The 57,671-nt window shown below is 40.9% G+C and carries 60 protein-coding genes and 1 pseudogene (2 of these 61 cut by a window edge); 54 read left to right on the top strand and 7 right to left on the bottom strand.

What is annotated here, in order from left to right; all coding sequences use genetic code 11:
- From rhaD to G610_RS19805, 5 genes are all read left to right on the top strand, one after another.
- Positions 1–24 carry the final stretch of a rhamnulose-1-phosphate aldolase gene (rhaD, locus tag G610_RS0105190; protein ID WP_026523937.1) on the top strand. The gene continues 825 nt to the left of window position 1, outside the view, so 24 of the gene's 849 nt are visible here — the last part of the coding sequence; its start codon lies off the left edge, out of view; it ends in the stop codon at positions 22–24.
- A complete protein-coding gene (rhaB, locus tag G610_RS0105185; RefSeq protein WP_026523936.1) occupies positions 24–1,451 on the top strand; it encodes a rhamnulokinase in 1,428 nt (475 codons plus the stop codon). Before rhaD ends, rhaB begins: the two co-directional genes overlap by 1 nt.
- A 313-nt stretch (positions 1,452–1,764) precedes the next feature.
- The gene (locus G610_RS0105180; RefSeq protein WP_026523935.1) at positions 1,765–2,556 is read left to right on the top strand and encodes a class I SAM-dependent methyltransferase; all 792 of its coding nucleotides are present in this window, start codon (positions 1,765–1,767) and stop codon (positions 2,554–2,556) included.
- Between the two features lie 81 nt (positions 2,557–2,637).
- A complete protein-coding gene (locus G610_RS0105175) occupies positions 2,638–4,665 on the top strand; it encodes a lysozyme inhibitor LprI family protein (RefSeq protein WP_081667243.1) in 2,028 nt (675 codons plus the stop codon).
- A 901-nt stretch (positions 4,666–5,566) separates the two neighbouring features.
- A complete protein-coding gene (locus tag G610_RS19805) occupies positions 5,567–6,517 on the top strand; it encodes a hypothetical protein (RefSeq protein WP_051197670.1) in 951 nt (316 codons plus the stop codon).
- A gap of 96 nt (positions 6,518–6,613) precedes the next feature.
- Here the strand turns inward: G610_RS19805 and G610_RS0105165 are convergent, their stop codons facing one another.
- A complete protein-coding gene (locus G610_RS0105165; RefSeq protein WP_026523933.1) occupies positions 6,614–7,786 on the bottom strand; it encodes a hypothetical protein in 1,173 nt (390 codons plus the stop codon).
- A 314-nt stretch (positions 7,787–8,100) separates the two neighbouring features.
- On the opposite strand from G610_RS0105165, the gene G610_RS0105160 reads away from it, so the two are divergent.
- The 3 genes from G610_RS0105160 (at position 8,101) to G610_RS0105150 (ending at position 11,753) form a co-directional block, all read left to right on the top strand.
- Positions 8,101–10,458 carry an EAL domain-containing protein gene (locus G610_RS0105160; RefSeq protein ID WP_026523932.1) on the top strand — a complete coding sequence of 786 codons (2,358 nt, stop codon included), beginning with the start codon at positions 8,101–8,103 and terminating at the stop codon, positions 10,456–10,458.
- Between the two features lie 80 nt (positions 10,459–10,538).
- Positions 10,539–11,090, top strand: coding sequence for a hypothetical protein (locus tag G610_RS0105155; protein ID WP_026523931.1), 552 nt, complete (start codon positions 10,539–10,541; stop codon positions 11,088–11,090).
- A gap of 198 nt (positions 11,091–11,288) precedes the next feature.
- Positions 11,289–11,753, top strand: a complete 465-nt coding sequence (locus G610_RS0105150) for a hypothetical protein (protein ID WP_026523930.1) — start codon at positions 11,289–11,291, stop codon at positions 11,751–11,753.
- A 34-nt stretch (positions 11,754–11,787) separates the two neighbouring features.
- On the opposite strand, the gene G610_RS19800 is transcribed toward G610_RS0105150, so the two are convergent.
- Positions 11,788–12,627, bottom strand: coding sequence for a LysR family transcriptional regulator (locus G610_RS19800; protein WP_051197668.1), 840 nt, complete (start codon positions 12,625–12,627; stop codon positions 11,788–11,790).
- A gap of 133 nt (positions 12,628–12,760) precedes the next feature.
- On the opposite strand from G610_RS19800, the gene G610_RS0105140 reads away from it, so the two are divergent.
- The 27 genes from G610_RS0105140 to G610_RS0105010 all read left to right on the top strand — a co-directional run bounded on the left by G610_RS0105140 (position 12,761) and on the right by G610_RS0105010 (position 36,634).
- Positions 12,761–13,234 carry a flavodoxin gene (locus G610_RS0105140; RefSeq protein WP_026523929.1) on the top strand — a complete coding sequence of 158 codons (474 nt, stop codon included), beginning with the start codon at positions 12,761–12,763 and terminating at the stop codon, positions 13,232–13,234.
- A 17-nt stretch (positions 13,235–13,251) separates the two neighbouring features.
- Positions 13,252–14,109, top strand: a complete 858-nt coding sequence (locus G610_RS0105135) for an aldo/keto reductase (RefSeq protein WP_026523928.1) — start codon at positions 13,252–13,254, stop codon at positions 14,107–14,109.
- A gap of 17 nt (positions 14,110–14,126) precedes the next feature.
- Positions 14,127–14,963, top strand: coding sequence for an oxidoreductase (locus tag G610_RS0105130; protein WP_242829617.1), 837 nt, complete (start codon positions 14,127–14,129; stop codon positions 14,961–14,963).
- Positions 14,964–14,978: 15 nt separating this feature from the next.
- Positions 14,979–15,098: an NAD(P)H-dependent oxidoreductase gene (locus tag G610_RS22615; protein ID WP_330367667.1), complete on the top strand. Its 120-nt coding sequence runs from the start codon at positions 14,979–14,981 to the stop codon at positions 15,096–15,098.
- A gap of 135 nt (positions 15,099–15,233) precedes the next feature.
- Positions 15,234–16,430, top strand: a complete 1,197-nt coding sequence (locus G610_RS0105120) for an ATP-binding protein (RefSeq protein ID WP_026523926.1) — start codon at positions 15,234–15,236, stop codon at positions 16,428–16,430.
- A gap of 200 nt (positions 16,431–16,630) precedes the next feature.
- A complete protein-coding gene (locus tag G610_RS0105115) occupies positions 16,631–17,053 on the top strand; it encodes a YjdF family protein (protein WP_026523925.1) in 423 nt (140 codons plus the stop codon).
- A 23-nt stretch (positions 17,054–17,076) separates the two neighbouring features.
- On the top strand, positions 17,077–17,571 hold the full coding sequence (locus G610_RS0105110; protein WP_026523924.1) for a flavodoxin family protein: 495 nt from the start codon (positions 17,077–17,079) through the stop codon (positions 17,569–17,571).
- Positions 17,572–17,705: 134 nt separating this feature from the next.
- A complete protein-coding gene (locus G610_RS0105105; RefSeq protein ID WP_026523923.1) occupies positions 17,706–18,143 on the top strand; it encodes a GNAT family N-acetyltransferase in 438 nt (145 codons plus the stop codon).
- 79 nt (positions 18,144–18,222) lie between these two features.
- A complete protein-coding gene (locus G610_RS19795) occupies positions 18,223–18,936 on the top strand; it encodes a flavodoxin family protein (RefSeq protein ID WP_081667241.1) in 714 nt (237 codons plus the stop codon).
- Between the two features lie 105 nt (positions 18,937–19,041).
- The gene (locus G610_RS19790) at positions 19,042–19,488 is read left to right on the top strand and encodes a MarR family winged helix-turn-helix transcriptional regulator (RefSeq protein ID WP_051197664.1); all 447 of its coding nucleotides are present in this window, start codon (positions 19,042–19,044) and stop codon (positions 19,486–19,488) included.
- Positions 19,489–19,582: 94 nt separating this feature from the next.
- Positions 19,583–20,242, top strand: coding sequence for a DUF6796 family protein (locus tag G610_RS0105090; RefSeq protein WP_026523922.1), 660 nt, complete (start codon positions 19,583–19,585; stop codon positions 20,240–20,242).
- Between the two features lie 16 nt (positions 20,243–20,258).
- Entirely contained in the window at positions 20,259–21,536 is a 1,278-nt protein-coding gene (locus G610_RS19785) for an erythromycin esterase family protein (RefSeq protein WP_051197662.1), read from the top strand.
- A 108-nt stretch (positions 21,537–21,644) separates the two neighbouring features.
- The gene (locus G610_RS19780) at positions 21,645–22,130 is read left to right on the top strand and encodes a CPBP family intramembrane glutamic endopeptidase (RefSeq protein WP_051197661.1); all 486 of its coding nucleotides are present in this window, start codon (positions 21,645–21,647) and stop codon (positions 22,128–22,130) included.
- Positions 22,131–22,196: 66 nt separating this feature from the next.
- Positions 22,197–22,937, top strand: a complete 741-nt coding sequence (locus G610_RS0105075; protein ID WP_026523921.1) for an AAC(3) family N-acetyltransferase — start codon at positions 22,197–22,199, stop codon at positions 22,935–22,937.
- Positions 22,934–23,773 carry a damage-control phosphatase ARMT1 family protein gene (locus G610_RS0105070; RefSeq protein WP_026523920.1) on the top strand — a complete coding sequence of 280 codons (840 nt, stop codon included), beginning with the start codon at positions 22,934–22,936 and terminating at the stop codon, positions 23,771–23,773. Before G610_RS0105075 ends, G610_RS0105070 begins: the two co-directional genes overlap by 4 nt.
- Before the next feature lie 88 nt (positions 23,774–23,861).
- Positions 23,862–24,566, top strand: a complete 705-nt coding sequence (locus G610_RS0105065) for a response regulator transcription factor (protein ID WP_026523919.1) — start codon at positions 23,862–23,864, stop codon at positions 24,564–24,566.
- 24 nt (positions 24,567–24,590) lie between these two features.
- Complete coding sequence (locus G610_RS0105060) at positions 24,591–25,586, top strand: sensor histidine kinase (protein WP_026523918.1); 996 nt, start codon at positions 24,591–24,593, stop codon at positions 25,584–25,586.
- A gap of 125 nt (positions 25,587–25,711) precedes the next feature.
- Positions 25,712–26,404, top strand: coding sequence for an ABC transporter ATP-binding protein (locus G610_RS0105055; protein WP_026523917.1), 693 nt, complete (start codon positions 25,712–25,714; stop codon positions 26,402–26,404).
- Entirely contained in the window at positions 26,404–29,007 is a 2,604-nt protein-coding gene (locus tag G610_RS0105050) for an ABC transporter permease (protein WP_026523916.1), read from the top strand. The genes G610_RS0105055 and G610_RS0105050 overlap by 1 nt, the downstream gene beginning before the upstream one ends.
- A 202-nt stretch (positions 29,008–29,209) precedes the next feature.
- Positions 29,210–30,610 (top strand): MATE family efflux transporter, encoded by a 1,401-nt coding sequence (locus G610_RS0105045; RefSeq protein ID WP_026523915.1) that lies wholly within the window; start codon positions 29,210–29,212, stop codon positions 30,608–30,610.
- 126 nt (positions 30,611–30,736) lie between these two features.
- Positions 30,737–30,985 carry a DUF2179 domain-containing protein gene (locus tag G610_RS23435; RefSeq protein ID WP_026523914.1) on the top strand — a complete coding sequence of 83 codons (249 nt, stop codon included), beginning with the start codon at positions 30,737–30,739 and terminating at the stop codon, positions 30,983–30,985.
- A 61-nt stretch (positions 30,986–31,046) separates the two neighbouring features.
- Positions 31,047–32,435 carry a TldD/PmbA family protein gene (locus G610_RS0105035; RefSeq protein WP_026523913.1) on the top strand — a complete coding sequence of 463 codons (1,389 nt, stop codon included), beginning with the start codon at positions 31,047–31,049 and terminating at the stop codon, positions 32,433–32,435.
- Between the two features lie 66 nt (positions 32,436–32,501).
- Positions 32,502–33,800: a TldD/PmbA family protein gene (locus G610_RS0105030; protein ID WP_026523912.1), complete on the top strand. Its 1,299-nt coding sequence runs from the start codon at positions 32,502–32,504 to the stop codon at positions 33,798–33,800.
- 108 nt (positions 33,801–33,908) lie between these two features.
- On the top strand, positions 33,909–35,186 hold the full coding sequence (locus G610_RS0105025) for an MFS transporter (RefSeq protein ID WP_026523911.1): 1,278 nt from the start codon (positions 33,909–33,911) through the stop codon (positions 35,184–35,186).
- Between the two features lie 97 nt (positions 35,187–35,283).
- Complete coding sequence (locus G610_RS19775) at positions 35,284–35,505, top strand: hypothetical protein (protein ID WP_051197658.1); 222 nt, start codon at positions 35,284–35,286, stop codon at positions 35,503–35,505.
- Complete coding sequence (locus G610_RS0105015) at positions 35,505–36,077, top strand: chromate transporter (protein WP_026523910.1); 573 nt, start codon at positions 35,505–35,507, stop codon at positions 36,075–36,077. Before G610_RS19775 ends, G610_RS0105015 begins: the two co-directional genes overlap by 1 nt.
- Positions 36,074–36,634 (top strand): chromate transporter, encoded by a 561-nt coding sequence (locus G610_RS0105010; RefSeq protein WP_026523909.1) that lies wholly within the window; start codon positions 36,074–36,076, stop codon positions 36,632–36,634. The genes G610_RS0105015 and G610_RS0105010 overlap by 4 nt, the downstream gene beginning before the upstream one ends.
- 377 nt (positions 36,635–37,011) lie before the next feature.
- Here G610_RS0105010 and G610_RS0105005 read toward each other — a convergent pair whose 3' ends face one another.
- Complete coding sequence (locus G610_RS0105005) at positions 37,012–37,392, bottom strand: metal-dependent transcriptional regulator (RefSeq protein WP_026523908.1); 381 nt, start codon at positions 37,390–37,392, stop codon at positions 37,012–37,014.
- A gap of 279 nt (positions 37,393–37,671) precedes the next feature.
- Here G610_RS0105005 and G610_RS0105000 point away from each other — a divergent pair, with 279 nt between their 5' ends.
- The 5 genes from G610_RS0105000 (at position 37,672) to G610_RS0104980 (ending at position 40,954) form a co-directional block, all read left to right on the top strand.
- On the top strand, positions 37,672–37,887 hold the full coding sequence (locus tag G610_RS0105000; protein ID WP_026495674.1) for a FeoA family protein: 216 nt from the start codon (positions 37,672–37,674) through the stop codon (positions 37,885–37,887).
- A gap of 62 nt (positions 37,888–37,949) precedes the next feature.
- Positions 37,950–39,941, top strand: a complete 1,992-nt coding sequence (feoB, locus tag G610_RS0104995; RefSeq protein WP_026523907.1) for a ferrous iron transporter B — start codon at positions 37,950–37,952, stop codon at positions 39,939–39,941.
- A 171-nt stretch (positions 39,942–40,112) separates the two neighbouring features.
- Positions 40,113–40,265, top strand: coding sequence for a FeoB-associated Cys-rich membrane protein (locus G610_RS22970; RefSeq protein ID WP_155830960.1), 153 nt, complete (start codon positions 40,113–40,115; stop codon positions 40,263–40,265).
- 73 nt (positions 40,266–40,338) lie between these two features.
- The gene (locus tag G610_RS0104985; RefSeq protein ID WP_035793347.1) at positions 40,339–40,572 is read left to right on the top strand and encodes a Fur family transcriptional regulator; all 234 of its coding nucleotides are present in this window, start codon (positions 40,339–40,341) and stop codon (positions 40,570–40,572) included.
- Between the two features lie 16 nt (positions 40,573–40,588).
- Complete coding sequence (locus G610_RS0104980; RefSeq protein WP_026523905.1) at positions 40,589–40,954, top strand: heavy-metal-associated domain-containing protein; 366 nt, start codon at positions 40,589–40,591, stop codon at positions 40,952–40,954.
- 46 nt (positions 40,955–41,000) lie between these two features.
- Here G610_RS0104980 and G610_RS0104975 read toward each other — a convergent pair.
- A pseudogene (locus G610_RS0104975) lies at positions 41,001–41,612 on the bottom strand (HAD-IC family P-type ATPase); the annotation flags it as partial.
- A gap of 205 nt (positions 41,613–41,817) precedes the next feature.
- Here G610_RS0104975 and G610_RS0104970 point away from each other — a divergent pair.
- From G610_RS0104970 to G610_RS19770, 3 genes are all read left to right on the top strand, one after another.
- Complete coding sequence (locus tag G610_RS0104970; protein WP_026523903.1) at positions 41,818–43,374, top strand: hypothetical protein; 1,557 nt, start codon at positions 41,818–41,820, stop codon at positions 43,372–43,374.
- 557 nt (positions 43,375–43,931) lie between these two features.
- Positions 43,932–44,096 carry a hypothetical protein gene (locus tag G610_RS22965; RefSeq protein ID WP_155830959.1) on the top strand — a complete coding sequence of 55 codons (165 nt, stop codon included), beginning with the start codon at positions 43,932–43,934 and terminating at the stop codon, positions 44,094–44,096.
- Between the two features lie 38 nt (positions 44,097–44,134).
- The gene (locus tag G610_RS19770) at positions 44,135–44,899 is read left to right on the top strand and encodes a helix-turn-helix domain-containing protein (protein ID WP_051197656.1); all 765 of its coding nucleotides are present in this window, start codon (positions 44,135–44,137) and stop codon (positions 44,897–44,899) included.
- 14 nt (positions 44,900–44,913) lie between these two features.
- On the opposite strand, the gene G610_RS22960 is transcribed toward G610_RS19770, so the two are convergent.
- Both G610_RS22960 and G610_RS19765 read right to left on the bottom strand, forming a co-directional pair.
- Positions 44,914–45,066 carry a hypothetical protein gene (locus G610_RS22960; RefSeq protein WP_155830958.1) on the bottom strand — a complete coding sequence of 51 codons (153 nt, stop codon included), beginning with the start codon at positions 45,064–45,066 and terminating at the stop codon, positions 44,914–44,916.
- A gap of 62 nt (positions 45,067–45,128) precedes the next feature.
- Positions 45,129–45,815 (bottom strand): helix-turn-helix domain-containing protein, encoded by a 687-nt coding sequence (locus G610_RS19765; RefSeq protein ID WP_081667236.1) that lies wholly within the window; start codon positions 45,813–45,815, stop codon positions 45,129–45,131.
- A 181-nt stretch (positions 45,816–45,996) separates the two neighbouring features.
- Here G610_RS19765 and G610_RS22955 point away from each other — a divergent pair, with 181 nt between their 5' ends.
- Positions 45,997–46,164 carry a hypothetical protein gene (locus G610_RS22955; protein WP_196809811.1) on the top strand — a complete coding sequence of 56 codons (168 nt, stop codon included), beginning with the start codon at positions 45,997–45,999 and terminating at the stop codon, positions 46,162–46,164.
- A 362-nt stretch (positions 46,165–46,526) separates the two neighbouring features.
- On the top strand, positions 46,527–47,123 hold the full coding sequence (locus tag G610_RS19760) for a YitT family protein (protein WP_081667235.1): 597 nt from the start codon (positions 46,527–46,529) through the stop codon (positions 47,121–47,123).
- A 129-nt stretch (positions 47,124–47,252) separates the two neighbouring features.
- Here G610_RS19760 and G610_RS19755 read toward each other — a convergent pair whose 3' ends face one another.
- A complete protein-coding gene (locus tag G610_RS19755) occupies positions 47,253–47,588 on the bottom strand; it encodes a helix-turn-helix domain-containing protein (RefSeq protein WP_035796996.1) in 336 nt (111 codons plus the stop codon).
- A 326-nt stretch (positions 47,589–47,914) separates the two neighbouring features.
- On the opposite strand from G610_RS19755, the gene G610_RS19750 reads away from it, so the two are divergent.
- The 9 genes from G610_RS19750 to G610_RS0104885 form a co-directional block, all read left to right on the top strand.
- A complete protein-coding gene (locus G610_RS19750; RefSeq protein ID WP_051197652.1) occupies positions 47,915–49,054 on the top strand; it encodes a glycosyltransferase family 4 protein in 1,140 nt (379 codons plus the stop codon).
- A 41-nt stretch (positions 49,055–49,095) separates the two neighbouring features.
- Positions 49,096–49,881: a glycosyltransferase gene (locus tag G610_RS0104920; protein WP_051197695.1), complete on the top strand. Its 786-nt coding sequence runs from the start codon at positions 49,096–49,098 to the stop codon at positions 49,879–49,881.
- Between the two features lie 41 nt (positions 49,882–49,922).
- The gene (locus G610_RS0104915) at positions 49,923–51,473 is read left to right on the top strand and encodes a hypothetical protein (RefSeq protein WP_026523901.1); all 1,551 of its coding nucleotides are present in this window, start codon (positions 49,923–49,925) and stop codon (positions 51,471–51,473) included.
- A 31-nt stretch (positions 51,474–51,504) separates the two neighbouring features.
- Positions 51,505–52,212 carry a PD-(D/E)XK nuclease domain-containing protein gene (locus G610_RS19745; RefSeq protein ID WP_051197650.1) on the top strand — a complete coding sequence of 236 codons (708 nt, stop codon included), beginning with the start codon at positions 51,505–51,507 and terminating at the stop codon, positions 52,210–52,212.
- 212 nt (positions 52,213–52,424) lie between these two features.
- Complete coding sequence (locus G610_RS0104905) at positions 52,425–53,189, top strand: ABC transporter permease (protein WP_035796992.1); 765 nt, start codon at positions 52,425–52,427, stop codon at positions 53,187–53,189.
- Between the two features lie 10 nt (positions 53,190–53,199).
- Positions 53,200–53,946 carry an ABC transporter ATP-binding protein gene (locus G610_RS0104900; protein WP_026523899.1) on the top strand — a complete coding sequence of 249 codons (747 nt, stop codon included), beginning with the start codon at positions 53,200–53,202 and terminating at the stop codon, positions 53,944–53,946.
- A 227-nt stretch (positions 53,947–54,173) separates the two neighbouring features.
- Positions 54,174–54,371 carry a hypothetical protein gene (locus tag G610_RS0104895; RefSeq protein ID WP_026523898.1) on the top strand — a complete coding sequence of 66 codons (198 nt, stop codon included), beginning with the start codon at positions 54,174–54,176 and terminating at the stop codon, positions 54,369–54,371.
- A gap of 504 nt (positions 54,372–54,875) precedes the next feature.
- Positions 54,876–56,987 carry a hypothetical protein gene (locus tag G610_RS0104890; RefSeq protein ID WP_026523897.1) on the top strand — a complete coding sequence of 704 codons (2,112 nt, stop codon included), beginning with the start codon at positions 54,876–54,878 and terminating at the stop codon, positions 56,985–56,987.
- 7 nt (positions 56,988–56,994) lie between these two features.
- On the top strand, positions 56,995–57,671 hold the 5' portion of the coding sequence (locus tag G610_RS0104885) for a CDP-glycerol glycerophosphotransferase family protein (RefSeq protein ID WP_026523896.1). The gene runs 964 nt beyond the window's last position; 677 of the gene's 1,641 nt are visible here — the first part of the coding sequence; the start codon lies at positions 56,995–56,997; the stop codon falls past the right edge of the window.

Below are 57,671 nucleotides of genomic sequence, written 5' to 3'. Positions count from 1 at the left end.
AGCGACAAAATAGGAGAAAAGTGATGAATTATTATCTGGCTGTTGATATAGGCGCATCTTCCGGACGCCATATACTGGCAAGCTTTGAAAATGGCAAAATACAGTACGAAGAGATCCACAGATTCTATAACGGCATGGATGACGAGGATGGACACAAGGTCTGGAATACCGACAGGCTCTTTGAAGAGATCCTTGCCGGCATGAAAAAATGCTCTGATCTTGGCAAAATCCCTGTATCCATGGGCATTGACACCTGGGGCGTGGACTACGTCCTTCTTGATAAGGACGGCAATAAAACAGCAAAAAGCTATGCCTACAGAGATGCCAGAACAGAGGGCATGGATACTGAGGTATACAAGATCATACCTGAAAACGCATTATATGCCCGCACAGGCATTCAGAAGGCGATTTTCAACACAATATACCAATTGATGGATGCAAGGCTCAGAGAGCCAGATACGCTTGAAAAAGCGGATACATTTTTAATGATCCCTGATTACCTGCATTTTCTTCTTACAGGAGTAAAAAAGCAGGAGTACACCAACGCTACCACAAGTCAGCTGGTGAACCCTGTGACAAAGGAGTGGGATCTTGAGCTTATTGAAAAATTAGGGCTTCCCTCAAAGCTCTTTGGGAAGCTCTCCCTTCCCTGCACTGAGGTGGGCGATCTGACTCCCGAAGTACAGGCAAAAGTAGGATATAACTGCAAAGTAATCCTTCCTGCAACCCATGACACCGGCTCTGCTGTTATGTCAGTTCCGGACACATCAGACAATGTCCTTTATATTTCATCAGGCACATGGTCACTTTTTGGCTGCGAGCTTGAAGCAGCCGACTGCTCAGATAAGGCAAGAAGCGCCAATTTTACTAATGAGGGCGGCTACAACTACAGATACAGGTTTCTTAAGAACATCATGGGACTTTGGATGATTCAGTCCGTTAAGAAGGAATTTGAAGCAGGCTATGACTATCCCGGCAAAAAGGCAGATGATGATTACTCCTTTGGTAATCTCTGTGCCAGAGCGGAAGAGGAGACCATAGATTCTCTTGTGGATGCAAATTCCGATGTTTTTCTTGCTCCTGATTCCATGATCGCAGCAGTTAGGGGCGCCTGCGAAAAGAGCGGACAGCAGATCCCCGAAACTCCTTGGGAAATAGCACGTGTTATCTATAGGTCCCTTGCTGAGTGCTACAAGCAGGCGGCAGAAGAGCTTGAAGATATCACAGGAAAACACTTCGATAAGATAAACATCGTGGGCGGCGGTTCCAACGCTGAGTACCTTAATAAGCTCACTGCAGCAAGAACAGGCAAAACCGTCTACGCAGGACCTTCTGAGGCTACAGCCATCGGCAATATTGGTGCCCAAATGATAGCAGACGGAGTATTTAAGGACCTTGCAGAGTTTAGAGATAATGTATTTAAGTCCTTTGGCGTGACGGAATACAAATAACTGAAAAAGAGTTGACATATAATTGAGCGACAATTATACTAGCAACTAATAATTTTCAGAAAGCGGTGACAATATGATATACAATTGCCTCGTCAACAATTCAACACCATCAAATAAGCCCGTGGATGATCCTCAGGGGCTTATTAGTGTTATATTGATGGGGTTAAGTGCAGAAGCATGATTTAAGACTTGCATATCATTGAGATAGTGAAGCCTCATCAAACTGGGTTTGATGAGGCTTTTTTATACGCTAAATTCGCTCGCGCGAGGATTTCTAAAAATCCTATTTTTTAAAACCAAGGAGGAAAAAGCTATGGGGCAGGACAGAGTAAGCATTATCAGCGATTTTTACGGGCAGTACGACGAGGATATCAGGTTGGAGAGGTCCATTCACGGACGTCTTGAATATGCCACAACCATGAATTATATCCATCGTTATCTTGATAAGGACTCAAAAGTAATTGAGGTTGGTGCAGGAACAGGCAGATATTCTGTGGCATTGGCAAAAGAAGGCTATGACGTTACTGCAGTAGAGCTTACAGACAGCAACTTTGCAAAATTAAAAGAAAACGGCGAAGGAATAGACAAGCTCCACGCATATCAGGGCGATGGCACAGATCTTAGCAGGTTTGAAGACAACAGCTTCGATACCACCCTTGTATTTGGACCTTTGTATCATCTCTATGAGGAAAAAGAGGTTAACAAAGCCATCGATGAAGCCATTCGAGTGACCAAACCCGGCGGAACATTGCTCTTTGCATTTATTTCTGTTTTCGCAATCATGTATTCCAACTATTTTCAGGGCAACTGGGGATTTGGTGAGGAAGAGAACTTCACAGAAGACTACAAGATCCGCCATTTTAAGGAGCAGCTCTTCACAGGCTATGACATAACAGAGTTCGAAGATCTATTCAAAGAAAAAGATGTAGAGTGGATTACAACAACAGGTGTTGACGGTCTTATCGAACCTGTAGAGAAAAATCCTGAATTTGCGGTCACAGACGAGGATTTTGAGAAGCTGGCTAAGTGGTACCTTGCCTTTTCTGAAAAGAGAGAGCTCCTTGGCAACACAAACCACCTTCTTTACATTTGCAGGAAGAAGTGAACTTTTCTCGTATCTACCGGGACTCCGTTGTATAATGTTTTCGTAAATCGTAATGATACAAATCAGGAAAGGTAGAAAAAAGTGAAGAAAAGAAAAGTAATGATATTGGCCCTGGGGATGGCCGTAATGCTTGCAGGCTGCGGTTCTTCCGGGAAAAATAATGCTGACGAGAGCGGTTCATCCTCTTTTTTTAGCAAAATAACTGATAGCGGAAACGCTGAAGGAAACAGCAGCGAAGGAGATGTGACCGAAGAAGCTGACGCAGAAGTAAGCACGGAAGCAGATGCTGAGACCACCACAACCACTTCAGAGGAAACAGAAGCTGATGCCGGAAGCACCAGTGATTCCGAAGCTGGAGACTCAGGTGATTCCGAAGCCACAGACAACGGGGGTTCCGCCACAGGCGATAGCGAAGATATCCTTGAGACCTCAGACGAAAGACTGGATAATCCAACGCCTACAAGCGATGAAGCCAAAAAGCATAATAATATCCTTGGGGACCTTCTTAAGGGAACCGGCACCCTGAGTTTTGACTACTACAAGAAGAATCTCTTCGTCTTTGAAGAATATCTATCCTATCAGGATGAGTTCATTAACCATATCGATACTGAAAAGACCTACACTCTCACTGAGCTGCAGGATACATTCCAGAAAATAATTGATACAGAAGATTATTACTATCAGAAGGGGGATGTGGAACCCTTCGAATATGCCTTTTTGGATCTTGGTATGGATGGAGAGTTGGAGCTGGCGCTTCGCTCAGTTGGACCCTTCGTTGAAGAAGCAAGCATGCTTACTTTCATAGTAAAGGTCATCGATAATCAGCCTCAGGTAGTATATGTATTTCCCAGCTGGTCCAGGAGCTATACCCTTATCAACAAATACGGATACATATCCGGCGGTGGCAGCAATGGGGCTTCTAATCATGCATGGGATGCAGCATACCTTGATGGCGATGCAAAATATCACTTTGGATACTATGAAGAAGAGGAGTCTGAGTTAACATCCTTCGCATACAGTCATAAGCATGGCGACATAGATCTTAATGGCAAAAGCGGCGTCATCTGTGTCTACAAAATGGCCCTTTCCGATGATTATAAGCAGTTCTACTACACTTATGATGTTTTTAACAAGGATACTTATGAGCAGTTGAAGATTCCGAATCTTTATACGGACAGCGAGTACAAAGATATTATGGACAGCTTCGAGGATGTTGAATTCATGTCCATGAAAGACCTTGAAAGCCTGAAGGACGAGCATCTTAAAGAGATCGGTCTCACAAGCAGAATAATGAACGGCGGATATCTTGAATATAAGCCTGTTTCGAATTATGACCCTTCAACCGAAGTTTTCATTAGCTTCATCAACCCTGCAGACTATGAAACTATTCAGGATGAGCTGGCAGGTGCAGAGATAATGCATGAGGCGTTCGTTTCAATGGACTGGGCAATGATGGGTCAGCAGGACATGAACTACCAGACCGGGGAGTGGTACAAGTTCTGGGATGATGAACTGAACATACTCTGGAAAAGAATTATCGAAGAGATAGATCCTGAAAAGAAGGACGAGCTTGTTTCAGAGCAGAGAGCCTGGATTAAGAGAAAAGAAGCTGCCATAACAGCTGCCGGAAAAGAAGCAGAGGGTGGCTCACTTCAGCCACAGCTTGAAAACGGCACAGCCGAGCGCTATACGAGAAAAAGAGCTTATCAGCTTGCTGAAATTCTTGCAGATATAAGAGGCGAGAAATTCCAGATTCCTGTGTCCGTTGCAGAGGATTTGGCAGATGTGGACGTAAGTCTTGACGAAGTATTTAAAAAGTTCGAAGGTCAGTGGATAACAAATCCTGAAAACGGTGCCTGCATCGGCGTTGAGAGATCATCTGAATGTGATTATGGTGTGGAAGGCAGTACCTGGACAGTATGGGAGACAAGAGGTGATACGCTTTCAGACCTGAATGTCATAGATTTTACGGATACAACCATAACTTTTAAACTACCTTATGGAAGTTTTGATGCTTATTATCAGCTTCGCTTCAACATTGCAGGGAATGTAGAGTTGGCGTACGGTCAATCCCTCGATTCCATGAATGAGGTGTCCGTGGCGCAGTAATAATGCAGAATATGGGTGCCGGGAGGTCCCCATCATGTAAACAGAATGTGAACAAATGCAGTGTTTTATTAACAAACTGTTCAAATGGCTTTTAAGAATAGTTAAGTTTTGGAGGGTATTATGAATCTATCAAGAGGTGATGCTCTTGTTGAAAATGTTAGAAAACTTTTTCATAACTGCTGTCCGGTGTAACCGGACAGCATCCTCCCGACTTTACAGCTGCCGATTAAGGTAGCTTTTTTATTCCCCTAATCGCTTACCGGATATGCATGAACTGACCCCTTATCACGCACTGATTTGGGGTGAAATCGAGCTTTCCCAGTGCGCAGGAACTTTGAGATTGCTTTCTGGAAAGGCATAAAATCTCGCCCGCGCACTGAATCGGGTCAAAATCAAGCGCCTCCAGTGCGCCGGGACTTCAAGATTGCCTTCCGGAAAGGCTTAAAAGCTCATCCGCGCACTGAATCGTGTCGAAATCGGGCTCCTCCAGTGCGCAGAGACTTCGAAATTGCCTTCTGCAAAGACTTGAAAGCTCATCCGCGCACTGATTCAGGTCGAAATCAGGCTTTTCCAGTGCGCAGAGACTTTGAGATCGCTTTCTGGAAATACTTGAAAGCTCATCTGCGCACTGATTCAGGTTGAAATCAGGCTTTTCCAGTGCGCAGGGACTTCAAGATCGCTTTCCAGAAATGCTAAAAAGCTCATCCGCGCACTGAATCGTGTCTGAATCGAGCTTTCCCAGTGCTCTCATATTTGAACTTGCATTCGTTTCCTCTGTGTGCTAATATGATTCCTGCGTTGTTTCTAACGCGCCGAAAAACACTCTTGTTTTCGGGAAATTCCATTTTTTACAGATGCGCGCAACAATGGATTTAACTAATTAACACAAGGAGAATTTTTAATGCCAATAGAGAATAAACAGCATAAAGACACAGTATTCAGAATGCTGTATAGTGACAAGCGCTATCTGCTTGAGCTTTACAATGCCATAAACCACAGCAATTACAACGATCCCTCTAAACTGAAGATAACCACCCTTGAAGGTGAGACTTTCCTTCACATGAAAAACGATGTCTCTTTCCTTCTGGATTTCAAATTAAATCTGTATGAACACCAGTCAAGTCCGTGTCCAAACATTCCTCTCAGAGATCTTCAGTATGTAGCAAGTATATACAAAAACCTCATTCTTCAGGAGAAAACGTACAAGGCAGAAAGAATAAGGATTCCGGAACCAAAGTTCATCGTCTTTTATAATGGGACTGTTCCTATGCAGGATGAGGTTACCTACAAGCTTTCTGATATGTTTGACACAAAGGGAGATGAGCCCCAACTTGAGCTCATAGTCCACCAGTATAATGTAAATGCAGGCCACAATCCTGAACTCATGCAGGCCTGCAGTACATTAAAACAATATTCCCTTTTTGTCCAAAAAGTGAGAAAATATAGAGAGGAATATATGAATTCAATCGGTGATGAGGTGCAGAATGATGCTAATTTTGATGAATCATTGTTCAAGAAAGAGGTCATTCGCAAGGCAGTAGAAAAAGCCATCGATGAATGCATAAAAGAAGACATCCTTAGGGACTTCTTCGTCAAATACAGGAAGGAGGTAATCAAAGTGGGCGTACTTGAATATAGTGCTGAGCGTCATCTACAGGTCATAAAGGACGAGGGCTATGCATTGGGCTGCAGAGACACTGAAAACGAGCTTCGACCCCAGATTGACTCCCTGACTAAGGAAAAAGAGGCAGCTGTTAGCGAAAAAGAAGCGGCTGTTAAGGAAAAAGAGGATGCTGTTAAGGAAATTGAGTATCTCAGGCAGCTACTTAAGGAGAATGACATAGAGGTATGAAGCGCTTATTCATGTAGAGGCATAATGAAACTCCCCGGAAATCCGGGGAGTTTCGTAGTATTCAAGCAGTATTCTAAAAATCTAACACCTAAATCCCTATAATTCTACCGCGTTTTCAATTCCAAGACTTTTCTCGATGTCGCCGGAATCTGTAGAATCAGCGCTATCTTCAGCTGTTGCAGTTTCTGCGGCTATTGAGGCCTTCTCGCCAATATCATTAGCGGAGCCATCCTCGGGATTTTCGGTTTCAGCTATGGATTCTGTTTCTATTTCTGCTTTTTCTTCGGTGTCAGCAGTCACTTCTTCGGTATCATCGATACCCATGATCTCGTTCAGCATCTTCTGCAGCATCTGCTCAATCAGTTCATGGAGCTCTTCAAGGACCCTGCTGTGGAAGGAGCCGCCGGAGGAGGTGCTGTCTCCGGAACTGTCGCTTCTGACAGCAATCGCTTTCTGATCAGATATTTCTGAGGATGAGTTGACACTACCAATGCCCATCAATCTGTCGAAGAAGTTCTCCAGCTGCTCAAAGAGCTTCTTGGCGCCTGAGAGATTGCCTGTGCCATCGGATGCGAAGCTTACCATATACAGGTAATTGCCCTTTTCTGTGATATCAGCAGGGGCTGCATCTCTTACAGCCTTCATTGCGTTGTCGGCAAGCCCTTCCGTATCTCTGATATAGGCACAAAGTGTTGCAAAGCCTGCGTAGTCAGTATCAGTGGGATCTACTGAATAGGGATCGATCTCTTTGGAAAAAGAATTGCCGTCCTTATCCACTCCCGATGCTGTGTAGATTCGGGTTCCGCCTGATACCTTGATGGTTATCTGTAGCTCCTGGCCGCCGTCGTTAATATCGAATTCCTTGCCTGCAGGAATTGATGCCTTACTTTCTGAGCCAGAACCGGCAGGAGCGACCGAATCACTCTCTGAGCCATCATCCACGATCTTGCCGGATTCCTTGTCCCACTTTGAGAGGGCAGAGGAGATATCATCCGGCACCTTTGCGGTAATTATCCTTGTGTAGGATAGCATAGCACCGTTATCATCAGGTTTTGCCAGGCCGTGGGGCGTAATGTTGGCGTTTGTTATTTCCGGGAGATTATCTTCTCCAAAGCTTTTCTCAGAAGCCACATTTAAAGCTGTCAGGAACGCGGGTGTCTCGCCGCTTTCTGCAGTTTTTGCCTGCTGCTGACCGGTTCCGCCTACCTTATAAACGCCAAAAGCCATGTAAACACTACGGTAGCCATTTATGTTGTTCGTATTATCCATATAAATCCTTTCTGCGTGCCATCAGTCAATCCGGCACACCCCACTCTCCAAAGGACCGAGTGGTCTAACTAAATCTATGTCACAATTTTCCTCCTTTCAGGGACAAAAAAATGCGCCTTAATGTAGTCCCTTCCCATTAAAGCGCTATCCATAGCTGTTATATATATCGGTTATCGTGGTGAAATTCTTAAGTATTAAATATTTATAACCTTAACAATTATGCGTTTTGGGAGTGTAAAATAGAGTAGATACGGCAAATAATTGTTATCTTATGTAAACAAAGGTTTATCGCCGGATCCGGCAGGAGATTGTCAATGGTTCTATACTTAACAAGTAACTCTATAGCATTACAGGAACAGGGGACTTATGAAGAGGCAGCACCTTTGGAGAGCTATGGCTTTTTTGATGATCTGACGCAGGAATGGGAAAAAGAGGCCAATCTGCTCTATGTACCCTGCGATCCCGGTGCGACTAAAGATAATCAGTATCAGCTTAGGCAGATACTGGATGCATTCGAATATAAAAATCTCTCTGTAAAAGAAGTAAAGATATTAGATGAAAAAGAATCAGCAGATGCGATGGTAGCCTGGTCAGATGTTATTTATCTTGCAGGCGGACATGGTCCGACACAGCTTGCATTTATGAAAAAAAAGGGATTAAAAGAGGCTCTTTTAGGATATAAGGGGATAGTCATCGCTTCAAATGCAGGTTCCATGAATGCTGCTTTTTATGTATACCATGCGCCGGAACTGGACGAAGAGGCCGTAGATCCCAACTATGTCAGATTTTCAGATGGTCTTGACCTGACCAATATTCAGATAATACCCCATCGAGAATACTTGAAAGACAAGACCATAGGAGGTCTTAAGTTTGTTGATGATATTGTCATTCCGGACAGTTTTGGATGTCGATTTTATTTTATAACCGATGGTAGTTATTTTAAGGTTAAAGGTGGCCGGACTATTTTCAAAGGAGAAGGAGAAATAATCGACGATGGTGAGATAACCCCTTTAAACCAGGGAACCGTCATTCCGTATATGAGCCATGTCGAGCAGCCTGTGATCAGAACCATCATTTCTGAAGGCTACGATATGGTGTTTGGCGTGGAAAAACATGATGAACGCTGTGAAGTATACTTTTTGAAGGATAATGTCACCGGTGTCTTTGAGAGGAGCAGACTTAATTACCGGGAAATCTGCAATAAACTTGCTGAATCTGTAGTAGATGAGGAAAAAGAAGCTTTTCTTGATCAGTTAAGACTTTCAGTTATCCAGAAAGAAATGGATGAAATGGGCAATTATGTCAGAACTGTCCATGTGGAGACTGCCGCCGGTGTTCGTGCCAAAAATTTCAGAGTGCGTGAGGTTCCCGGATATCCCGACTGGTTTATGGTGATGTGCATCGATATCACTACGCTTCTTGACCATGACTGGATGACGGATGAGTATGCAAGAACAGGCTTTATAGACAGGTCCAAGCTTTTTCTTGAAGAGCTTACAGATAATGATCATTATTCCCTTGTATACGCCAATATAATGGGGTTTAAGGCCGTTAATGCGTTGTTTGGTACCCAGAGAGGCGACCTTGTTATTTTCAGGACCAGGGATGCTCTTAGAAAGTATCTTAGCCCTGTAATCGTGGGGAGGCTTGAGGCGGATAATTTTGTTCTGATCACAGCAGATGAGAACCTTACGGAAAAGAACCTTAAGGCCATGTGCAGGCAGGTTTTCAAAACAGAATCAATAGAATACAACTATGAAATTCACTGCGGAATATATCCCATAACGAACTCCAAAGTTGATATTGCCCAGATAATCGCAGGTGCAAAAATAGCAGAGAGGAGTATAGACAGAAACAACAGACAACTTCTTTATGCTTACTATGACGACTCTCTTAAGGAGCTGTATGTAAAACAGCGCTATCTTTTGTCTGATTACGAGAGAGCCCTGATGGACAACGAATTTGAGGCTTATTATCAGCCCATAGTAAATGCCAAATCCGGCGAGATTGTCAGCGCAGAGATGCTGATAAGATGGCAGCACAGAGATCTTGGCATGGTTTCTCCTGCAGATTTCATTCCTATCATCGAATCTGAGGGCAAGACTGCTGAGCTTGACAGGTTCATGCTGCATAGGGGGATAGATTTTATTGAAAGGCGTACCCGTGAAGGCAAAAAGGTCGTTCCCTGCGCTATAAATCTGTCCAGAGTGGATTTCTATGACACAGCATTCATTGAAAGCATATTTGAGCTGATAAATGAAAAGAAGATTGACCCGTCCCTTGTAAGGCTAGAGGTGACAGAGTCTGCCTATGCAGATCTTGAGGATAAGGCTCTTAATTATCTTGACAAGATGAAAGAACAGGGAATCCAGATACTTCTTGACGATTATGGAAGCGGTATGAGTTCACTGTCCATGCTTGAAACCTTCGATTTTGACATTATCAAGCTGGATATAGGTTTTATCAGGAAAATAGGAATAAATAAGAAATCGGAAGCTATTATTGTCTCAACTATCAATCTCGCCCACGCTATGGGGGCAAAAGTAACGGCGGAGGGTGTTGAGACGGATAAACAGATGAAATTTTTGCTGGATGCAGATTGTGACTATATTCAGGGCTTTTATTTCTACAAACCGCTGCCTGAAATAGCTTTTGAGTATCTGCTTGAATGATCAGTACGCCGCGCCTATCGGCAAACGGTGGCAGTCTGATAACGGAGATTGGTTGTATAAAAAGTTGGGAGTGATCGTATATGGCTAGAATACTGAACCTGGTGATCATCATTTTTGAAATTATAGCCTTTTCAAAGAGTATAAAATGGCATGATATAAGGAAAAGCTTTATTTTCTATACTCAGATTTCCAATTTTATTACACTTATATCATCGATTTTGCTTGTTATATTCGGGCAAAAGGAGGCCGTGGAAGTCGTAAGGTATCTTAGCGTGTGTATGCTGGTAATGACCTTTTTTGTTACGGCTACCATTCTTGTTCCCATGTCGGGAAAGCTCAAGGAATTATTGTTTTCAGGAAGCGGGCTGTATCATCATTTGCTGGTGCCGATCATATCGACTCTGTCATATATTTTCTTTGAAGAAAGAGTCTCTTTACATTGGATATGGCTGCCTGTAGTTGTGACGCTTGTTTATGGGCTTATCATGCTGCGACTCAACTATCTGGACCTTGTTCAGGGCCCTTATCCCTTTTTTATGATAAAAAATAATGGCATCAAGGCCACTGTCATCTGGATGATTGCGTTGATGATAGTTATAAGCCTCTTTTCAGGACTGGTGGGGTATCTCTGACTATCAGGCATTGTTTTAATTTTTGACCAAAACAACTAAATAGATAGCCATTATAGTGAAAAACAGACAGAAATCCGTGTAAAGGAGCTGTCTGTTTTTCTTTGCGTGTTAGGGTATATATGGACCATGCGAATGTGGATTGGCGGTGAAGGAAAGTCCGGGAGTCACTGAGATGAACCGGGCAGAAATAGGGGGATTATGAAAAAGAAAGGTCTTTTAATAGTATCTACAGCTATTGTCTTGATGATAATAGCTTTAAATTGTTATATCATGCAGAATCAGGTCAGGTTTGATGGGGACAGAGTTTGCTCGAAGAACCCAAACAGATTTTATCTGAACTTCAACATGATGAACACAGATGACTCGGAGACCATGGTGCTTAATGAAGGAGAAACACTACACGTTTCCTGGCAGATCGATGGAGGAAAGGCAGACGTAATGATAGCAATGGCAGATGAAACACCAATTTACCGGGCAGATAATTGTGGCAAGGGCGAGAATGCAGATTTTGATTTGACTATTCCCAAGACCGGAGAATATACAACTTCTATTTCTGCATATCGCGCCAAAGGCTGGTTGGAAGTAAAAGAGAAAAAGACTAATGTGCAGTTGGAAGGTAAAACCATGTGGCAAGCTCAGCAGAAACCTTTGCAGCATTTATGAAATCGAAGCAGTTCTCAAATTGTATGAAGAAATATCATAATCTCTTGAACAAGTTTATGTAATTCATATACTCTGACTTCAGACAAATACAGTAGAAGTCCATCTGTGCATCTTTATCAGAAAATGGAACAGAAAATCTGTTGTGACGCATTCCAAGAACGCGATTGGTTAGGTCAGTCGAGAAGGTAGGAAGGGACGAAGTCTCTGCGACTTCCATAAGGGATTCTGTTCCCGATTGAAGAAGAAACTTCGACTTTGGCATATGTTTTCGGACGATGGCATCCCATACTCCGACTTCAGATACCATGAGAAAACTTTCACCATCCATTTGCTTGAACGTGATGGAGCTTTCATATGCAAATTTATGCTCCGGTATTAGTGATGCACAAAGGTGTTCTGAGCCGCAGTGCTGGGAATGATAAAGCTCACCTTCAAGCTGATGGTTGAGTATTATCATCTGATATGTTTTGTTATTAAGCCCTGTAATAAGGGTTTCTTCATCTGTCATCTCTGTTGATAATGCCATATTAGAAAATGTCGTTGATAGTCTTGGCATCAGCTCAAGAAGCGGACCAGGTGCACAGGATCCTACAGTTATGGTCTTGCTTCTTCTGTCAGAAAGACGTACCTGTTCTTCCATGGCCTCATGCATGTGAAGAATATCTTCTGCATATTCTGCAGCTATCTTACCTGTATCATTAAGATACAGTCTTTTTTTCTCCCTCTCAAAAAGCTTTACTCCAAACTCGTCCTCGAGCTTGCTCATGGATCTGGTAAGTGTAGGCTGCGTAAGATGAAGTGCTTCTGCTGCTTCGGATAATGTTCTGTGATTCTTAAAAGCTACAAGATGCTCCAAAAGATATGTCTCGATCATGATATACTCCCAATGATTAATATACGCAACAAGTATATTATAATACGAAAGTTCAATTTTACACAGCTGAATATACAGGGTATCATCAAAACATAGAACATAAACATCGCTTATAAAACAGGAGGCGGTTTAAATGAAGACACTTGTAGCGTATTTCTCATGGAGCGGAAATACAGAAAAGATTGCCAAACAGATTGTGGCGAAGACCGGAGCCGATATGTTCAGGATCGAGCGAAAGGTACCCTACAGTGAAGATTACAACACTTGTGCATATAGAGAGGCAAAGGAAGAGATAGAAAAGAAGATAAGACCGGAGATAAAGACACCTCTTCCGGATGTGGAAAAATACGACAGCTTGATTCTGGCATTTCCTATCTGGTGGTACACATCACCGCTTCCTGTATGGAGATTTTTGGAATCCTATCCGGACTGGAAAGGAAAAAAGATTTATCTTTTTGCGAACTCTTATACAGATGATCATAACTACATGACCACATCACTTAAGGATGCAAAAGCGTCAGCAAGAAATGCGGATGTTGTTGCAGGACTATTTAACAAGGAAATAGAAGGGCTGGATGAATGGCTCAAACAGAATAATTTCAGATAAGAAGGAGGATTTCTATTATGGAGTACATTACACTTAACACAGGAGCAAAGATGCCACTTGAGGGATTCGGAGTATTTCAGATTCCGGACTTAAAAGAATGCGAAGAGGTAGTTTATAACGCTATCAAGACAGGATACCGTCTTATCGATACTGCAGCCGCGTATGCAAATGAAGAAGCTGTTGGAAAAGCAGTTGCCCGTGCTATTTCTGATGGTCTGACCACAAGGGAAGAGCTTTTCATAACCACCAAAGTGTGGGTAAACGACATGAAGAGTGAGGAAGCTGCTTATGAAGCTGTAAAGACATCGCTTGGCAAGATGGAACTCGATTATGCAGACCTCATTCTCCTTCATCAGCCAATGGGTGATTACTTCGCAGCTTACCGCGGGATCACAAAGGCATACAAGGAAGGATTGACCAAGGCTATAGGTGTAGCAAATTTCTATCCTGCTATTCTAACAAACCTCTGCGAGACAGTAGAAGTAATTCCGGCTGTAAATCAGGTAGAGCTTCATCCCTTCTTTGCACAGGAAGCAGCACTTGAGAATATGAAGGCTTATGGCGTTGTTCCTCAGGCCTGGGGACCTCTTGCAGAAGGAAAACATGGGATTTTCACAGATCCTGTTCTTACAGAGATTGGAAAGAAGTATGATAAGAGTGCAGCACAGGTTGCTTTGAAGTGGAATGCCCAGCGAGGTGTTTCCATCATCCCCAAGTCAGTGCATGTGGAGAGAATGGAACAGAACATCGATATCTGGGATTTTGAACTCACTGATGAAGAGATGGCTAAGGTGGCTGCAAAGGATCTGGGACACAGCGAGATCGTAAACCATGATAGTCCTGAGTTTGTGAAGTTCGTACTGAATCTGCATTGAAGGTGGTATGCCGTCAGATGAATAATATGAAAACATGGCTTATTACTGGCTGCTCAGAGGGCGGAATTGGTGCGGGAATCGCGAAAAATGCTCTTGAAAGAGGCTACAACGTGGTAGTCACTGCGAGAAATACTGATAAAGTAAAAAACATAGTGGCAAAGTATCCTGAAACAGCTCTTGCTGTGGTGTTGGATGTTACGGATAAAAACAGCATTAAAAACTGTGTTAAGACTGCAACCGATAAATTTGGTAAGATAGATGTTCTTGTAAACAATGCAGGTTATGCATACAGATCTTCAGTCGAGGAAGCTGAAGATGAAGGTGTACGAAAGATGTTTGATACAAACTTCTTCGGGGCAGTTGAAATGATCAAAGCTGTCCTTCCCGGAATGAGAGAGAATAAAAGTGGTGCCATAATAAACATATCGTCAATAGGAGCAGCCCGTACAGGCGCAGCTTCCGGCTATTATGCTGCAAGTAAGGCAGCATTGGAACTGATGTCAGAAGGGCTTTATGCTGAGATGAAGCCCTTGGGAATTAAGGTGATGATTGTGGAACCCGGTGCTTTCAGGACACATTTTTATGACAGCTCACTTAAAGGGTCAAAGAACACGCTGGAGGATTATAAAGATACTGCCTGGCTTCGTTCTGTTGAACAGAATGTGAACAAGGCACAGCAGCCCGGAGATCCGGATAAGGCAGGTATTCCTCTAATAGAAGCTATTGAGAGTGATGAGACTCCTTTAAGGCTTCTTCTTGGAACAGATGCTATTTCAGCAGTCCGGGGTGCATTAAATGCCAGACTTAATGAGATAGATAAGTGGGAGAAAATGTCTGTAAAGACAGATTATTAAAAGCAGGAATGAGACATGGCTATGAAAGTACTTATCATTAATGGAAGCCCAAGAATTGGCGGCAACACGTCTATCGCAATAAACGAGATGGTGAAGGTATTTGATTCTGATGGCGTTGAAACCGAAGTGGTGTAGATTGGAAATAAGCGGTTTGCAGCTTCATATGGAGTCATTGGCACATCGGTATTATTTACCGATGTGTTTTGTTTCGCAAATTTGAAAATTGTTTAAATTTGCGAAATGAGGTATACTGTTTTTGAGGTGAAGAAAATGAAGCTGATACAGAGAGATTATTATTTAAATGCCCTACTTGCAGTTAAAGATATTCCGGATATCAAGGTGATAACCGGCGTAAGAAGAAGTGGAAAATCCAAACTTATGGATGCACTCATTGAGAGTATTTCGAAAGATGAGAGTGCAAATATTGTGCGCATTAAACTAAACCTGAAAAAGAATGAGTCATTACTTAATGGCGATAAGCTCTATGAATATATTGAGAAGCAATATGACTCTCAAAAGAATAACTATCTGTTTATAGACGAGATTCAGATGTGTGAGGGTTTTGAAAGAGTTATTAATAGTGTTTATGAGGAAGAATTATTTGATATATATCTTACAGGATCTAATGCTTTTTTGCTTTCAAGTGACCTGGCGACTTTGTTTGGCGGAAGGATATTTGAGGTAAAACTATATCCATTTTCTTTTAGTGAGTATATGACATATTTCCCATCGAACAATGTGGATGAGGCCTTTGACGATTATGTACGAAAAGGCGGCATGTCTGGTTCATATTTATATAAGTCAGAGGAAGATGCCAGGAAATATGTAAATGGAATATATCGAACTACCATTACAAAGGATATAGTTACCAAATTCAAAATTGAAAATGAAGACTTACTTATAATGATTGGTAATTTCCTTATGGATAATGTTGGCAATCAGACTTCGATAAGAAATGTTGCCTCTAAGCTTACGTCCGGTACATATAAAACAAACGATAAAACGGTTGGATCATATATAGATTATCTGTGCCGTTCTTTTTTGTTCTACCCAATTCAGAGATATGACATAAAAGGGAAAAAATATCTTGAATCAGACAAGAAGTATTATCTTTCGGATCTGTCTTTCCGCTTTGCTGAATTAGGAACAAAAGATGCTGACTATGGTCATTTATATGAGAATATAGTGGCTCTTGAGCTTTTGCGCCGTGGCTACGAGGTTTATGTTGGAAAGCTGTATGAAAAAGAGATTGATTTTGTTGCCATTAAAGAAGGTGAAAAGCTGTACATACAGGTTTCCGATGATATAACAAGGGAGGAGACTTTTAAGAGAGAAGTGGCTCCGTTGTTGAGCATTAAAGATGCTTATCCAAAGATGCTCATAGCAAGAACGAAACATGATGAGACACAGCATGAAGGAATAAGGATAATTGATATTGCAAGATGGCTTGTTGATTCGCAAAAGTAATAAAATATTATAAATGCGAAATGGGTTGGCGTATCACTAATCTCCGGAACAAGTCCCGTATGCTCCACTAAGTAAGTTATAGCGGGATAGAATGAAGTGAAAAACAGGGTCTTTTCAGTGTATGAGAAGGCCTGTTTTTGTTATTGAGCTATTGTGATATCAGAGAAATGAGGACTGCTACGATTATTTGAAGGTTTACGATGGATACTGGGTTTGTGAGTGATAAATTAACAGTATATTTTGATGATCCTTTCTGGGTAGGAGTTTTTGAACATGTAGACAATGGGAAATTATCTGTGGCAAAAGTGATTTTTGGTGCAGAACCCAAGGATTACGAAGTTCAGGAGTTTGTTATCAGAAACTATTGTCGGTTGAAATTTAGCCCTGCTGTAGATACAGTGGTAAAGGAAAGCAAAAGAAATCCGAAGAGATTACAACGTGATGCAAAGAAAACGGTTCTGGGAAAAGGTATCGGAACAAAATCTCAGCAGGCATTAAAGCTGCAACAAGAGCAGAACAAACTTGAATGCAAGGTCAAAAGCCGAGAGCGGAAAGAGGAAGAAGAGTTAAGACTTTTTAAACTAAAACAGCAGAAAAAGAAAGAAAAGCATAAAGGTAAATAGATGCCATTTTGAAGGAGGATTACATGCAAAGAATTATTGTTTATTTTTCATTGGAAGGTAACACAGAGTACATAGCAGATGAAATGGCAAAGGAGCTTTCATCAGATAAATTAAGGCTCGTTCCCAAGAAAGCATACGCTACAGGCGGCTTTTCGAAATTTTTCTGGGGCGGAAAGAGTGCGGTTATGGCAGAGAAGCCTGAGCTTGAGCCTTACGATGTGGACTTGTCTGCTTATGATGAGATTATTTTTGGATTTCCTGTATGGGCAAGTACCTTCACACCGCCGCTAAGGACATTTATTTTGGAGAACAAAGAGGGATTAAAAGGTAAAACTATAGCCGCATTTGCCTGTCAGAGCGGCGCCGGGGCTGAGAAAGCTTTTTCTAAGCTAAAGGATTGTATCGGAATTGACAGTTTTGCTGCTACCGCAATTTTCATAGATCCGAAGGATAAGCCTTCAGAAGAAAATGAACATAAACTAAACGAGTTTTGCAAAATGCTGCAGCAAATTGTTTAACGTGCCGTTGGGGACGGGAAGGTGAGGAGCAGGATGGGAAGTTTTGGCGGAATGTGAAAAATAGGATTAAATTGCGGGTTAACGTAGAACGTTAAAGCGGAAAAATAGACCGTAATTCATCTGGAGGGAGATTAATGGAATTTAGAAGACTCACAGAGCAGGATCTGCCATCGCTGCTCGAATTATATAAGCAGCTTCAACCCGATGACGACTTTTCATCCATAGAAAATAGCAAAAGTGTGTGGAAAGAAATCGAGAACAATCCGGACATTCGCTATTTTGGTGCGATTGATGATGGTAAGGTGGTATCTACCTGTTATGCAGTGTTTATACCGAATCTTACAAGAAACAATAGGGGCGTCTGCTTTATTGAAAACGTGGTAACGGATAAAGATTACAGAAATCAGGGACTTGCTTCTAAAATTATTGATATGGCCGTGTCATATGCCAAAGAGAAGAATTGTTATAAGGCTATTCTTCAAAGCGGAATCTCCCGATCAGATGCACATCGTTTTTACGAAAACAAAGGATTTGATGGAAGTTCAAAAAAGGCATTTGATATGCGGCTCTGATAATCATCCCATGAAGGCACCTGACGGTGTATCCTATGTTTTTGCAACAAGATAAAAGTAGGGATGATATGCCACTTGCATGCGTAGATGTGAACAGAAAGGAACGGAATATGCCATGAGAATACTTGTATTAAATGGAAGCCCTAAAAAGAAGAGCGATACATTTCGTATGACTGAGGCTTTTTTAAGGGGAATGGATAAAGAACAGGAAAATGTCATTGATGTAATCAATGTAATTGAAAAGAATATTGCACCATGTAAAGGGTGCTTTGGATGCTGGCAAAAAAAGGACGGGCATTGCGTAATTCAGGATGACCAGAACGAAATTCTTGATCTGTATGTAAAGGCTGATGTCATTATTTGGAGCTTCCCGCTTTACTGTTATTCCATGCCATCGCATTTGAAAGCAGTGTTGGATAGAACGATACCGCTTGTAAAAAAGGGGATGGTAGAGGAGAGTAACGGAACTATTCACCACGAAGCGCTGGTTGATTTTTCAAAGATACATACAGTTGTGATAAGTGGATGCGGCTTCCCCGATTGGGAAGGGAACTTCGATGCCTTGAAACAAATGTGCAATACATGCTTCGGAAATCTGGAAATGGTATGTGTGCCTGAAGCACCGCTTTTAAATATTCCTGAAGCAGCTATAGTAGCTGAGCCCCTTCTTGAAAGCTTTGAAAAGGCAGGTGCTGAGTATGCATCAAATCTCAAATTATCTGATGAAACCAAAAAGATACTTGAAACTCCTATGATATCCAAGGAGGAATATCTTAGGGGAATTAATGGCTGAGATGAACTGGGAAGATGAAAAACAGGATTAGATTGTAAGGCGCTTTTTACCCGGTTATAATTGTGGAAGATACCAAATTAATAACCAAAAGAGAAGTGGATTGATATGAAGGATTACAGAGAGCTTGCATGGCAGATGGAACGCATAATCCATAAGTATTCACAGTTTGAAAAGAAACCTCAGCAGTACTGCAAAGGGCTTACGCTGACTCAGCCTGAAATTCATACAGTGGCGATAATAGGCGATCAGGAAGGAATCAGTGTGACAGGACTTGCAAAGGTGCGTGGAATCACCAAGGGTGCTGCATCGCAGATGGTTTACAAACTGGTGGATAAGGGACTTGTGGAGAAAAGAGTTTCACCGAGCTCTGATTCAGAGCTTAACCTGTATCTCACAAAGCTTGGGAAGAAGGCCAGAGCAGAACACAGAAAAAAGCATGAGACAATGGGAATTAAGTTTGCTGAAATCATGGATAGAATCCCCGAAAGCATGCAGAATGAATTACTCAAAATATTAAAGAGCTTTGAAGAAGAACTGGATGAACTTCAATAATATAACAGTGTAAAACAGACCCTGATAAGTGAAAAAGGGTCTGTTTTTGGTTTTAAGGTAATATGGTATTAAGAAAAAGTAGGAGGGCAGAGTATTGACTGATACAGCAAGATTAGTTTTGGCAATTATAGGAATATTCGGCGGCGTTCTATGTGCAACAGCTGATCTGTTTTTGGATTTAAAAGGACCGGATAACAGGAAGCTTGGAAAAATGGGAGTGATCGACAGCGCCTGGGAGAGAATGGCGCACTTTAGGTTTGTGCTTTCCGGGATATTGGCGATGTTTGCCGTACCCATGTATTCATGCGGATTTATATCCCTGATGCAGCTGGATGGAAATTATGCAATAAGCGCCATGATTCTTAGAATTATTTTTTTATGCGGGGCCATGGGCGGCTTTATGATACACATTTTCCTGTGCCTGCAGCCGACCATATATCAGATCATCATGAAAAAGAATGATCAGGAGCTGGCTGAAGAAGTGATAAACAGCATATTCAGACAGATATATGTTCCGTTTTTTACGCTATATACCATGCTGGTCATTATCCCGGCTATCGCAGTTATGGCTTTCATAATAAAAGGCGTATTGCCGCTGCCTTTGTGGTGCGTGCTGTTTAATCCGGTGGTTTTCCAGATTATCGGCTTTATTCTAAGGGCAACAAAATTAAAGATATTCATAGATGCGCCAAGCTGCTGCGCAGCAAGCCTTGGACTTGCTGCCTATGGTGTACTTGCGCTGATTAGTTTGTAAATACCGGAGGGAAGGAATGAATAAAAGGAAAAGGATTGCGTGGCCATTTATCATATTGATGGCATTTATAGTGGCGGTAATTGTTGCCGGAGTTACATTCTCGTATTTTGGAGGATTCGGAACAGGCGAGACCGCAGATATAGAAGAGTATGCAAAATACGCCGGATCAGTTGCAGATATCACAATTCCCGAGAATACAAAGATTGTGGCCCTGGGTGAAGCAACTCACGGTAACACAGAGTTTCAGGAGCTCAAACTTGACGTATTTAAAGTTCTGGTTGAAAACTACGGAGTCCGAGCCTTTACGCTTGAGGGCGATTGCGGCGGATGTGAGGCAGTCAACAGATATATCAACGGCGGAGAAGGAACGGCGGAAGAAGCTGCAGCCGCAATTGGATTCGCTATCTACAGAACAGAGCAGATGGCAGAGCTTATTTCATGGATGCGTGAGTACAACGATTCTGCTTCTGAGCGTGATAGACTTAGATTCTACGGTTTTGACATGCAGAGAACTGCTTACAATCACAAGTATCTTGCGGAAGGCGCAAAAGAGCTTGGGATTGATGTAACTGAACTGGAGAAGACCTGGGATGATGAGGCAGAGGATATTGATTCTGAGTATGATCGTGAAAAAAGAGCTGCAATCTATGAAGAGCTGAAGAAAGAACTCGCTAAGGTAAATTCAACAAAGGCCAAGTATGTTGCACATTTTGCAGATATACTGCTTCAGAATATTGAGCTGTTTACAGCTTATGAAACCGGAGCTTCGAGCTCTCCCAAAATGCGAGATGGATACATGGCAGATAATATCAATTGGATCCTTAAGCAGGAAGAGAAGCTTGGAAATAACACGATTTTTGTGTCTGCACATATTGGTCATGTGGAGCGCCATGGAACTTACGGACCTGATGAAAAGGTAACAGGTAATCTTTTGGCTGATGCTCTTGGAGATCAATACTTTGTAATCGGTACTGATTTTTACAAGACGAAATGCAATCTTCGCAAAGGAGAAGGTCCAAAGAGAGTGAATAAGACTTTTTTCTCATACGATCCGCTGGCAAAAGCTTCGTATAAGTGTGGTTTCGATGAGAGCTATCTCGATTTTTCCAAGATTCCGGATGACTCGCCACTTAAGAACAGTGTCAACGAGTATACATGGATGGGATCACTTGGAGAAGCATATTCACCGCTTATGGCTGTTATTCCCATGACATATAGGATATGGCGATCACCGTCTGAACTTTACGATGCTATGATATATGTATCAAACGCACAGCCTATACAGGTAAAATGATCCCCTAGGGCCAAAATAAAAAAGGCTTTTGGCGGAAGGATTAGCATTGCGACGCTAGCAGCATCAGCCATTATAACTCTCGGTGCGACTCTGATAACGGTGCTCATATTGTCTCAGTTACAGGGTAAAGCATTCGGTGAATACTGGAGTCTTGGAGCATATCCATTCTGGGCATCATTTCTTTTTTCAATCACAACAGGTCCCACAGGAGAGGAATCCGGATGGAGAGGGTATCTTCGTCCGTACCTTAATGAAAAGTACAGCTTTTTCAAAGCATCTGTGATACAGGGCGTTATATGGGCATTCTGGCATACAGTACTTTGGTTTGTGGATTCTGATTACATGGGAATTCAGATGATTCCCTATGTGTTGTCCAATGTTATCGTAATGACAGGACTTTGCTTTATCATGAACTATTTCATGGAAAAGAATGACAACCTGATTTATGGCATAGTGATCCATTTCTGTTTTAATTTCCTGTACTGTTTCTTGCAGGTCGATATATGGTTCTACGTTGTTCTGTCGTCTATATACATTTTGATAATTGCACTGATTACATTAAAAAAGAAAGCGGGGGAGTTTCAATCCTGTTAGATAGTAAACCTGTGCAAAATCAGGCGAGACTAGTGCAAACCAAAACTGAAAGGAGCAATCAATTATATGTCAGTGACAAAAAATGAATTGATAAAAGCACTAACAAACCTGGGCGTTAAGCCCGGTATGATCCTGGAGGTACACAGCTCACTTAGCAGCTTCGGCAAGCTCGAGGGCGGGGCGATGACTCTCATCGATGCCCTAAAGGAGCTTGTGACAGAAGAGGGAAGCATTTTCATGCCCGCACTCAGACTTAGCAAGGAGCTTGAGCTCACAGAAGAAGATAAGAAAATGGGCATCACAGTCAAGATAAAGGTTCTTGATAGAGATGAAAAGAAAACTGCCATGGGAGCTATAGCGGACACCTTCCGCATGCTCCCTGATACTGTCTGTGGGGAAGAGGTCATTAGTACTGCCGGATGGGGCAAGCACGCTGAGGAGGCAGTAAAGGGCGGCCTTGATTATGCCATCCATAACGGCGGAAAAGCTCTGATGTTTGGCGTAGATATTTATAAGCTAACAGCCATGCATTACATGGAGGGAGCAACTCCAAAGGACATAAACAAAATGTTTGAGCCAACAGAGGAGATAAATAAAAAGTATCCTCCGGAAGGCTGGTTCATGGAGGCCGGACATCCGCCGGTAAAAGCCTGGTACAAGATACAGGATATGGCATATAATAAGAATCTGATAAAAGAAGCTTATATAGGGGATTGTAAGGTGATGTTCTTCGACATATTGTCAGTAGTTTCTTTATACGAAGAAGAACTTAAGCGTGATCCTTACGGTCTATGGGGATTAAAATGAAATTTAGTGACAGCTGTGCAAAATGCATGTATGACAGACAATTAAAGAAAACAGATAATAAGGACTATCTGGCAGAAATAAAGGCGGTACTGGATAACAGACCTGAGGATATTACAAGTCCAGAGCTTGTTATTCAGATTAATAAAATACATGAAAAGTATTTTGGACCATTGCCGGATTTTAAAGATGAAAAGAAGGAATACAACGATCTGGTTCTTTCCATGGAAGATGATCTGAGAAAAGAAATCGAAAGCAGCGAAGACCCTCTTGCCACAAGCATAGTAATGAGCAGAATAGGGAACTATATAGATTTTGCGGCATTGCATCAGGTTGATAAAGAGACGTTTTTAAAGCTTTTTGATGATACAAAAATGCGTGAGGATGAGAGACAGGTTTACGAGTCATTTTGCGATAAATGCTCTAAATCGAAAAGGTTTATTCTTTTGACGGATAACTGTGGTGAGATCGTTCTGGATAAGCTAATGTTTGAACAGCTAAAAAAGAGATATCCGCAGCTTGACCTTATGATTATGGTTAGAGGCGGAGATGTATCTAACGATGCAACCATGGAAGATGCGTTGTACGTGGGCCTTGATAAAGTTGGGAAACTTATTACCAATGGCGCACCGATAGCCGGCACAGTATATCCAAGGCTCTCAGATGAAGCAAAAGCAGCTATAGATAATGCAGATATTATCTTTTCCAAAGGCCAGGCAAATTATGAATCATTCGCCTGTGAAGGACACCATGCTTTCTATACCTTTTTGTGTAAGTGCGATTTATTCATTAACAGGTTTAAAGTTCCGAAGCTTACGGGAATGTTCGTTGAAGAGTGATTTATGAATCATAACTTGGGATAATAAATTACAAACTATTATGGAGCAAAATGAAAACCGGGCAGAAAGGGGCATGAGGAGAACAACGATGAAAGTTTTTTTGCTTGAAGATGACAATGCCATAAGTATGGGGCTTAAGTATTCTCTTGAAAAAGAAGGGTATGAAGTTACACTTACAGAAAATGCCAAGGATGCCAGAAATGCCTGGAAAAACGGCACTTATGACATTTGCATTTTGGACATCAACATTCCGGATGGCAACGGTTATGACGTGTGTAAGTTCATTAAGGAAAAAGAGGATGTCCCTGTGATTTTCCTCACAGCCAGTGACGCGGAAGTAAACGTGGTAATGGGCCTTGAGATGGGAGCAGATGATTATATCTGTAAGCCCTTCAGAATCAATGAGCTTATGGCCAGAATTAAGACAGTGCTCAGGCGCTCCGGAAAAAGAACAGGCGGCGCAGGTTCAGGTGATGCATCCATAGAAAAATTAGGAAATATCACTATTTACACAGGTGAAGCAAGGGTTACAAAGAAGGAGGAAGACAACGGAGAGGAAACAACTGTTGAACTCACAGCGCTTGAATACAGACTTCTTCTTACTTTTTGCAACAACAAAGGCGTGGTACTTTCAAGAAATCAGCTGCTCCAGGATTTGTGGGACGTAGCCGGTGACTTTGTAAATGACAATACGCTTACGGTTTATATAAAAAGACTTCGCGACAAGATTGAAAAGGACCCGGCAGATCCGCAGATCATCAGGACTGTCAGAGGTATGGGGTATATTAGCTGAGAGAACTACCTTGTGAGGAATTGTATGAGAAACCAAGACTTTAGAAGAATCATGATTATTGGATCCGCTGTAACCATTTTAATGGCTTTTGGCGGATTCATTTTTGCAGGAATAACAGCAGGGATATTGCCCCTTATTACCGGGGCTGTGCTCCTTGCTGTCTTTTTTTACTACACAAAAAAGAGGTATAGCAGGATAGAAGAACTAAACGACTATCTGGTGAAGGTTTTGTCAGGAAGTGATACCCCTGACATCCTGAATCAGGAGGAGGGCGAGCTTTCGATCCTTGTAAACAATATATATAAAGCTTCATCCACCCTTAAGGCTCAAAATGAGATACTTAGTGACGACAAAAAGCAGCTTGCATCCGCAATAGCGGATATTAGCCATCAGCTGAAGACGCCGCTTACATCAATGATGGTCATGAATGACCTTCTGGCTGTCGAAGACGATCCGGAAAAGCGCCGGGAATTCCTGCAAACCCAGTCCGCGCAGCTTTCGAGAATGAACTGGCTGATACAGACTCTCTTGAAGCTGTCAAAGCTTGATGCAGGAACCATAGAGCTTAAGCGGGAACAGCTTTCAGCAAAGGAATTGCTGGCAGAAGTCATAAAGCCCTTTGAAATTCAATTCGAGCTTCGCGGAGTCTCATATAAACAGGCTGTAACCGACATGTCTTTTGTCTGCGATAAAAACTGGACGGTGGAAGCACTCCAGAACATTGTCAAAAACTGCATTGAGCACATGGATGAAGGAGGAGAGCTTGAAATCACTACTCTTGATACGACTCTTTTTAGCCAGATAACCATAAAAGATACCGGTTGCGGAATCGCCGCTGAGGATATCCCTCATATTTTTGAACGTTTTTATAAGGGTAAAAATGCAGGAAAAGACAGTGTTGGAATAGGCCTTGCACTGACTAAGGCTATCATAGAAGATCAGCATGGCGAGATTTCAGTAACAAGCAAAGAAGGCGTGGGATCTACCTTTGTGATTAAGCTGTACAAGACGATCGTGTAAGAGACAAGACTCGGAAATGTGACAAAAGTGTAATAAAACAGTCACTTGATTGTAATCTCAATATAATAACCTATCATCAGAAACAATTAAACGAACAATGTAAATGATGAGAAGGGAGAATTCGTATGAAGATATTGGAAATAAAAAACCTGTGTAAGGTCTACGGAAGCGGAGAGACAAAAGTAGATGCTCTTAAGAACGTTTCCTTTGATATAGAGCAGGGAGAATTTGTTGCTATAGTCGGACCATCAGGTTCGGGAAAATCTACTCTGATGCATATTCTGGGAGGCGTTGATACGCCTACTTCAGGGGAAGTGAATATCTCAGGTACGGATATCAGTAAGCTGAATGAAACAAAGCTTGCTATTTTCAGAAGAAGACAGATCGGACTTATATATCAGTTTTACAACCTGATTCCGATCCTCAATGTGGAGGAAAACATGACTCTGCCGATTCTTCTGGATGGAAAGAAGCCGGATAAGAAGCTCTTAAATGATCTTGTTCAAAAGCTCGGATTATCGGAGAGAGTGGGACATCTTCCCAATCAGTTGTCCGGTGGACAGCAGCAAAGAGTTTCAATCGGAAGAGCGCTTATGAATCATCCTGCACTTCTTTTGGCAGATGAGCCCACAGGTAACCTTGATTCCGAGAACAGCAGAGAAATCATAGCTCTTCTTAGGAAATTCAATAAGGAGAACAGACAGACGGTTATCATCATCACTCATGATGAGAGAATAGCTCTTTCAGCGGACAGAGTAATAACAATTGAAGATGGTCAGATAACCCATGACTCCAAGAGGGAGGAGGTGAGTGCGTAATGAATATCATATCAAAACTCACCATAAGACACCTTCTGGAAAATAAGAAGAGAACTATTGTTACGATCCTTGGAATTGTGGCATCTACAGCACTTATCACAGCCATATTGGTTGGTGTTTTCTCATTTTTCAGTTTTTTCGGAAGCATCAACAGACTTACGGATGGTGATGTTCACGCTGTCTACGATAAGTTGACATGGGAAGATGTACAGGCTCTTGAAAATGATTCCAGAATAAAATATGCCGGAGTTGTCTGCACGGATCCTACCATCACAGGTGTCAGGATGTTCACAGATAAAGAGATGCGTTTCAGGGTTGGCAATATTTATAATGGCGGCGGGGATATATACAAGCAGCTTGTGGTTTCTGAGTATGATGGCAAGCTCCCCGAAACCTCTGATGAAGTTGCAGTTGAAGAGGGATTTCTTAAGGATAATAGCCTTGATCTTCATGTTGGAGATACCATTACTTTTGAACTGGGAAACAGATATGAAATAGAACCGGATGGAACAAAGATTTATTATGGCGGATCATACAGATCTGAAGAGCAGTTCGAAGTTCTTTCTACAGAGAGCGCTACTATTACGGCAATCCTTCATGGCAACAGACCAACAAAGGACTTTGATATCCTCCGTGGCATGGACTTTGGCACGACCGTAGGGCTTGATGTTAATGGTGATTCATACCTTGACTGTCGCATAGCTTTAAAAAAGGCTGACAGTACTTCGGCAGTTCAGATACAGCAGATTGCCGAGGATTACGGTCTTCATATCGGGGATATGAACACTGAATTCTTGATAAGTGTTTTTGCTACCAAGGGAATGGGCGGTACCTACATTCAGTTTTTTACATTGATGGGAATTGCTCTTTTGATAGTAATTGCTACTTCGGTGGTCCTGATCTACAACGCCTTTGGAATGTCACTTACTGAGAAAGTGAGATACCTTGGCATGCTGGCCAGCGTTGGTGCTACAAGGGCACAAAAAAGATCATCCATATATTTTGAAGGATTGGTGCTGGGTCTTATCGGAATTCCTCTGGGGATTCTCGCAGGATGTGCAGGTGCTGCAGTAACCCTGGATTTCCTTGGAAGGAAAATTCTTGAATCAGATATGATTGCTGGAGCTGAGGGTATGCGAGGAGCTATTCCTATCATAGTTAACCCTTATGTTATTCTGGCGATTGTGATTGTTTCCGCTGTGACAGTATTTATATCCGCCTTTGTTCCGGCAGTCAAGGCATCTAAGATAATGCCTCTCGATGCACTCCGCCAGACAAATGTGGTTAAGATGAAGGCAAGAAGACTCAGGGTCAATCCTTTTATAAGAAAAATCTTTGGTTATGAAGGTGAACTTGCTTACAAAAACATAAAGAGAAACGGATTTAAGGGAACAGTAATTGTTTTTTCCATGGCGATATCGATCATAATGTTCCTGACTATCGACTTTTTTAATAATACATTTTTGAAGCTGAATCAGTATGAGATCGATCTTCCGTTCAACATATATGTTTCTTGCGGGCTGGATGAAAAAGACAGGTTAAAAGAGGAACTGGAGGCTCTTCCGGAGGTTGAAAGAGTTGTATCTGCAGACTATGTTACCTATCTTTTTAAGGATCATGACAATAAGTCTGATTTTGTTCCGGCAAACAATAGCTTTTTGAATAAGGATTATCTCACAAACGATTATAAGGCACTGTTTGACAACCTTGACGGTGTTATGGTGATCCTTGTGGATGATGAAGATTTCGATAAGCTCCTTAACGAAAACGGAATAAATCCTACTGATTATCATGGAAAAGAGCTTAAGGGAGTAATCCTTGACAGCTACCTTCATACAGAGAATGGTAAGCCTGTTTTTAACGAAAGTATAATTGGCCAAAAGATTTTTTATGATGATCCCGAGAATAATCCACCGGTTGTTGAAGTGAGCGGAATCGTTAAGTACAAAGAGGATAGCTATGTTTGCAATCTGGTGCCCAAGAACACAGTGGATGTTTACGTTCCCGTATCAATGTATTATGAAAAAGCGCAGGAACACTTAGACAAAACAGCTCTTAGCTATACATACGGTGTGTTCCCCACTGGTAGTGAAGAGGGACTTGTATCAAAGATCAGTGACATCACAACTTATGGCGGCTACACAAACTGCGTGGTTCAGGATCTGTCACAGGCAATAAATGCCATGGATACAGTATCCCTTATGCTTAACACTGCAATGTATGGATTTACTATTCTTTTGACACTTATCGCTATTGCTAATATTGTGAACACCATATCTACAGCGGTACATATGAGAAGGCAGGAATTTGCCATGTTCAGATCCGTGGGAATGGAGGAAAAGGGTATTAAGAAGATGCTTATCCTTGAAACTATTCTCTATGGATTAAGAGCCCTGTTTATTGGAATACCGGTATCAATTTTTCTTAGCTTCCTGATGTTTAACACAATTGAGAGCAAGGTATTCGCCTTTGAACTTAATTACCCTATGTATCTGATGATGGTTGTTGCAGTATTTATTATCATTGGATTCAGCATGTTACTTAGTGCATCAAGGATCAGGAACGACAGTATTATTGAGGCACTTAAGTGCGATACCATGTAATGGACCATCAAAAAGGCTTTCTTTGAGAAAGCGCAGAACCTGAGGAAAAATCAGTGAAATTTAGGTCGTTATCGGTGTAGATGACGACCTCTTTTTTATCATGTGATAGGTTTGAAAATAAAGGAGCTGTGAAAATGAAATAGTTCAAAGATATGATGATGAGCAAAGAAAAGAATGGGTGTTGTAGGAGAAAATGATAGAAATGAATGCGATAGTAAATAGAAGGGACAAATTTTTTGGCCCCGGAAAATTTTATATAAATGCCTTGTCGATAGCTGTACCTATAATGCTTCAGCAGCTTATACAGAGCATGGTTTCGCTGGTTGACAACTTCATGGTATCAGGCCTTGGAGACATCGCTATGTCGGGTGTAAACGTGGCCGGACAGGTCATGTTCATTTTCATGGTTTATGTAAATACGATCTGCACTGCAGGCGGAATTTTCATGACTCAGTACTTTGGCGCTAAGGATAAGAGGGGTATGGGGCAGGCCTTTAGATTCAAGCTGATCATGGGTCTTGCTGCCGCTATTCCTTACTATCTGGTGTGCAGGGGATACCCGAGACAGATACTGTCTCTTATGGTAATCGGTAACACCCAGGCGGATGCAATTCTTGACGCAGCTGTGAGCTATATTGGAATCTGCTTTTTTGTAGGTATTCAGATGACTATATCCGTTGTCATTGCAAGCTCTCTTCGCGATCTTGGAAAGGTAAATATTCCGCTTGTGATCACCGTTATAGCAACCCTTATCAATACATGCCTTAACTGGGTGCTTATCTACGGACATTTTGGACTTCCTGCCCTGGGAGTAAACGGAGCTGCTTACGCCACAGTTATTGCACGAACCTTTGAATTTATAGCTTTCCTTGTAGTTTATGCGAAGCTTAAACCGGATTTCATGGTGAGATTTACAGATTTCATCAGGATAGACGCAAGGCTCTTTGGAAGCATGGCAAAGAAAGGCGCGCTGGTTCTTTTTTGTGAGATGGTGTGGGTGCTTTCAGAAACAGTTACAACCGCTATCTATAACGGAAGAGGCGGAGCAGATGTTGTATCAGGCATGGCATCAGGCTTTGCAATAGCAAATCTCTTCTTTGTTGCTATCGGTGGTATTTATTCTGCAACAGGAGTTATTATCGGAAAAACTCTCGGCACAGGAAACCTTGAAGAGGCCCGTATCCAGAAAAAATGGCTCCTATCAGGAGCATCAGTCCTTGGCGTAATGATGACTTTTGTGGGCCTTGGAACTACGCTTATCGTGCCTGTTGTATTTGGCAGGTTAAGTGACAGCGCAGTAGGCATCTGCAGGAACATGGTAATTCTTCTTGCTTTCTTCATGCCTGCATGGGTTCTCATGAATGCGCAGCAGGCTATAGCAAGAGCCGGAGGCGACACAGCCATGGGAATGTATACGGACGCATTTATAACGATTCTGGTTATGTTGCCGATGCTATTCATTTTTGCTAGATACACTAATGTCGGACCGGTGACAATGTACTTTGGAGTAAAGGTCCTGGATCTGGTGAAGGTAGTAATATTCCACTTCTGGCTTCACAAGGAGCGGTGGCTTAAGAATCTGACAGTTCCTCAGGCTGCATGATTTTGCAGTATAAAAAAGACATCTATCCGGCTTTTAGGCGCGTTCTCTTTTCTTTTGATGAACGGCGTATTATCATTGAGATTGACACTGCTAACTGCACGGATAGACATCTTTTTTGAGGTATATATGAATAAGAGATTCGATGACTTTTTTTCGTACCTGGTCATAATTGTCGGAGCATTTCCTCGCTGTGGCATTTGGCGGAGCGCTGCTCGGGCTTGGACTGGCGCTCATTCATACGGAATGATTGCAGGAGAGAATAAGACTCTTATCTGCTATGTGAGCTATTTTGAACTTCAGAAAATGAAGGAAATAATTGCACGAAACAAGGGTAGCTTCAGTACGGTTTCCACAGTAGATGAGATATTGAGATAGTTTATTTTTTATTGTTTTCACTATAAACTTGCGAAATTACAGACAACAGGGGAGGAAAACTATGCTTACAGACATTTATGAAGTAAACAAAGCACTGTTTGAAGACGGGGTTCAGACCGTGCTCAGAGCCCAGGAAAATCGCTACCGGACAGTTAGTATTCTGAAAGGGAATCTGGTTAATAATTCCAGACGAGAATCACGAGGAGTAAGTGCGCTGGTCGGAAAAGAGGGACTATATGGATTTGCATCCATAGCTGAATGCAGTGATGAGGCAGCGAAAAAGGTTTTGAAATCAGCATCTGAAAATGCAAAACTGATGGCTCGCCATGCAGGGAATAAGGGAATTGTCCTTCCGCCTTCCTATGGAACAGGGCTTGTTCCCACAAACGGGGATATTGTTGATGCAGAGCAGAAGAAAATAATTGATGCATGTCGTAAGATGGACGATTACATCGCTCAGAAATACCCGAATCTGGAGAGTCGTTCTATTTATTACAGCGAGGATTCACAGGACAGAATCATATACTCTTCGGATGCTTATGATGGACATCTTGTTACACCCAGAACCTGCATGTATGTTGGCATGAGCCTGAAAACAAAGGACGGTACACCTGTAGAATGCTACAAAGGTCTTGGCGGCTTTGGGAATTTTGAGGATAATTTCGCTGACGTTGAACAGTATTATCCTGAGCTTGAAAAGCTATATAAAAAGGTTAAAGACAAGTCAGAAGGTGTCTATGCCGAAGCAGGCTACAAGACCGTTGTACTTGGCGGAGATATGGGCGGAATGCTTGCTCATGAAGCTGTTGGCCATACTGTAGAAGCAGACCTTGTAATGGGCGGCAGCGTTGCCGGTCCGAACCTTGGAAAAAAAGTAGCTTCTGAACTGGTAACACTGGTTGACTTTGCTCACACCTATAACGGAGAGCGTGCACCTCTTCCTGTATACCTTGACGACGAGGGTATCAAGGCAGAAGATGCAGTGCTTATCAAGGACGGTATTCTGACGGGATATATGAACAACCGAGAGACAGCTGAGAAATTTGGCATGAAGCCCACAGGAAATGCCAGGGGATGGGCTTTTTGCGACGAACCTCTTATCAGAATGAGGAATACCTGCATTCTCCCCGGAAAAAATACTGTCGAAGAGCTGATAGAATCCGTTGATGACGGCTATTATCTCATCAATTCGGGCAATGGTCAGGCTGACCTTACGGGTGAGTTCATGTTTAGTGTGGTCTGCGGCTATGAGATTAAAAACGGCAAGATTGGCCGGGCACTTCTTGATACAACAGTTTCCGGAATTGCCTTTGATATGCTCAAAACAGTGGATATGGTTTCCAATGAGGTTGAATGGACCGGATGCGGCTGGTGCGGAAAAAAGCAGCAAATGGCAGTAGGTATGGGCGGTCCGCATATGCGTTGTAAGATCATGATCGGCGGAAGATAACATGAGTAGTAAGATCACGATCGGCCGAAGATAACAAATCGAGATTTCAAGGGAGGACGTATTTAAATGAGCGAGATGAGAGAAGTCGCAGATTTATTCGATAATATACTAATTGATAAAAAGATAGATAAATATACATACGTACTAGTAGAGTCCGAAAAACAGGAGCTTAACGCACAAAACGGTGAATTCAAGCTTATGCGAACAGTGTTTGACTATTACACTTCCTTAACTGTTTTTAAGGATAATAAAATGGGAAGTGCCAGTGGAAATGACCTTTCTAAGGATGCGCTAGTTAAGCTTGCCGAGGATGGTCTGACTGCATCAGAATCATCTCCTGAGGATCCCTGCCATGACATAGCTCCTGATCAGGGAAAAGAGGTATTCAGACAGGGCCCCTACGAACCTGATATGGATAAGTTTATAGAGAGAATTCAGGAATGTCTTGATTCCATAAAAAAGGAATATCCCAAGGTTAATGTTATGGCTGCAGTGGGTTCTTATGACAAGAGCCACTGGATATCAAGGAACACAAATGGGACAGAATTCGAGGATTTTTCCGGCCATTACAATTTTTTCTTCGAGATTAGCGCAAGAGAAGATGATAAAACCAGTGGCTTTGGCTGGGCCGGTGTTACCGTAGACGATCTGGATACACCTTTTATTGATAGGGGTAATCTAAGACAAAGTCTTGAGGATATCAGTAACAGTATTCACACCAAGAGCATTGACGGGAAATTTGAGGGAACGGTTATACTCACTCCCGGAGCAGCTTCCAACTTCCTGGGCATGCTGATTTCCCATTATATGTCAGATGGCGTTATCATAGACGGAACAAGTCTCTGGCTTGATAAGGTCGGCGAGAAGGTGGCAAGCGATAAGCTTACGGTATCAAAGAAGCCATTTGATGACAGAATAGTTGGAGGAGAAAGAGGAACCCAGGACGGATTTAGGGCAGAGGATGTGACCTTAATAGAAAACGGCGTGCTGAAAACACACAGCTTAAGCCTGTATGCAGCCAACAAAACAGGACGTCCTGTTGTCAAAAACACAGGATGGAGCCTTGTAGTTGAACCCGGCGATAAGCCCCTTTCAGAGATCATTAAATCCGTTGACAAAGGCCTCATCATGGGAGGCTTCTCCGGCGGAGAACCCGGAACAAACGGAGATTTTTCCGGCGTCGCAAAGAACAGTTTCTTCGTCGAAAACGGCGAAATCAAATATGCTTTATCCGAGACCATGGTAAACGGCAACCTGGGTGAGATCGTCAAAAATATCCGCGACATTTCCAAGGAACTTGTCTGCAACGGCAACTCTGTCGTTCCGTATATAGCCGTTGATGGCGTTGTTATTTCAGGAAAATAAGTGAAAAATATTATTAAATATATAAAAATGATAAGGAGGAAAGCCATGATAAATTGCAGCGCATTAGCTCCATGCAGATAAAAAAATTTGTATGGAGGGTAAATGATAATGAAAAATAAAATAAAAGAATTAAGAGATTTTTACATAATTTGGCTTACGCAGAGTCTTTCACAGCTGGGTAGTGCAATAACAGAATTTGCGCTGACACTTTGGGTGTATGAAAAGACCGGATCTGCGCTGAGCACGGCGGCACTTACAATCTGCACATATGCACCGTACGTTATTATGAGCATTTTCGCCGGGGCATTAACAGATAAATTCGATAAAAAGAAAACCATGCTCATCTGCGATCTTATGGCAGCGCTTACGACAGTTGTTGTATTTGTTTTATACAAAAACGATGCTCTTACAATGTGGCATCTGTATGCCATCAATGCGTTTTCGGGGCTTATGAACACTGTTCAGCAGCCGGCTTCAGAAGTGGCATATTCACTTATCGTTCCAAAGGAACATTATCAGAAGACCGGCGGATTCCAGCAGTTGTCACGTTCTCTTATATCAATCGGAAATCCGCTTATTGCTGCGGCGCTTTATGGGCTGGCAGGATTGGATGTGGTAATCGCGGTTGATCTTCTGACTTTTGCCATAGCATTTGTGGCATTGTTGTTTTTCATAAAACTGCCTGAGATTCATGAGGGATCAGATAAAAACGATAACGTGATCAAACTGGCTAAAGAGGGGATTAGCTTCCTGAAGGAAACACCACTTATTCTTACCATAATCCTGTTTATGTCAGGAGTTAATCTTACAGCTTCAACTTTTGATGCTGTACTTCCGGCACTTGTCATACCTCAAAAAGGCAACAATGTGTATGGCTTAGTAACAGCCTGCTCAGGACTGGCAATGGTAGCAGGAAGCTTCCTTCCTATGATTCTGCCTAAACCTAAAGACAGAGTAAAGGTAATATATCTGACAATGCTTTTTTCACTTGGGATAGAAAACTTCGTACTGGCATTTTCAAGAAGTCCTGTTTTATGGTGCATCGGACAGATCTTAGGCTGGGTGTTCGTGCCGCTTATGGCTGCCAATCAGAATGTAATAATGAGGAATGTTATTCCTATAGAACTTCAGGGAAGAGTGTATGCTTGCAGAAATACTCTGCAGTTTTTCACCATTCCAATCGGACTGTTTCTTGGAGGATTTTTCGTAGACAAAATCTGCGAACCATTCATGACTATGAGAAGTGATAATGCATTCTGGACATTTCTTTTTGGAACCGGAAAGGGCTCAGGAGCAGCACTAATGATGTTCATACTTGGAGTGTCCGGAACCGTCCTCTGTATAACATCAGGTCAGATTATGAAAAAATATAAATATACTGAATAATTCAAATATGCCTTCAGATGGCAAAAACGCACTCTGAAGGCATACTTTTAAGGCTTTTGAGAGAATGTCTTACTTGAAATAAGGATGTCAAATCAGAATGAACATAAGAAAAATGACGGAATCAGATATGATCGAGCTTGCCAAAGAAAAAGGAATGGATAAGGTCAAAGCTAATATCTATTCCTTCAACACCCAAAGTCAGCGGATGTTTCAGTCTGTAGGATTTGTGAAAACAGAGGAAGAATGGTTTGAATACAGTATTTCTGAGAAACTGAATGGAGAAGGCCATTCCTGCGGACATGGAGGTTGTCATCACTAATGATAGTTACTCTTTTTCTTACATTTGCAAAAATAGGGCTTTTCACCTTCGGCGGTGGGTATGCCATGATTTCGTTGATAGAAAGCATCTGTGTTGAGCAGAAGAAATGGATAACCCATGAGCAGATGATGAAGATCACGGTCATTGCTGAGTCCACACCGGGGCCAATAGCCGTTAACTGTGCCACTTATGTTGGATATAAGCAAAAAGGTATTGCAGGTGCTATTGCAGCGACTCTTGGAGTGGTGACACCTTCTTTTGTAATTATTTATCTGATCTCAAAATTCCTTGAGAATTTCCTTGAGATTCAGGGGATAGTAAGTGGTTTTAAAGGAATAAGGATTGCGGTTGGTATCCTGATCCTTGATGCAGCAATAGGCATGATAAAGAAGATGGAAAAGAAGACTGTACCATGCATAATCCTGAGCGCGGCCTTTTTGATAATGCTTCTAAACAACATTTTCAATCTTGGAATATCCTCCATCCTGCTTTTAGTGATCGCAGCAGTGTCCGGTATGGTTATATCCGGAATATCTAATATGCATTCCATGAAAGGAGGTGCAGATAAATGATATATCTGGATCTGATCATTGGCTTTTTGAAGGTTGGACTATTTTCATTTGGCGGAGCATATGGTGCTATACCGCTTATAAGAGATGTAGTCCTGCATTATGGCTGGATAGATGAAGAAACTCTTGTTAATATGATCGCAATCAGCGAAAGTACTCCGGGGCCTATTATGGTAAATCTCGCAACGTATGTTGGATGTAGCAAAGCAGGAGTACCTGGCGGAATCTTAGCGACACTTTCCGTGGTTACTCCGGCATTTATTTTTATCATACTTCTAATGACCTTGATAAACAGGGTATCAGGGAAAAAGTGGTTGAAAGCAGCGTTTAATGGGATTAAACCGTGCATTATCGGCATTATACTGGCTATGGGAGTCAGTATGATTGGCAAGAACGGCTTGACTCCGCTAATTTATGAAAAAGATATTCTTCCGGTGTTACTGACATTAGCACTGGCGATGGTCTATTTTGGATTTCGGAAGATATACAAAAAGAAAATGTCACCGATTATCCTGATATTGGTATCTGCATTTGCCGGCGTAGTAGTTTATGGCTTTTGACCCCTTTGGGGACGGGGTTATAGGACCAAAAAATGACATTGACCCCGTCCCCCTGGCTCATTTACTGAGTGTTACCTCCACTCCAAAAACTATTGCTACTTTACTCATGCATTCCTCCTTTTTTATTTGGGTTAGCATATGCTAACATTATATGTGACAATACTACGGCATCAATATTTGGCACTGAGAAGATATCTCAAGAGTGTGAAAGAGTATGAGGACCCCTTCAAGGGGTAGCCGGTATTACAAGCGCCCTTTCAAGGGCTGCGACGAGTCAAAGGCGATAAAGGCTTGAACAAAGTGAAAGCCAGCGTCTTTAGGCGCTGGCCGGTAACTGCCCCTTATAGGGGCGAGCAAACCACCCGTTGGACGGGTGGTCATGATTTCTTTTTCTTCTTGCCAGCCATGAAAACCTTGATTGCATCAAAGGTCTCATCACTGATGTAGTGCTCCACACGACAAGCATCTTCGGAGGCGATCTTATCGTCAACGCCAATATACTTAAGTGCTTCAGTCAGTACTGTATGGCGCTCGTAGATGCGCTTAGCCAGAACTTTGCCTGCTTCTGTCAAAACAACAAAACCATAGTCATCAGTCTTGACCAGCCCCTCATCCTTAAGAAGATGCATGGCGCGGCTAACAGAAGGCCTTGAATAACCTAGCTCCTCGCCGATATCAACGGCACGGACATGGGTGTGGCTTTGTGAAAGAACATAAATTGTCTCCAGATACATCTCTCCAGATTCTTGAAGTGCCATAATTTGGCCACCTTTCTTAAGCTTTTTCTTACAATTAAGAATACTATAACCCATGAGGAAAAACAAATGGAAATACAAGTGCCGGCTAAAGAGTTGGCATTTTCGCCGTGTAAATTACTACCAATTTAATTGCGTAAAAGCTGATAAAATCTGGGTTTTTTGAAAAATTCTTATTGACAATTATTATTGATAAGCATATCCTATGAATGAAGTTAGCATATGCTAATTGATGTAATACATTGCTAACGACACTTAAGCAAATAGGAGAGTAAAATGTCTATGTCACTTAACGAAGCAGCACTCGGTACAGAATATACAATCGAAAATGTCGCAACTGGCGGCGATGAAGAGATGGAGAGCTTTCTCTTTTCACTTGGTTGTTATAGTGGAGAGAAGATCACAGTTGTAGACAAAAAGAGAAATTTGGTAGTCGCTATTAAGGATGCAAGATATAATATTGACCCTGAGTTAGCGGATGCTATCAGAATTCAGTAAGATTCGAAGACACATTTAAAACGTGTTTTGAATGATATTGCAACTTTTAGGAGGATGAAAAAATGAGAATCGCTATGGCGGGTAATCCCAACAGCGGCAAAACAACCATGTACAATGCCTTAACCGGTAGATCTGAAAAGATCGGTAACTGGGCCGGCGTTACAGTTGACAAGAAAGAGAGTGCTATCAAAAAGAGCTACTATGATGGCGACAAGGAGCTGATCGCAGTAGACCTTCCCGGAGCATATTCAATGTCTCCATTCACATCAGAGGAGAGCATCACAAGCGGATATGTTAAGAACGAGCATCCTGATGCTATCATCAACATCGTGGATGCAACTAATCTTAGCAGAAGTCTCTTTTTCACAACACAGCTCCTTGAACTTGGGGTTCCTGTAGTTGTTGCTCTTAATAAGAATGATGCCAATGATAAGAAGGGCAACTCTATTGATGAGAAGCTCCTTTCAGAGAAGCTTGGTTGTCCTGTTATCAAGACTGTAGCTACTTCTGAGACAGGTCTTAAGGAAGTTGTCAAGGCAGCTGCTGAACTTGAGGGTAAGGGTCAGAAAGAGCCATATGTTCAGGGTAATATCGATCTTACCAGCAAGGCTGAGGTTGAGGCAGCTGACAGAAAGCGATTTGAGTTTGTCAATAAGATCGTAAGCGAAGTAGAGAACCGTAAGGTATTCACCAAGGACAAGAACTTTGGCGATACGATCGATAACGTAGTTACACATCCTGTTCTTGGTATTGTGATCTTTGCAGCCATCATGTGGCTTGTATTCTATATCTCACAGACAACAGTTGGAACATGGCTTGCAGATATCCTTGCAGGCTGGATTGAGTCCTTCCAGGGAATGGTTGGAGATGCAATGGCAGATGCCAACCCACTTCTTTATGCTTTGCTTGTTGATGGTATTATCGGCGGTGTTGGTGCCGTTGTTGGTTTCCTTCCACTGGTTATGGTCATGTACTTCCTTATCGCTCTTTTAGAGGATTGCGGATACATGGCTAGAGCAACAGTAGTCCTTGACCCTATCTTTAAGAGGGTTGGCCTTTCAGGAAAGTCAGTAATTCCTATGATCATTGGTACAGGATGCGGAATCCCGGCTATCATGGCCTGCAGAACTATCAGGAATGAGAGAGAGAGACGTGCAACAGCCATGCTTGCAACCTTTATGCCATGTGGAGCCAAGCTTCCTGTAATAGCTCTTTTCGCCGGAGCATTCTTCCCGGAGTCAAGATGGGTAAGCTTTATCTGCTACATGGGTGGTATCCTTCTGATCCTCCTTGGAGCACTTCTTATCAAGGCTATCACTGGTATGAAGTACAGAAAGAGCTTCTTCATCATTGAGCTTCCTGAGTACAAGGTTCCAAGCCTTTTATTTGCTCTTAAGTCAATGCTTGAAAGAGGTAAGGCATATATCGTCAAGGCCGGAACAGTTATTCTTGTTTGCAACACAGTTGTACAGATCATGCAGACCTTCGACTTTAGCTTCCAGCCGGTTGAAGAGGGAATGGAGAGCACATCGATCCTTGCAGGAGTTGCAGGACCATTTGCATATCTTCTCGTACCTGTAGTTGGTGTTGTCAGCTGGCAGCTTGCAGCGGCAGCTATTACAGGCTTCATCGCAAAAGAGAATGTTGTTGGTACTATCGCAACAGTATATGCAATCTCTAACCTCATCGATACAGAGGAGCTTGAGCTTATCGGTGAAGGAAATGCAGTAGCAGCAGTAATGGGAATTACCAAGGTTGCAGCCCTTGCATATCTTATGTTCAATCTTTATACACCACCTTGCTTTGCGGCTCTTGGAGCTATGAATTCTGAGATGAAGTCAGCTAAGTGGCTGTGGGGTGCTATTGGACTTCAGCTTGCAACAGGTTTTACTGTTGGATTCCTTGTATATCAGATCGGAACTCTCATTACAACAGGCGCTTTGGGAGCAGGCTTTGTATACGGACTTATCGCGATTGCTGTTTTTGCAGCATTTATCGTATACCTGATCCGGAGAAATCAGAAAGAGATGGTTTTGGAGTACAAGCTGGACTGATCTGTTTATAGTAAGCGTCAGAAGTATCTGCCGCTTACTATAAAAGCTCCGCAGGGATGCACACGGATTTTGTAATGAAACATGTCGCTTTCAGCGACCAAAATCCGGCGCTGCAAACGACAATAGGCAAAAGCCTATGTCGTTTACTATAAGTAAGAAAGTGTTAGTAAAATGACAGATTTTATTGCAATTGTAATTATCGTAATGATTCTTGGACTTGCTATCAGATATATTTATAAGGAAAAGAAGAAAGGTGTACACTGCATCGGGTGTCCATCAGCGGGAGCTTGCCACAAGGCTGCCTGTTCATGCAAAAACAAATAATGTAATAAAGCCCGTTCAAGAGCGGGCTTTATTGTTGGGGGACGGTTAGTGACAGCTAACGGAGAACAAGATTATGAGCAACGAACAGATCATCACAGCATTGAAAAGTAGCGGAATGCGCATAACAAAACAAAGAAGACTGGTAGCAGATGTAATTGCAGAAAATGATGGGTCCTCATGTAAGGATATTTGCTGTAATGTCAAAAAGAAAGATGATTCAATAGGTACTGCCACAGTCTACCGAATGATCAGAGTCCTGGAGGAAATTGGCGTGATAGACAGGATTGACATAGTCAAACTTAAATGAGGTAGATTAATAATATATGACAAATGCGATTGTTATTATAATTTTAATGATAGTGATCATAATGGCCACAAAAGGAGCAGCAAAGCATTTCATGGGACAGGGAAGCTGCTGCGGGGGTGGATCATCTACAGTTAGGGAGCCGGACAAGAAGCTTTCCGGTCCTGTGGTTAAGACCAGGGTCTTTAAGATTGACGGGATGCACTGCGAGAACTGCAGTAATCGTGTGAAAAGAGCTATCAACAGAATTGACGGAGTATCAGCTAAGCTGAATTTACGGAAGAAGGAAGCTGTGGTTGAGTATGATAGGGAAGTGGATGACGCCACGATTACAAGGGCTATAGAGACTTTGGATTACAAAGTCATATCTGTGATAAAGAAATAAATAAAGAAAACCTCGTAGTTGCCAAACAGCTACGAGGTTTTTTGGGTCAATCATCCAATAGATTTGTCATGCTCTTCATGCTGAGAGCTATGGTAGAAGCGTTGTGAAGGAATGCGGTTGTCGTCGGTGTGAAGATCCCCAACATTCCCATGATTATCAGGAAGGAATTAAACCCGATAATGGAATTGTAGTTCAGGTTAATCCTTCGCATCAGCTCTGTACTGAGACTTCTAAGCGTTAAAAGAGCTCCGAGATCATCAGAGGAGATGGTTATGTCTGCAATCTCTCTTGCTATGGAAGCTCCGGTACTTACCGCGATTCCGGCATCGGCTTCGGAGAGAGCAGGTGAGTCATTTATACCATCACCTATCATGATTACTTTTCTGCCGGCTTCATGTTCTTTTCTTATGAATTCAGCCTTGTCTTCAGGAAGAACTTCAGAGAAGTATCTGGTTACGCCGGTCTTTTCTGCAACTGACCTGGCAGTTCTGTCACTGTCTCCGGTCATCATAACTACATTTTCAAAACCAACCTCTTTCAATTTCCTTATTACAGAAGGAGCCTCATCTCTAAGTGGATCTTCGATAAGTATTACTGCAGCGAGCTCTTCGCCGATAGACATATACAGGTGCGAATACTCAGATGGAAGAGAATCGAAGCATTTAATGTAAAGAAATAATTTAAACTAAATCCAAATGGGCTTGTAGATGAATCTTCTGCAAGCCCTTAAATTTTGTAGATTTTGTGAACTTCAATTTTTTTGGAATCATTTTAGGTTCATTTTAGTTTTCTAATCCATAATCTCCACTAAAGCAAAGCATTGCGGATGCGATTTTCAAAGGAAATATCAAGGAGATTTTATAATGAAAAGAAATGAACTTAGAAAAGTATTATCAATAGCAGCTATCACAGTGATGTGTGTAACCTTTACCGCATGTGGTACAAATACAGGAACAGTAAGCGGAGAATCTACGATTATTACTGAGGATGCTGCGCCTGAGGACAGCACAGTTTCTGCAGATGCGACAAATGAAGAGGCATCTGCTGATAAACCTGAAGGTGAAATGCCGGAAGGAGAGACTCCTCCGGAAAAACCTGATGGAGAAGCTCCTGACGGACAGGCCCCGAATGGAGCACCTGGTGAAAAACCTGACGGCGAAGCACCCGGAAATCCTCCTGAAGGAGGCGGATTTGGCGGTGGAAGCAGTAGCGCAGATATAGAGTATAAAGCCGCTGATGAGATAGTAGCTGCCGATTCGCAGGATGGAAAAACCTATGATAGCAGTGTTGCAGATGAGAGCGCACTTATGATAAGCACTTCAGAAGAGGTATCTATCTCAAATGCTAATGTTACAAAGACAGGCGACTCAGATGGTGGAGATAACTGCAATTTTTATGGGCTTAATGCTGCAGTTTTTGTGAAAGATGGCTCTACAACTACTATTACTGATAGCACGATTACTTCCGATGCTGACGGAGCAAACGGGGTTTTTTCCTACGGTGGTAACGGTGGAAAAAACGGAGCAGATGGTGATGGAACAAAGGTAATCATCTCTGATACAACTATTACCACCACAGGCGATGGGTCTGGTGGAATCATGACAACAGGTGGTGGTATCACAGAGGCATCAAATCTTACCATTGAGACTAGCGGAAGATCTTCAGCTGCCATAAGAACTGACCGTGGTGGCGGTACAGTTACAGTCGACGGTGGCAGCTATACAACAAATGGACTTGGATCACCTGCGATTTATTCAACCGCAGATATTACAGTTTCTAACGCAACACTCACTTCAAATTTGTCAGAAGGTGTATGTATTGAAGGAATTAATTCCATTATATTAAATGACTGCGACATGACGGCAAACAATACAGATACCAACGGTAATGCCACCTTTTATGACACTATCATGATCTATCAGTCTATGTCCGGAGATGCGGACAGTGGAACTTCCACATTTACAATGAATGGTGGAACGCTGACGAGCAAAAATGGTCATGTTTTTCATGTGACAAACACACAGGCTGTGATCAATCTCGATAATGTAAAGATTGTTAATGAGGATTCAGCGAATGTTCTTCTCTCCGTTTGTGCTGATGGATGGAAGGGAGACAGTAACGTTGCTACAGTAAATGCAAGCAATCAGACACTTGATGGAACAATTCTCGTAGGAAGTGATTCTGAGCTTACTTTAAACCTTACTGATGGTTCAGATTTTACAGGTGCAATTGATGGTAATATCACAAATGCCAAGGGTGAGAGCGTTTCTACAGAAGTAGGAACAGTTTCAGTATCTATCGATAAAAGCAGTACATGGACACTTACTGCAGACACATATATCACATCTTTTGATGGAGATATGTCCAGCGTGAATACAAATGGATATACACTTTATGTAAATGGCGAAGCTATGAACTAAACAGAACTGTCCCAGGGGGACGGGATATGGAGTCAAAATAAACGACTCTGTACCCGCCCCCTGGTCCAATTATTTAGCTTTTCTGGGTTCGCATTTGCTTTCACTGGAGACAGCGCCAGTAAAATTATAGAAAAAACTAATAGAAAACTTACATTTTTAAATTTCTTCATTTCTAAAACCTCTCAATTCATGCAGTCCAATCAACAACACAAATCATATATTAAACACGCCGTATCAAATGAGATGCAATATATGAATGCTTGACATTTTATCTTACTTCTTGTCGTTTGAAAATATTTTAATTTTCATAGTAAAAGCTACTATGACTGAGAATTTTTTTCATTACTTTTGTGACAGAGTGGATTAGATAGCCTTCAATGAAAATATCTAATTTACTTTGGCAATTTAAGGGCAAGCGCTTCAAGCAATGAACAACAAATAGAAACAAAAACAAATGAATATTATGTTTTCAAAACCGGTTAAGAAGCATAATACAGACATAAGGAAACACAAACAACCAATCAACCAGACAATAAACAATTTTAGGAGGAAATACCATGAGATTTAACGACGTTCAGGATACAAGAAAAGCAGAAGTAAAAAAAGAGCAGAGAAATGCAGCAGTTCAGAAGATGTATTCACAGTTTATAGAGAGTCTTTTCTGCATAACAATGTGCAACAGAAAAGCTATCATGGCATTTGGAGCTACATTCACAATCTGATACAATTAAATAAAAATTGTCTACTAAGGAGTGGGTGGATGCAGGATAAAGTGGTAAAACAGATGGAAGCGGCGCTTTCTGATTATCTGTTCAAGCAGAGAGAAGAGGAATTTGTCCATGCGACACTGAGTCAGGAAATGTCCGGATTTGATTTCGTAAAAAACGGTGATATATCCGGCTTAAAAAGGTTCCTAGTAAAGCATAGAAAGGCAAAATTTCCAAAGCTTTCACAGTCTCCTGTACTACAGGAAAGATACCTTTTTGTATCAGTAATAACCACATGCTGCAGAGTCTGCATCGAGAGCGGCATGCCATCCGATGAATCCTATGGATTATCTGACTTATATATTCTGAAGATGGACAAATTAAACTCGGCTGATGAAATAAAGGCTCTGTATGAGGAGATGATGCTGGATTATGCAGTAAGAATGAAGGCATATCATGAAAAGTCGACTGATTATTCGCCCAGAATCCTTCTATGCATGGAATACATCGAAAACCACATGCATGACAGAATAACCGTACAGACACTTGCAGATGAGCTTGAAATGAATGCATCATGGCTGTCTACTGTCTTTGCTAAGGAAGTTGGAGTCTCGGTATCAGACTATATCAGGCAGAAAAAGATCTCCGCTGCGAAATTTCTTCTTTCATACAATGAATACAGCTGTACTGACATTGCAGAATATTTAGGTTTTGCCGGGGAGAGCCATTTTTCTACTCTTTTCAAAAAATATGAAGGAGTCACGCCTAAGGAATACAGAAAGAAAACCTATAACAAAACATTTACAAATTTGGCATAAGCAAGCGGTATTTGTCAGTGTTTTTCCCAAGCCTTAAGTATATCTAATGCCATTTTCAAATCTACAAGTGCGTCTTTTCTGTCGTAGGTAAAGTTTTCCGGGACAGAATCGAACAATTCAATGTTTTCAAGCTGTCCCAAAATGAAATTCTTTTTTCTGTATACCATATCTTCTCCCATCTCCAGTTTATGAGGCTCATTTTAAAACGCATAGGTCTGTTTTATTATGATTACTTCCCGCCGATTTTCCCAAACAGCATATCAGCTGTCTTTTCAAGCTTCATCCTCTCCTTGGTATCATCGTAGGATGTTTCTTTGTCATCAATTCCCTTAACCACATCTATTGAGAAAAGCCCATCCCTGTTGCAATAGAAAAAGATTTTGCGGACGCCGTTTATCTTGAATCTGGCATCTGCGCTTCCTTCAGGATAGAGCTTTACCATCTGAATTCGATCCGGGGAAGATGATGCAATAAAGGATATGTAGTGATCCTTGGTCATTTCGTGGTCGATTCTGACATAATACTCATCTTCAACACGCTCAACGAAGATCATGTGGTTTTCATCGGTCTGCTCCGGCTCTGCGGGGAGGAGCTGCACGCCGTGGCACTGAATTACTGCCTCGCCCATGCTGTGAATTGCATTTCCGCAAACGGGACAAACATAGAATTTTGAACGCATCATGTTTGCGGATACATTTTCGTTTTTGATCTTGTTGCCGGAAATCAGCTCTGTCACTGAAATTCTGAAGGCGTCCGCAATTGGCTCAAGGAGGGTTATGTCAGGATAACCTTTTCCCGTTTCCCATTTTGAAACTGTTTTATCGGTTACGCCAAGAAGCTCAGCAAGCTGGAGCTGTGTCATTTTCTTTTGTTCGCGCATTTCCTTAATTACTGCGCCTGTTACATATTGATTCATGGTCTATACCTCCATAAGTTCATTATCATTAAAGCTCTTATAGAAATATTAACGTAGCAAGCATACCATAACCACCTACGGAAAGTAGAGTTATTTTCTAATTCTTTTAACAATTAATGCGAGAATTTGGTAGAATATTCTGTGGCGATGGGAGAGTATTTGTTGGATTAAGGGGAAAATCATGAGTTATATAGAAGTTAACAACCTACAAAAGAGCTTTGTTGTTAAGAAGAAACGTGAAAAAGGAAGGCTTTTAAGGGAAAAAGATACGGTCAACGCCCTTAAAGGCATTTCTTTTTCTGTTGATAAGGGAGAACTTGTAGGATACATAGGTCCCAATGTCATTTAGATAGCAAAAATCATAATAACAGTATATTATTATAGGCATGATAAATCCAAACAAAATATATCCAGTTCTCGGGTTTACGGTCAAAAATCTTATTTTTGAAAAAGGCAAACAGGCAGTCTGGCGAGGCTGCCTACCAACAGGGTATTCTGTTTTTGTTGATTTATCTGTATGCTAATGGTACAGCTGACTGGCGACGTATGATTCTTTTGAATTTATGTCCCGGTCGGACTGGCACCAAGAATCTGTTGATTAGCATCTCAAGATCTTTTACTTTTTCCATAAGATAAAGCCTTACAAACTTTTGCATCTGAGTGTGATTAAAGCTGTATTTACGAGCTGTATTCGTGGGTTCCTTTTGAGTTATTGCTTTTGGCTCAGCGGTTTATACAGTGGGGCTTGAGGTATTCGAGAGAGTTCCCTTTGAGCTTAACACAGAGCATTTTCTTGCGGTTGCATTCGGAGGAGCGCTGCTTGGTCTTGGACTTGCGCTTATCCTGAGAGTGGGCGGATGTATTGACGGATCTGAGATACTTGCCAATATAATCGTTGACTATCTTTCGGAAAAAACTGGTAAGAATTACAGTCTTACTTATATTCTGCTGACTTTCAATGCATGTGTATATATAACGGCATTTTTTGTGATAAATCAGAATGCGGCTCTTTTGAGTCTGTTGGTATATGTGGTTGCCACTTCAATCATCACCAATGTCACAGATCATTTTGATGCCATCAAGCAGGTTACCATCATAACCAAGAATCCTGACAACATCATTAAGGAAATAAAGCATGAACTCAACAAGACCTGTACTCTTATGAATTCCTACGGAATGATTGCAGGAGAGAACAAGACTCTTATCTGCTATGTGAGCTACTTTGAGCTTCAGAAAATGAAGGAAATCATCTCACGAAACAAGGGCAGCTTCAGTACGGTTTCTACTGTAGATGAGATTTTGAGATAGTAAGCCCGTTTTAATATTTTTGATTGAAATCGGCACTGGTGATACAGTAAAGATTAAGAAATTTAAATAAAGGTTCACATAGCGGGAAGAGCCGCTATGTGAACCTTTTACTATCCACCGATTATTATGTTACTTACCTTTAAATTCTATTATGCGTTTGATTATTTCATACAGTCTGCGCTGATCGGATGCCTGTTCCTGCTCTATCAGCAAGTATGATTTGACCGCGAAATTCTCCGGATCGCCATCGACAATTTCAAGATCTTTAAGAAAATCAGATACGGATAAATCCATTCCTTTTGTTATTTTATACAGTGAGTCGATGGTAGGTTTTTTTTCCCCTCTTTCGAGCTGACCGATATATGACGGGTGAAGTCCACTCTTTTCGGCTAGCTTTTCCTGACTTAATTTACGTTCCCTTCTATGATGACGAATTCTGCTACCTATTTCAGCAGTGATATCCATAAAGCACCTCCTTAAGAAGTAAGATAAGTGGATAGTAAAAATCAGAATACTATCCAAAATCTCCTTTTCCATAAGATAAACACTATAGATTGTGAATGGTCAGAACAACTCACCAATGTAGAATAATTGGATAAATCTATACTATAGATTATAAAAAAGCCATAATCATCAACCTGGAGTTGATTCTATAGAGTACCTGTTTTCATAGATTGCAGCTTGAAAGTTGTCATCACGAGCCGACATTATTGACGGTTATTCGGTATAAATATATACTATAGATACTATTTAGTAGTAAATATATGCTATAGGATGCGGTGAATCATTATATGAAAAAAGCTCTGATCGTATCAAGCACAGGTGGATTTTTGTCTCAGTTTTTGGAGAACGATGTAAAGGTATTGCAGGAAAAAGGATATGAAATCCATTATGCGTCTGATTTCAAAAATCCTGTTTATGAATATGATCCTGAATTTCTGAAAGGCGAAGGGATTGCTCTTTGGCCAATCACTCTACATAAGAAACCCTGGCATATAATTACAAATGCTAAAGGGTTGAGGCAACTAATCAAAATAATCAAGGATGAGGATATTGATCTCATTCATTGCCATAATCCTGTTGGAGGTATGCTTGGAAGACTGGCGGGCTTTCTGTCAGGAAGAAATCCTTATGTGATTTATACAGCTCATGGCTTTCATTTCTTCAAAGGTGCTCCGCTTTCATATTGGTTAATATTCTATCCGGTAGAACGGTTTCTTGCTCATTTCACTGATATGATAATTACCATTAATCGCGAAGACTATGACAGGGCTTCGCGATTCCATTTGAAAAAAGGTGGAAGCGTGGAGCTTCTACATGGAGTCGGCCTTAACACAGATAGATTTCATCCCAGGGAAAGCATAAGGGACGAGGTCAGGGAGGAACTTGGTATACCGAATAAGGGGTTCCATATAGTGACCGCTGCGGAATTAAATACCAATAAGAATCAGATTGTCATATTGGAAGCGTTAAACAGATTGCGAGATAAGGATATATACTATAGCATCTGTGGCCGAGGGGGTAACAAAGCATTCTTGGAGAAATTTATTGATGAGAACAAATTGTCTTCGAATGTAAAGTTATTGGGATACAGAACGGATATGGAGCGAGTGTTGCAATCTGCTGATGTATTTGCATTTCCATCCAAAAGAGAAGGATTTGGAATGGCGGCAGTTGAAGCTCTTGGATGTGGAGTACCTGTCATAGCAGCGGATAACCGCGGCACCAGAGAATACATGAAAAATCATGAAAATGGTATAGTTTGCGCTTCGGATGACGTAGATGAATTTATGAAGGCTATTATTACGCTTAAAAATGCCAGCGCGTTGAGAAGGCAGTATTCAGATAATGCCTTGAGATTATCACGTGATTTTACAAAAGAAGCTGCTTATATGACTATGTGCAGGATATATAAAAAGATTGAAGATTAGTGTGGGGGCGTTATATGGAGACGGTGGAGTTGTCCGTCATAATGGGGGTATATAGTGACCAGAGTACGGCTGACCTTGACAGAGCTGTGAATTCTATACTGACACAGACATTTAGAGATTTTGAATTCATAATATATGATGATGGATCCTGTCCGGAATCATCCGGGTTCATAAAAGAGCTTAGTAAAAGGGATAAAAGGATAGTGATCATAGGCAGTGAAGAAAATAACGGACTGGCCTTTTCACTAAATAAATGTCTGGAGAAAGCAAGTGGCAAATTCATAGCCCGTATGGATGACGATGATATATCCATGCCTAAGAGATTCGAGAAACAGCTAACTTTTCTTAAGGAACATCCTGAATATGATTTCTGTGGATGTAATGCCAAAATATTCGATGAAAAAGGAGAGTGGGGAGTTACCACAAGGCCTGAGCATCCTACAGCAGAGGATTATCTTAGATATTCACCATTTATTCATCCCACGGTTATGTACAGAAGAGAAGCGCTGTATGAGAACGGGGGATATCTTGCCAGGAAAGAGACACTTAGGTGTGAAGATTATGAGATTTTCATGAGACTCTTCAGATTGGGACTAAAGGGCTGCAATATGCAGCAAGTTCTGTTCAAATATCATGTCGATAGAGAAACCTACCACACAAGGCACTTCAAATTCAGGGTATATGAAGCAAAAGTCAGATTTAAGAACTTCAAAGAGATGGGACTATTATTTCCGTTCGGATGGGCATATTGCCTTAGACCGATAATTGGAGCATTTATCCCGGTACGGCTTATAGAGTTTTTTAAAAACAGAAAGTCAAATGTCTGAACCATTTGATTACGGGAACTTATTCTCAGCGAGGTGTTTTGATGAGAAATAAATTGGATTACTACAAGATGGTAGTGTCTAAAAATCCTGCATATGAGAAGGCTCTGGTGAATACATTGGAAGAAATGAAGATGTTTTCTGCATCTTCAGATAATATATATTGTGCACCAATTCCGAAAAGTCTAAATGCAGAAACGGATATGGATCGGGTAGTATTTCACTATCTGCACACCTTTGCTCCAGTGCTTGTGGAATTTACGGAGTGGGTACTTAAAAGTGCTGAGGAAAAAGGAATTCGGAAACTGTATTTTCTGTCAAGGGATGCTTATCCTGTTTACCTTGTGGCGCGGTGTCTGACAAAAGAAAAAGTGGACTTCCCAGAACTACATTATCTAAGGGTATCCCGTTATGCATTAAGAATTCCTGAGATGTCAGTTAAGAAAAAGGAGTTTCCGGAGAAGCTCTTCCTTTCGGGAATAGATGTAACAATGAGGAAAATATTCAAGAGAGGAGGCCTGACAGATACAGAAGCAGAGATTGCAGCAAAAATAATAGGATATACAGACCCGCCGGACAAGATATTATTAAGGCCGGAAATACTAGCCTGGAAACAAGTGGCCTATGAACATATAGATGAACTGTGGGAACTCATACAGCGTCATGCTGAATCACTTCTACCGAAGGCTATGGGATATTTTGACCGTGAGGGAATGTTTGACGGATTACCGATGGCTATAGTAGACAGTGGCTGGGTGGGGACAACTCAACAGAGTATTCTTAACCTATTAAGGACCAGAAAGTCGGATATAGACCTATGCGGTTACTATTTTGGCTTATATGAGACACCCAAAAGTGCAAATCCGCAAAAGTATAATACCTTCTACTTTTCACCACGCAGGAATATCGGAAGAAAGGTGAATTTCAGTAACTGCCTATTCGAGGCTGTTAGTTCAGAAACTGCCGGAATGACTCTTGGATATGAGAAGTATGTCGATAGCAATTATGTGACAGATGATAGCAATGAAGTACTGGGGCGTGTAAGCCGCTTTTTTTATGAGCCCGTAATATCAGAGAGTGGGAACCTGAACAATGAGTTCCTTACCTGTGTAAACACTGCTCTTGAAGTATATGCCAAAAACTATAGAAGATTTATGAATTTGAATAATGGGGAATCTATATCCGAGGATATATTAGTCAAGCTTATGACATATCCTGATGAGTGGGAGGCGAAGACTTACGGTAATCTGCTGTTTTGCGATGATGTACTTGAAACTGATGCGCAGCATATAGCTGCGGATTTGTCATATGAGGACATATGCAATTTAAGACTTCTCAGAAAACTGTTTTTGTGGATCGGAATCAGGCTTAAGGACAGATTTAGAGTACCAAATAAAAATGATGGGGAAGCAAGCCGTGCAGCAACAGCACACACAGTTATCCATGAGAGCGGATGGATATACGCAAGCATAGTTAAATGCGGAAGAAATGTGGTATGGAGCCTGCTCTGCGCTAGATTTTATAATCTGCTTATGTATTTGAGGAAGAGAATAACAATTATGATACATCAATGGTATGATGCAATTATCAAGTGATATTTTCGCAGGAGAATTCTAAATAAATATCATGTCATCTATAAGGAACAATATTGATGATGTAAAAAATGACATTGCCACAATGATCGCAGGAGAAAGAGTAAAGTGTGATGCCAGGGAGTATGCAGTCACATCAAGAAATCTTAAGACAAGAGAAGAGATTCTATCTGCTATGGTAGTGTACGGTTTTTTGACAAGCTCTGAGGGATATGTTGAGATTCCAAACAGGGAGCTTATGGGCCAGTTTTCGGATATGCTGTACAAAGAGGAAGAATTGGGATATATTCATAGGCTTGCGAAAGAATCGGATAAAATATTGGCGGTAACTTTGGAGGGGGATTCACAAACTGTAGAATCTGTTTTGAAGTATGTGCATGATTCTGAATCACCGGCATTGCAATATAATAGCGAGAGTGAATTATCATCAATTGTGAATATTGCCTATTTATCGGCAAGGGACAGATATCAGGTTATTCGTGAAGATAAATCAGGTAAGGGATTTGTGGATTATATTTTCTATCCAAGGAGAACTTCTGACAGAGTCGGAATAATACTGGAGTTAAAGGTGGATTCTACTGCTGATGATGCGATTGGGCAAATTGAATCAAAAAAGTACATACAGAGATTCAAAGGAAAAATCGCTGAAGAAAAAATAGCAGATCAGGTGATTGAAGTTGGAATATCCTATAATAAAAAGACAAAGAAACATAGCTGTATCATTAAAAACATGTTGATTTAGCTATAGAAAGCATAATAAGGAAAAAGGCTGTAAAAGCAGCTCGAAATCGAGCTGCTTTACAGCCTTTTTCTCTTAATAAAACCATCCCTCCACCAATACCATGGCACGCAATATAAGTTTGACGATTCTATGGTATAGATATATACTGATACAAGTATTATAGTATTTAAAAATGTATATAATATACTATAGATATAATTTGCGAGGAATGTATGGAAGACATAAAGCAATACTGGTTTGTAATCCGGGAGCTTACGGGGAGAGAGATTAAAAGAAAATACGCAAGATCTTATCTGGGAATTCTGTGGAGTGTTCTTAGTCCACTTCTGTATATGCTGGTAATGACCTTGGTGTTCTCGACTATGTTCAAGAGAAAAATCCAAAATTTTCCTCTTTATTATCTTTCAGGATATCTGTTCTACAACATGTTTTGTCAGGTCAGCCAGAGTGTAATGACTGTCCTTGTTGATAACAGAAACCTCCTTCTTAGAGTAAAGGTTCCAAAGAATGTATTTGTACTTTCAAGATGTTATACAGCTTTAGTAAACTTCGGATTCAGCTTACTGGCATTCTTCCCGCTTTTGTTTTTATCGGGAGTAAAGCCAAGCATAACCATGCTGCTGTTTCCTATAGATATTATTCTGTGTATGCTTTTTGGCTTGGGAGTGGGATATATGCTCTCCATAGTATATGTATTCTTTGCTGATGTTAAGTATTTGTACACAGTTTTTCTTACTATGCTTATGTACTTATCGGCGATATTCTACCCGATTGAACAGGTGCCTACAGCTATGCAGGTAGTCATTTATAACAACCCTGTTTATGATTTCATGCTGTTTGCAAGAGACTGCATGGTTTATAACACATTTCCAAGTGCAGATATTTGGGCACGAATAATCATATGGGGAATAGCAAGCTACCTTCTGGGATATCTAATATTCCTTCGAAGAGAAAATGAAGTAATGCAGCATATTTGAGGGACTTTTGATGAGTGAAGATGCAGTCATAAAAATTAAAGACCTGACTATGGAGTACAAAATCAGTACAGCGAATGTCTCAGGACTTAAAGACTATCTTATAAGGAAAATAAAAAAGGAAATAAACTACAGAGATTTACTTGCTATCGACAACGTAAGCTTTGATGTACATAAAGGAGAGGTTGTCGGAATCATAGGAACCAATGGCTCAGGAAAAAGTACACTTTTAAAGCTTATAGCCGGGGCAATAAATCCAACAAGCGGAAAGATAGAAGTCGATAGAAAAAAAGTACAACTTTTGACGCTGGGCACCGGTTTTGATATGGAACTCACCGGAAGAGAAAATGTATACCTGAATGGATCAATAGTTGGTTATTCAAGGGAATTCCTTGATGAACACTACGATGAAATAGTAGAGTTTGCAGAACTTCAGGATTTCATGGAGGAAAAGGTAAAGAACTATTCTTCCGGTATGGTATCGCGACTTGGTTTTGCCATCGCAACTGCAGGAGACGCTGCTGAAATATTACTTCTTGACGAAGTCCTTTCAGTTGGGGATGAGTTCTTCAGACAAAAAAGTCTTAAGCGTATCAAAGAAATGATCCACGGCGGATCAACAGTACTTCTGGTGAGCCATGGAATGGGCACAATCCTGGACAACTGCGACAGGGCAGTCTGGATTGAAAAAGGTAAACTTCGCATGGACGGTGATGTTAAGACTGTGTGTGCGGAGTACAGGAAGTCTGGCGGGGAATAAACTGCCGGTTTATAAAATTATTGATACTTACATGCATCTGCATGATAAGCATATATGTTGTTTCAGAAAGTTTTAACATGAAGAAACAACCACACCGAACATTGACAATTTCATACTTTACATGAGGAGACTATTGTGATAACTAAGTAAATGATGCTGCAGACAGATGTATTCAAGAGAGAGTATTTAAATGTCTTTTAGAGACGAACCGAAACGAGGTGGTTGCAATGTTATTGTCAGAATATAATGAAGCACTTCATATACAAAATGAGAAGAATATCTCTTATGATGAAGGAAAAGCAGACGTTAATGCTTTAAATATGTGGCTAATAACTGCTAATCGAATGGATGACCTTAAGAAAGCAGCCGGAGATTCTGAGTTCCAGCAGAAGCTATTTGATGAATTCCTGACAGAAAAGAAATAGTCATAAATAAAAAGTGAATAATTGAAATAATAACTCCTGATGTAAGGTATGAAAATGCTTTATGTCGGGAGTTTTTTGATAATTGTGCAAAAAGAATATTGCGATATTGAATTTAGGAGCGCTTATGTTAATAGCTATACTGATTAGCTTTTACAATTTTGGGATAAACCAGAAATAATTGAAAAGGTGCTAGTGCGAAAATGGGTCGGTGATAAATTATCCAAAGTGATTGCAGCTATCACAGGACTCACATATTTCGATAAGTATCTTTTTGACTAATACAACGTTAGAACTCGTGTTGTATTACGCCGATTTTAATCAGTTAGAGACTCAAAATGTTGTAACAGCAGAGAATATCTGTGAGCATTATTACGCTATCTGAGATATATCATGCAAACATTTCAGTATTCTATTCAATAGAAGGCTTCCTTAATGATTATCCTAATCCTTTGGGTAATTAGGTAGGAGTGTTGCTCATTAAATATACTAGGGCAGGAGATATTTATGAAAGAAAAAATATATGGATTTTTAGTAAGAAAAAATGGAAGAGTATGGTATGAATACGAACGATATGTTAGAGAAAACACTAAAAATGGGAAAAGAAATCGCTTAAAGGGGTATTGGGTTTTGTTGAGGTTAAATTGGTTTTATCGAGTTAGAAAAAAACAGATACCCTTTTTGTACTGGGATGTTCCGATTGATCCTCAGTTAAATCCTGATCTGTATTTAAATAGAGAATTAAAAAATGACATAAATGAGGAAAAAACCACTGAAAAAAAGAAGAATATAGGAAATCCATGGAAATACCCAGAGATAGCAATAAAGAGACGTCCTTCAGTTGAGGAGTTCGTACAGAGACTAGAAAGATACGATATTATTTCTTTTGATGTATTTGACACATTGATATTTCGATATGTATCAAATCCAACTGATGTTTTTTCAATAGTCGGTAATCAACTCGGTATATATGATTATAAAAATAGTAGAGTTGAAGCTGAGAAATGTGCTAGACAGAAAACAGACAATGTATATGGCGAAATTACTCTTTCAGAAATATACGATATTCTTGAAAACAATATTGGCATAGACAAGACAAAAGCTATGGAACTAGAGTTAAGTGTCGAAGAAAAAGTCTGTTTTGCAAATCCATATATGTTAGAAGTAGTCAAGGAACTAGTCAGAAAAGGGAAACGATTGATAGCAACGTCTAATATGTATATGGATTCCATTCAAATAAAACATTTACTGGATATATGTGGCTATAAGGATATTAAAGAAGTGTTTTCGTCTTGCGAGTTTGGAGTGAGTAAAAATAAAGGATTATTGCAAAATGAAGTTTGGAGTGTTGTTGGTAGAAGTTATAGTGTTATTCATGTTGGTGATAATTATTTAGCCGATTATATAGGATCGCGAATTATAGGTTGGAAGGCTTTTTATTACGAAAATGTAAATGAGATTGGTAGGAATTATAGACCAGCAAAAATGTCCTCCTTGCTTTTTTCTGTATACAGTGGAATAGTCAATTCACATTTCCATAACGGAATAAATAATGAAGAAAATATGTATTATGAATTGGGATTTGGTTATTTAGGGTTATTAGTAGTCGGCTATTGTAAATGGATAAATGAATTTGCCAAAAAAAATAAATTGACTAAACTATTATTTTCTAGCCGAGATATGTGTTTAGTGTATGAAATGTATAAGAAATATTTTCAAGAGGTCGATTGTGACTATATTAAAATCTCACGATTTGCTTCTATTCGATTCTCATATAAAAGGTTTTCAGGCTATTTTATTGATTCGCATATTAAAGCAAGAGCACTCATAGCTAAAATTACAATAGGAGAAGTTCTAAAAGAACTAAATATCGAGTTTATGGCTGATTATTTACCAGACTATAAGTTATGCGTAGATGAAATTTTCTCGATGAAGAACTTTGATTCGTTAAAAGAATGTCTAAATGATAATAAACAGATAATGCTAAATAATTTTGAAGCAGAAAGGATAGCTAGTACGGAATACTATAAGCAATTTGTAAAAAAGGGGGACAGAGTAGGTATAGTTGATTTGGGATGGCAAGGGACTAATGCCCAATGCCTTAAATATTTACTAGAAGAGATGAATATGGATTTAACGGTAAAATCACTTCTTATGGTTTCGTATGGGACAAGAGATTTTGTATCAAATGCTTTTACTGATGAAATGGTAGATGCATACTGCTTTAGTCCGAGAAAGAACGAGCAACTTCTTGCTCAATTTTCGCCAACTAAGATGGGAAGGTTTATATGTGAATTGATATTCTCATCTAATGAGAAATCTCTAAAAATGATTAGCAAGAATAAAGAAGGAGATTTTGTTTTTTCCTATATTGAAAATGAAAAGAGAAATGAGAAAGAAATTGAAGATATATATAGGGGGGCAAGAGATTTTGTTGAAATCTGGGTGCAATCTAAAGTTTATATGAACAAAATAGAGGGGTTTGATGCAATTCTGCCATTGAATAAATTATCATACAGTGATATTTGCTATGAAATAATGGAAGGAAATGAAATTAATCCATGGATTGGGGAAACAAAAGCAGAAGCAGCATCAAATATCAGAAAAATAGTGAGGTAATAATGAAATGGGTAATAGGTTAATAGACTATTATAATGAATTATTATCTGAAGATAATATTCAGGATAATATAGTTTACATAGAGTCGCATGTAGGGAACGATTTGGCAGGTAATATGTATTATTTAGCCAGAGAGTTTTTGCTCCAGGATAAGCAATATATTATTGGTATAGCATCAAAAGGTGGGAACGTACCTAAGAATGTTAGATTACTAATAGATAAGTTTGGCGATAGCCGAATAAAACTTTTAGAGGTAAATTCAGTCAATCAAGTGACATATTTGGCTATAGCAAGATATTTATTTACAGATGTTCAGTTTAATTCTATTTATCGAAAGCGACATGGTCAAGTATGTGTTCAAACTTGGCATGGTACTCCATTAAAGAAACTTGGATATGATTTTTTTGATGATGTAGCATGGACTGGAGCTCAGAAAAAATCATTTATAGATAGTGATATTGTGCTATATCCCAATAAATACACTCAGAATAATATGAATAAATCATATAGGTTGGAGAGTTATGCTGGTAGGGATATTATTTTGGGTTATCCTCGTAATTCTATTTTTTTTGATAGCAAAAGTGAACATGATGTTAGGCTAAAAGAACGGTTAATAAACAAGAAAGTATTTGCATATATGCCCACATGGAGAGGCAATTTAGGCAATATTGTAGATAGTTATGA

It is taken from the genome of Butyrivibrio sp. MB2005, assembly GCF_000424285.1.
Taxonomy (GTDB): Bacteria; Bacillota; Clostridia; order Lachnospirales; family Lachnospiraceae; genus Butyrivibrio.
The sequence above is the reverse complement of the archived record's forward strand: the minus strand, read 5'-3'. Positions and strand labels throughout refer to the sequence as shown.

Bases quoted from the DNA above. Each gene is read 5' to 3' on its own strand.
- G610_RS19750 (WP_051197652.1), top strand. From the start codon at position 47,915: ATGAAAAAAGCTCTGATCGTATCAAGCACAGGTGGATTTTTGTCTCAG.
- G610_RS0105060 (WP_026523918.1), top strand. From the start codon at position 24,591: ATGAGAAACCAAGACTTTAGAAGAATCATGATTATTGGATCCGCTGTA.
- G610_RS0105165 (WP_026523933.1), bottom strand. From the start codon at position 7,786: ATGGATAATACGAACAACATAAATGGCTACCGTAGTGTTTACATGGCT.
- G610_RS0105010 (WP_026523909.1), top strand. From the start codon at position 36,074: ATGATATATCTGGATCTGATCATTGGCTTTTTGAAGGTTGGACTATTT.
- G610_RS0105000 (WP_026495674.1), top strand. From the start codon at position 37,672: ATGTCACTTAACGAAGCAGCACTCGGTACAGAATATACAATCGAAAAT.
- G610_RS19765 (WP_081667236.1), bottom strand. From the start codon at position 45,815: ATGAATCAATATGTAACAGGCGCAGTAATTAAGGAAATGCGCGAACAA.
- G610_RS0104900 (WP_026523899.1), top strand. From the start codon at position 53,200: ATGAGTGAAGATGCAGTCATAAAAATTAAAGACCTGACTATGGAGTAC.
- G610_RS0105065 (WP_026523919.1), top strand. From the start codon at position 23,862: ATGAAAGTTTTTTTGCTTGAAGATGACAATGCCATAAGTATGGGGCTT.
- G610_RS0105015 (WP_026523910.1), top strand. From the start codon at position 35,505: ATGATAGTTACTCTTTTTCTTACATTTGCAAAAATAGGGCTTTTCACC.
- G610_RS0104920 (WP_051197695.1), top strand. From the start codon at position 49,096: ATGGGGGTATATAGTGACCAGAGTACGGCTGACCTTGACAGAGCTGTG.
- G610_RS19805 (WP_051197670.1), top strand. From the start codon at position 5,567: ATGCCAATAGAGAATAAACAGCATAAAGACACAGTATTCAGAATGCTG.
- G610_RS19755 (WP_035796996.1), bottom strand. From the start codon at position 47,588: ATGGATATCACTGCTGAAATAGGTAGCAGAATTCGTCATCATAGAAGG.
- G610_RS0105130 (WP_242829617.1), top strand. From the start codon at position 14,127: ATGAATAATATGAAAACATGGCTTATTACTGGCTGCTCAGAGGGCGGA.
- G610_RS0105005 (WP_026523908.1), bottom strand. From the start codon at position 37,392: ATGGCACTTCAAGAATCTGGAGAGATGTATCTGGAGACAATTTATGTT.
- G610_RS0104985 (WP_035793347.1), top strand. From the start codon at position 40,339: ATGAGCAACGAACAGATCATCACAGCATTGAAAAGTAGCGGAATGCGC.
- G610_RS19785 (WP_051197662.1), top strand. From the start codon at position 20,259: ATGAATAAAAGGAAAAGGATTGCGTGGCCATTTATCATATTGATGGCA.
- G610_RS19795 (WP_081667241.1), top strand. From the start codon at position 18,223: ATGCGTAGATGTGAACAGAAAGGAACGGAATATGCCATGAGAATACTT.
- G610_RS0105055 (WP_026523917.1), top strand. From the start codon at position 25,712: ATGAAGATATTGGAAATAAAAAACCTGTGTAAGGTCTACGGAAGCGGA.
- G610_RS0105135 (WP_026523928.1), top strand. From the start codon at position 13,252: ATGGAGTACATTACACTTAACACAGGAGCAAAGATGCCACTTGAGGGA.
- G610_RS19790 (WP_051197664.1), top strand. From the start codon at position 19,042: ATGAAGGATTACAGAGAGCTTGCATGGCAGATGGAACGCATAATCCAT.
- G610_RS0105045 (WP_026523915.1), top strand. From the start codon at position 29,210: ATGAATGCGATAGTAAATAGAAGGGACAAATTTTTTGGCCCCGGAAAA.
- G610_RS0104915 (WP_026523901.1), top strand. From the start codon at position 49,923: ATGAGAAATAAATTGGATTACTACAAGATGGTAGTGTCTAAAAATCCT.
- G610_RS22965 (WP_155830959.1), top strand. From the start codon at position 43,932: ATGAGATTTAACGACGTTCAGGATACAAGAAAAGCAGAAGTAAAAAAA.
- G610_RS0105150 (WP_026523930.1), top strand. From the start codon at position 11,289: ATGAAAAAGAAAGGTCTTTTAATAGTATCTACAGCTATTGTCTTGATG.
- G610_RS0105160 (WP_026523932.1), top strand. From the start codon at position 8,101: ATGGTTCTATACTTAACAAGTAACTCTATAGCATTACAGGAACAGGGG.
- G610_RS0105180 (WP_026523935.1), top strand. From the start codon at position 1,765: ATGGGGCAGGACAGAGTAAGCATTATCAGCGATTTTTACGGGCAGTAC.
- G610_RS0105155 (WP_026523931.1), top strand. From the start codon at position 10,539: ATGGCTAGAATACTGAACCTGGTGATCATCATTTTTGAAATTATAGCC.
- G610_RS0105110 (WP_026523924.1), top strand. From the start codon at position 17,077: ATGCAAAGAATTATTGTTTATTTTTCATTGGAAGGTAACACAGAGTAC.
- G610_RS23435 (WP_026523914.1), top strand. From the start codon at position 30,737: ATGAATAAGAGATTCGATGACTTTTTTTCGTACCTGGTCATAATTGTC.
- G610_RS0104890 (WP_026523897.1), top strand. From the start codon at position 54,876: ATGAAAGAAAAAATATATGGATTTTTAGTAAGAAAAAATGGAAGAGTA.
- G610_RS0105050 (WP_026523916.1), top strand. From the start codon at position 26,404: ATGAATATCATATCAAAACTCACCATAAGACACCTTCTGGAAAATAAG.
- feoB (WP_026523907.1), top strand. From the start codon at position 37,950: ATGAGAATCGCTATGGCGGGTAATCCCAACAGCGGCAAAACAACCATG.
- G610_RS0105105 (WP_026523923.1), top strand. From the start codon at position 17,706: ATGGAATTTAGAAGACTCACAGAGCAGGATCTGCCATCGCTGCTCGAA.
- G610_RS0104905 (WP_035796992.1), top strand. From the start codon at position 52,425: ATGGAAGACATAAAGCAATACTGGTTTGTAATCCGGGAGCTTACGGGG.
- G610_RS0105115 (WP_026523925.1), top strand. From the start codon at position 16,631: ATGGATACTGGGTTTGTGAGTGATAAATTAACAGTATATTTTGATGAT.
- G610_RS0104895 (WP_026523898.1), top strand. From the start codon at position 54,174: ATGTTATTGTCAGAATATAATGAAGCACTTCATATACAAAATGAGAAG.
- G610_RS0104980 (WP_026523905.1), top strand. From the start codon at position 40,589: ATGACAAATGCGATTGTTATTATAATTTTAATGATAGTGATCATAATG.
- G610_RS22955 (WP_196809811.1), top strand. From the start codon at position 45,997: ATGAGTTATATAGAAGTTAACAACCTACAAAAGAGCTTTGTTGTTAAG.
- G610_RS19770 (WP_051197656.1), top strand. From the start codon at position 44,135: ATGCAGGATAAAGTGGTAAAACAGATGGAAGCGGCGCTTTCTGATTAT.
- G610_RS22960 (WP_155830958.1), bottom strand. From the start codon at position 45,066: ATGGTATACAGAAAAAAGAATTTCATTTTGGGACAGCTTGAAAACATT.
- G610_RS0105030 (WP_026523912.1), top strand. From the start codon at position 32,502: ATGAGCGAGATGAGAGAAGTCGCAGATTTATTCGATAATATACTAATT.
- G610_RS0105025 (WP_026523911.1), top strand. From the start codon at position 33,909: ATGAAAAATAAAATAAAAGAATTAAGAGATTTTTACATAATTTGGCTT.
- G610_RS0105075 (WP_026523921.1), top strand. From the start codon at position 22,197: ATGTCAGTGACAAAAAATGAATTGATAAAAGCACTAACAAACCTGGGC.
- G610_RS0105120 (WP_026523926.1), top strand. From the start codon at position 15,234: ATGAAGCTGATACAGAGAGATTATTATTTAAATGCCCTACTTGCAGTT.
- rhaB (WP_026523936.1), top strand. From the start codon at position 24: ATGAATTATTATCTGGCTGTTGATATAGGCGCATCTTCCGGACGCCAT.
- G610_RS19775 (WP_051197658.1), top strand. From the start codon at position 35,284: ATGAACATAAGAAAAATGACGGAATCAGATATGATCGAGCTTGCCAAA.
- G610_RS19800 (WP_051197668.1), bottom strand. From the start codon at position 12,627: ATGATCGAGACATATCTTTTGGAGCATCTTGTAGCTTTTAAGAATCAC.
- G610_RS0105140 (WP_026523929.1), top strand. From the start codon at position 12,761: ATGAAGACACTTGTAGCGTATTTCTCATGGAGCGGAAATACAGAAAAG.
- G610_RS0105070 (WP_026523920.1), top strand. From the start codon at position 22,934: ATGAAATTTAGTGACAGCTGTGCAAAATGCATGTATGACAGACAATTA.
- G610_RS19745 (WP_051197650.1), top strand. From the start codon at position 51,505: ATGTCATCTATAAGGAACAATATTGATGATGTAAAAAATGACATTGCC.
- G610_RS22615 (WP_330367667.1), top strand. From the start codon at position 14,979: ATGGCTATGAAAGTACTTATCATTAATGGAAGCCCAAGAATTGGCGGC.
- G610_RS22970 (WP_155830960.1), top strand. From the start codon at position 40,113: ATGACAGATTTTATTGCAATTGTAATTATCGTAATGATTCTTGGACTT.
- G610_RS0105035 (WP_026523913.1), top strand. From the start codon at position 31,047: ATGCTTACAGACATTTATGAAGTAAACAAAGCACTGTTTGAAGACGGG.
- G610_RS0104970 (WP_026523903.1), top strand. From the start codon at position 41,818: ATGAAAAGAAATGAACTTAGAAAAGTATTATCAATAGCAGCTATCACA.